Annotated in this window: 52 protein-coding genes (2 of these 52 cut by a window edge); 34 read left to right on the plus strand and 18 right to left on the minus strand. The window is 60.8% G+C overall.

Going from position 1 to position 56,971, the window contains the following annotated elements; translation table 11 throughout:
• A protein-coding gene (locus P0D73_RS09125; RefSeq protein ID WP_408177350.1) for a nucleotide pyrophosphohydrolase crosses the window boundary here: on the minus strand, positions 1-10 show its beginning. Its footprint begins 362 nt before the window's first position; 10 of the gene's 372 nt are visible here — the first part of the coding sequence; its start codon is at positions 8-10; its stop codon lies beyond the left edge, outside the window.
• Positions 11-161: 151 nt separating this feature from the next.
• Positions 162-893 (minus strand): glycosyltransferase family 2 protein, encoded by a 732-nt coding sequence (locus tag P0D73_RS09130; RefSeq protein ID WP_408177351.1) that lies wholly within the window; start codon positions 891-893, stop codon positions 162-164.
• Between the two features lie 403 nt (positions 894-1,296).
• On the opposite strand from P0D73_RS09130, the gene P0D73_RS09135 reads away from it, so the two are divergent.
• Together P0D73_RS09135 and P0D73_RS09140 are read left to right on the plus strand one after the other, a co-directional pair.
• On the plus strand, positions 1,297-2,016 hold the full coding sequence (locus tag P0D73_RS09135) for a YrzE family protein (protein ID WP_408430988.1): 720 nt from the start codon (positions 1,297-1,299) through the stop codon (positions 2,014-2,016).
• Positions 2,017-2,228: 212 nt separating this feature from the next.
• Positions 2,229-2,735 (plus strand): phasin family protein, encoded by a 507-nt coding sequence (locus tag P0D73_RS09140; RefSeq protein WP_408430991.1) that lies wholly within the window; start codon positions 2,229-2,231, stop codon positions 2,733-2,735.
• A 293-nt stretch (positions 2,736-3,028) separates the two neighbouring features.
• Here the strand turns inward: P0D73_RS09140 and P0D73_RS09145 are convergent, their stop codons facing one another.
• Positions 3,029-4,471, minus strand: a complete 1,443-nt coding sequence (locus P0D73_RS09145; protein WP_408177354.1) for a M6 family metalloprotease domain-containing protein — start codon at positions 4,469-4,471, stop codon at positions 3,029-3,031.
• A 421-nt stretch (positions 4,472-4,892) separates the two neighbouring features.
• Between P0D73_RS09145 and P0D73_RS09150 the strand changes: the two genes are divergently transcribed.
• The 4 genes from P0D73_RS09150 to P0D73_RS09165 all read left to right on the plus strand — a co-directional run bounded on the left by P0D73_RS09150 (position 4,893) and on the right by P0D73_RS09165 (position 8,740).
• The gene (locus P0D73_RS09150) at positions 4,893-6,440 is read left to right on the plus strand and encodes a metallophosphoesterase family protein (RefSeq protein ID WP_408286326.1); all 1,548 of its coding nucleotides are present in this window, start codon (positions 4,893-4,895) and stop codon (positions 6,438-6,440) included.
• Between the two features lie 24 nt (positions 6,441-6,464).
• On the plus strand, positions 6,465-7,262 hold the full coding sequence (locus P0D73_RS09155) for a hypothetical protein (protein ID WP_132379036.1): 798 nt from the start codon (positions 6,465-6,467) through the stop codon (positions 7,260-7,262).
• 271 nt (positions 7,263-7,533) lie between these two features.
• Positions 7,534-8,091: a glycine zipper domain-containing protein gene (locus tag P0D73_RS09160; RefSeq protein ID WP_408320192.1), complete on the plus strand. Its 558-nt coding sequence runs from the start codon at positions 7,534-7,536 to the stop codon at positions 8,089-8,091.
• A gap of 112 nt (positions 8,092-8,203) precedes the next feature.
• Positions 8,204-8,740 (plus strand): universal stress protein, encoded by a 537-nt coding sequence (locus tag P0D73_RS09165; protein WP_408320190.1) that lies wholly within the window; start codon positions 8,204-8,206, stop codon positions 8,738-8,740.
• 201 nt (positions 8,741-8,941) lie between these two features.
• Here P0D73_RS09165 and P0D73_RS09170 read toward each other — a convergent pair whose 3' ends face one another.
• A complete protein-coding gene (locus tag P0D73_RS09170; protein WP_408320221.1) occupies positions 8,942-9,646 on the minus strand; it encodes a GntR family transcriptional regulator in 705 nt (234 codons plus the stop codon).
• A 210-nt stretch (positions 9,647-9,856) separates the two neighbouring features.
• Here P0D73_RS09170 and P0D73_RS09175 point away from each other — a divergent pair, with 210 nt between their 5' ends.
• The 5 genes from P0D73_RS09175 to P0D73_RS09195 all read left to right on the plus strand — a co-directional run bounded on the left by P0D73_RS09175 (position 9,857) and on the right by P0D73_RS09195 (position 15,945).
• Positions 9,857-11,131, plus strand: coding sequence for a glucarate dehydratase family protein (locus P0D73_RS09175; protein WP_408430994.1), 1,275 nt, complete (start codon positions 9,857-9,859; stop codon positions 11,129-11,131).
• Positions 11,132-11,239: 108 nt separating this feature from the next.
• Positions 11,240-12,568, plus strand: coding sequence for an MFS transporter (locus P0D73_RS09180; protein WP_408320186.1), 1,329 nt, complete (start codon positions 11,240-11,242; stop codon positions 12,566-12,568).
• A gap of 47 nt (positions 12,569-12,615) precedes the next feature.
• Complete coding sequence (locus P0D73_RS09185; protein ID WP_408320184.1) at positions 12,616-13,905, plus strand: MFS transporter; 1,290 nt, start codon at positions 12,616-12,618, stop codon at positions 13,903-13,905.
• On the plus strand, positions 13,806-14,405 hold the full coding sequence (locus P0D73_RS09190; RefSeq protein WP_408430997.1) for a DUF302 domain-containing protein: 600 nt from the start codon (positions 13,806-13,808) through the stop codon (positions 14,403-14,405). Before P0D73_RS09185 ends, P0D73_RS09190 begins: the two co-directional genes overlap by 100 nt.
• A 115-nt stretch (positions 14,406-14,520) precedes the next feature.
• Positions 14,521-15,945, plus strand: coding sequence for a cytochrome P450 (locus P0D73_RS09195; protein WP_408431000.1), 1,425 nt, complete (start codon positions 14,521-14,523; stop codon positions 15,943-15,945).
• A gap of 141 nt (positions 15,946-16,086) precedes the next feature.
• On the opposite strand, the gene P0D73_RS09200 is transcribed toward P0D73_RS09195, so the two are convergent.
• The 3 genes from P0D73_RS09200 to P0D73_RS09210 all read right to left on the minus strand — a co-directional run bounded on the left by P0D73_RS09200 (position 16,087) and on the right by P0D73_RS09210 (position 18,739).
• On the minus strand, positions 16,087-16,896 hold the full coding sequence (locus P0D73_RS09200; RefSeq protein WP_132379048.1) for an alpha/beta fold hydrolase: 810 nt from the start codon (positions 16,894-16,896) through the stop codon (positions 16,087-16,089).
• A 153-nt stretch (positions 16,897-17,049) separates the two neighbouring features.
• Entirely contained in the window at positions 17,050-17,196 is a 147-nt protein-coding gene (locus tag P0D73_RS09205; RefSeq protein WP_243658347.1) for a DUF3563 family protein, read from the minus strand.
• Positions 17,197-17,587: 391 nt separating this feature from the next.
• Positions 17,588-18,739, minus strand: coding sequence for a porin (locus P0D73_RS09210; RefSeq protein WP_494478258.1), 1,152 nt, complete (start codon positions 18,737-18,739; stop codon positions 17,588-17,590).
• A gap of 273 nt (positions 18,740-19,012) precedes the next feature.
• Here P0D73_RS09210 and P0D73_RS09215 point away from each other — a divergent pair, with 273 nt between their 5' ends.
• The 7 genes from P0D73_RS09215 to P0D73_RS09245 are packed head-to-tail and all read left to right on the plus strand — an operon-like array spanning position 19,013 to position 25,812.
• Positions 19,013-19,531: a bacteriohemerythrin gene (locus tag P0D73_RS09215; protein ID WP_408177364.1), complete on the plus strand. Its 519-nt coding sequence runs from the start codon at positions 19,013-19,015 to the stop codon at positions 19,529-19,531.
• A gap of 53 nt (positions 19,532-19,584) precedes the next feature.
• A complete protein-coding gene (locus tag P0D73_RS09220; protein WP_408431003.1) occupies positions 19,585-20,556 on the plus strand; it encodes a PDR/VanB family oxidoreductase in 972 nt (323 codons plus the stop codon).
• 45 nt (positions 20,557-20,601) lie between these two features.
• A complete protein-coding gene (locus P0D73_RS09225; RefSeq protein WP_408431006.1) occupies positions 20,602-21,900 on the plus strand; it encodes a Rieske 2Fe-2S domain-containing protein in 1,299 nt (432 codons plus the stop codon).
• A gap of 27 nt (positions 21,901-21,927) precedes the next feature.
• Complete coding sequence (locus P0D73_RS09230) at positions 21,928-23,196, plus strand: Rieske 2Fe-2S domain-containing protein (RefSeq protein ID WP_408431009.1); 1,269 nt, start codon at positions 21,928-21,930, stop codon at positions 23,194-23,196.
• Between the two features lie 13 nt (positions 23,197-23,209).
• Positions 23,210-24,034 carry an SDR family NAD(P)-dependent oxidoreductase gene (locus P0D73_RS09235; protein ID WP_408431011.1) on the plus strand — a complete coding sequence of 275 codons (825 nt, stop codon included), beginning with the start codon at positions 23,210-23,212 and terminating at the stop codon, positions 24,032-24,034.
• 8 nt (positions 24,035-24,042) lie between these two features.
• Complete coding sequence (locus tag P0D73_RS09240; RefSeq protein WP_408431015.1) at positions 24,043-24,987, plus strand: alpha/beta hydrolase; 945 nt, start codon at positions 24,043-24,045, stop codon at positions 24,985-24,987.
• Between the two features lie 42 nt (positions 24,988-25,029).
• Positions 25,030-25,812 (plus strand): MarR family winged helix-turn-helix transcriptional regulator, encoded by a 783-nt coding sequence (locus P0D73_RS09245; protein WP_408431018.1) that lies wholly within the window; start codon positions 25,030-25,032, stop codon positions 25,810-25,812.
• Between the two features lie 15 nt (positions 25,813-25,827).
• Here the strand turns inward: P0D73_RS09245 and P0D73_RS09250 are convergent, their stop codons facing one another.
• Positions 25,828-26,565 (minus strand): NAD(P)H-dependent oxidoreductase, encoded by a 738-nt coding sequence (locus P0D73_RS09250; RefSeq protein ID WP_408431021.1) that lies wholly within the window; start codon positions 26,563-26,565, stop codon positions 25,828-25,830.
• 212 nt (positions 26,566-26,777) lie between these two features.
• Between P0D73_RS09250 and P0D73_RS09255 the strand changes: the two genes are divergently transcribed.
• From P0D73_RS09255 to P0D73_RS09275, 5 genes are all read left to right on the plus strand, one after another.
• Entirely contained in the window at positions 26,778-26,951 is a 174-nt protein-coding gene (locus P0D73_RS09255; RefSeq protein ID WP_408286299.1) for a helix-turn-helix domain-containing protein, read from the plus strand.
• Positions 26,952-27,265: 314 nt separating this feature from the next.
• Complete coding sequence (locus tag P0D73_RS09260) at positions 27,266-27,592, plus strand: DUF4148 domain-containing protein (RefSeq protein WP_408177373.1); 327 nt, start codon at positions 27,266-27,268, stop codon at positions 27,590-27,592.
• Between the two features lie 138 nt (positions 27,593-27,730).
• Entirely contained in the window at positions 27,731-29,209 is a 1,479-nt protein-coding gene (locus P0D73_RS09265; RefSeq protein ID WP_408431023.1) for an aldehyde dehydrogenase, read from the plus strand.
• A 123-nt stretch (positions 29,210-29,332) separates the two neighbouring features.
• Complete coding sequence (locus tag P0D73_RS09270; protein ID WP_408286295.1) at positions 29,333-31,408, plus strand: FUSC family protein; 2,076 nt, start codon at positions 29,333-29,335, stop codon at positions 31,406-31,408.
• The gene (locus tag P0D73_RS09275; RefSeq protein ID WP_408286293.1) at positions 31,399-31,854 is read left to right on the plus strand and encodes an MEKHLA domain-containing protein; all 456 of its coding nucleotides are present in this window, start codon (positions 31,399-31,401) and stop codon (positions 31,852-31,854) included. Before P0D73_RS09270 ends, P0D73_RS09275 begins: the two co-directional genes overlap by 10 nt.
• A gap of 85 nt (positions 31,855-31,939) precedes the next feature.
• Here P0D73_RS09275 and P0D73_RS09280 read toward each other — a convergent pair whose 3' ends face one another.
• Both P0D73_RS09280 and P0D73_RS09285 read right to left on the minus strand, forming a co-directional pair.
• Positions 31,940-32,743 (minus strand): enoyl-CoA hydratase/isomerase family protein, encoded by an 804-nt coding sequence (locus tag P0D73_RS09280; protein WP_408286291.1) that lies wholly within the window; start codon positions 32,741-32,743, stop codon positions 31,940-31,942.
• Between the two features lie 11 nt (positions 32,744-32,754).
• Positions 32,755-33,522, minus strand: a complete 768-nt coding sequence (locus tag P0D73_RS09285; protein ID WP_408431304.1) for an SDR family NAD(P)-dependent oxidoreductase — start codon at positions 33,520-33,522, stop codon at positions 32,755-32,757.
• A gap of 348 nt (positions 33,523-33,870) precedes the next feature.
• On the opposite strand from P0D73_RS09285, the gene P0D73_RS09290 reads away from it, so the two are divergent.
• From P0D73_RS09290 to gcvA, 3 genes are all read left to right on the plus strand, one after another.
• Positions 33,871-35,946: a CaiB/BaiF CoA-transferase family protein gene (locus P0D73_RS09290; protein WP_408431026.1), complete on the plus strand. Its 2,076-nt coding sequence runs from the start codon at positions 33,871-33,873 to the stop codon at positions 35,944-35,946.
• 1 nt (position 35,947) lies between these two features.
• Entirely contained in the window at positions 35,948-36,415 is a 468-nt protein-coding gene (locus P0D73_RS09295) for an ester cyclase (protein ID WP_408431028.1), read from the plus strand.
• Positions 36,416-36,730: 315 nt separating this feature from the next.
• The gene (gcvA, locus tag P0D73_RS09300) at positions 36,731-37,630 is read left to right on the plus strand and encodes a transcriptional regulator GcvA (RefSeq protein WP_408319264.1); all 900 of its coding nucleotides are present in this window, start codon (positions 36,731-36,733) and stop codon (positions 37,628-37,630) included.
• 73 nt (positions 37,631-37,703) lie between these two features.
• Here gcvA and P0D73_RS09305 read toward each other — a convergent pair whose 3' ends face one another.
• The 3 genes from P0D73_RS09305 to P0D73_RS09315 form a co-directional block, all read right to left on the minus strand.
• On the minus strand, positions 37,704-38,876 hold the full coding sequence (locus tag P0D73_RS09305; protein ID WP_408319281.1) for a thiolase family protein: 1,173 nt from the start codon (positions 38,874-38,876) through the stop codon (positions 37,704-37,706).
• 67 nt (positions 38,877-38,943) lie between these two features.
• Entirely contained in the window at positions 38,944-40,248 is a 1,305-nt protein-coding gene (locus P0D73_RS09310) for an MFS transporter (protein ID WP_408177381.1), read from the minus strand.
• 309 nt (positions 40,249-40,557) lie between these two features.
• Positions 40,558-41,505: a LysR family transcriptional regulator gene (locus tag P0D73_RS09315; protein WP_408431030.1), complete on the minus strand. Its 948-nt coding sequence runs from the start codon at positions 41,503-41,505 to the stop codon at positions 40,558-40,560.
• A 119-nt stretch (positions 41,506-41,624) separates the two neighbouring features.
• Here P0D73_RS09315 and P0D73_RS09320 point away from each other — a divergent pair, with 119 nt between their 5' ends.
• Positions 41,625-42,350 carry an SDR family oxidoreductase gene (locus P0D73_RS09320; RefSeq protein ID WP_408431033.1) on the plus strand — a complete coding sequence of 242 codons (726 nt, stop codon included), beginning with the start codon at positions 41,625-41,627 and terminating at the stop codon, positions 42,348-42,350.
• Positions 42,351-42,405: 55 nt separating this feature from the next.
• Here P0D73_RS09320 and P0D73_RS09325 read toward each other — a convergent pair whose 3' ends face one another.
• The 5 genes from P0D73_RS09325 to P0D73_RS09345 form a co-directional block, all read right to left on the minus strand.
• The gene (locus tag P0D73_RS09325; protein ID WP_408431036.1) at positions 42,406-43,833 is read right to left on the minus strand and encodes a purine-cytosine permease family protein; all 1,428 of its coding nucleotides are present in this window, start codon (positions 43,831-43,833) and stop codon (positions 42,406-42,408) included.
• 171 nt (positions 43,834-44,004) lie between these two features.
• Complete coding sequence (gene argE, locus P0D73_RS09330) at positions 44,005-45,168, minus strand: acetylornithine deacetylase (RefSeq protein WP_408286280.1); 1,164 nt, start codon at positions 45,166-45,168, stop codon at positions 44,005-44,007.
• Positions 45,161-45,838 carry a DUF1028 domain-containing protein gene (locus P0D73_RS09335; RefSeq protein WP_408431039.1) on the minus strand — a complete coding sequence of 226 codons (678 nt, stop codon included), beginning with the start codon at positions 45,836-45,838 and terminating at the stop codon, positions 45,161-45,163. Before P0D73_RS09335 ends, argE begins: the two co-directional genes overlap by 8 nt.
• Positions 45,839-45,848: 10 nt before the next feature.
• Positions 45,849-46,286, minus strand: a complete 438-nt coding sequence (locus tag P0D73_RS09340) for a RidA family protein (RefSeq protein WP_408431042.1) — start codon at positions 46,284-46,286, stop codon at positions 45,849-45,851.
• 54 nt (positions 46,287-46,340) lie between these two features.
• Complete coding sequence (locus P0D73_RS09345) at positions 46,341-47,699, minus strand: flavin-containing monooxygenase (RefSeq protein WP_408431045.1); 1,359 nt, start codon at positions 47,697-47,699, stop codon at positions 46,341-46,343.
• A gap of 263 nt (positions 47,700-47,962) precedes the next feature.
• Here P0D73_RS09345 and P0D73_RS09350 point away from each other — a divergent pair, with 263 nt between their 5' ends.
• The 7 genes from P0D73_RS09350 to P0D73_RS09380 all read left to right on the plus strand — a co-directional run.
• Positions 47,963-48,889 (plus strand): LysR family transcriptional regulator, encoded by a 927-nt coding sequence (locus tag P0D73_RS09350; RefSeq protein ID WP_408431047.1) that lies wholly within the window; start codon positions 47,963-47,965, stop codon positions 48,887-48,889.
• Positions 48,890-49,070: 181 nt separating this feature from the next.
• Positions 49,071-50,234, plus strand: a complete 1,164-nt coding sequence (locus P0D73_RS09355) for an SRPBCC family protein (protein WP_408431049.1) — start codon at positions 49,071-49,073, stop codon at positions 50,232-50,234.
• Positions 50,235-50,266: 32 nt separating this feature from the next.
• Positions 50,267-51,448 carry an ABC transporter ATP-binding protein gene (locus P0D73_RS09360; RefSeq protein ID WP_408177390.1) on the plus strand — a complete coding sequence of 394 codons (1,182 nt, stop codon included), beginning with the start codon at positions 50,267-50,269 and terminating at the stop codon, positions 51,446-51,448.
• A 1-nt stretch (position 51,449) separates the two neighbouring features.
• Positions 51,450-52,496 (plus strand): ABC transporter substrate-binding protein, encoded by a 1,047-nt coding sequence (locus P0D73_RS09365; RefSeq protein WP_408431051.1) that lies wholly within the window; start codon positions 51,450-51,452, stop codon positions 52,494-52,496.
• Positions 52,497-52,533: 37 nt separating this feature from the next.
• On the plus strand, positions 52,534-53,787 hold the full coding sequence (locus P0D73_RS09370) for an ABC transporter permease (protein WP_408431306.1): 1,254 nt from the start codon (positions 52,534-52,536) through the stop codon (positions 53,785-53,787).
• Between the two features lie 38 nt (positions 53,788-53,825).
• Positions 53,826-54,653 (plus strand): ABC transporter permease, encoded by an 828-nt coding sequence (locus P0D73_RS09375; protein ID WP_132379104.1) that lies wholly within the window; start codon positions 53,826-53,828, stop codon positions 54,651-54,653.
• A gap of 287 nt (positions 54,654-54,940) precedes the next feature.
• Positions 54,941-56,971, plus strand: partial view of a bifunctional salicylyl-CoA 5-hydroxylase/oxidoreductase gene (locus tag P0D73_RS09380; protein ID WP_408431053.1) — the 5' portion only. It continues 342 nt past the right edge of the window; only the first 2,031 of its 2,373 coding nucleotides appear in the window; the start codon lies at positions 54,941-54,943; its stop codon lies beyond the right edge, outside the window.

The following is a 56,971-nucleotide window of genomic DNA, read 5'->3' on the forward strand; positions in this document are numbered from 1 at the left end:
TCTTTTTCACGTTGCTCCCGTGCTGTATGCGTGGATCGATCGCCGAGTCCGATAGCATACTTGCAGGCGCCCGTCTCTGCCAGGTTGACGGGGTTGCTTGCGACAGGTGGTGAGCGCAGGGAATCTCACTCACTTATCCCACGTTGAGTCAGGCGAAGCAGTTAAGGCGCAGCGTCGAAACGCTCCGAATCCTCGCACGCCTGCGATACTGTGTCATTCGCCATCCCGTCCGCCGCAGCCAATTGCAGACTGACCGCCCGCAGCGCCGCGCCGAAGCCGTTAGGCGCGCGCGAATCAAGACGGGCGCTGGTCACCACTCGCGTTGCGGCGCTCCAAGCGACGGATGCGTTTGCGGCAATCAGCGCTTCGACGAATGCCACGTCCTCATTGGATGCGAATGGTCTGAATCCGCCAGCCGCCACGTACGCCGCCGCGGACACGCCCAAATTCGCGCCGTGAACATGGCGGTGCCCGTCGCGGTCCCGATAAGTCGTCGTGAAGTCCCTGCGGACCGCGGCACCGTGTCCGGCCCAGTTCTCGATACTGATGACTCCACACACCACGTCGGTTCGACAGTTAAGCTGCTGCACGAGCCAGTCTTCCGCAACCGTTGTGTCAGCGTCGCTGAAAGCCAACCACCGGGCGCCCTGCGCCAGCGCTGCCTGTGCACCCATCGCGCGCGCCGCGCCGACGTTGCGCATCTCCACCGATAAGATCTGCGCGCCCAGCGACGCGGCGATCAGCCCCGTGCCGTCAGTGCAACTGTCCATCACCACAAAAATACGGACTTCCTCGCCCTCGAGATTGGAATGACGGGACGCGCGAATAATCGACCGGATGCACTGACCGATTAGATAAGCCTCGTTATGGGCTGGAATGACGACGGCAAGCATGGTTTCTCCATTTCTCTTCTTGGACCGTCTTTTCCAGGGGACCGTCACGGGTTACACATCGGATGGGCATCACTTCGTAAAGACCGCTCAGCACGCGCTGTGCCAGTTCGCCGGTACGTTGCGTTTCGCCGCGCCAGTCCCGTCGAACGGTTCCTGCAGGAGCTTCGTAACTATCGACACTGACCCATCGCGTCGACAAAACAGCGCGAAGTGGATTCCTCTTTCCAGCGACATGTGCCCGGCGAAATTCATCCCGCTGACACCGACAAAGAGTTCCCTTGCATCGCAAATCGGCAACTGATCGAGTTCAAGGAATGCCGGGAACAGCCGTTGCGCGGTGCAAATGCATGAACACAACCATCTTGCGTTCATTCCTTTTAATCCTTCATGTCACAGGCTAACTATGAAACTCCTCACTACCCAGAGCGGACTACCTCGCGTTTCGTGGGGTTCTGTGATCGCAGGCGTCATCCTCTCGCTGATCGCCTACCTCATCCTCAGTGTGCTCGGCACGGCAATCGGCACGTCCGCGCTCTCGCCCCTTTCCCGTCCCAATCCTCTGCAAGGATTCGGCTTTGGTTCAGGCGTCTACCTGATCGTGATGACCGTCATCGCAGTCTTCATCGGTTCCTATTTCGCAGGACGCTGTGCCCCCGTACTCGGTTGGCTTCACGGCCTGCTCGCGTGGGCGGTGATGATTCTCATGGTTGTCTACGGAGCAACGTCGCTGCTCGGAAGCGCGGTGAGCGCCGCCGGAAGCGTCGCGGCGACCGGCGCAACGGTCGGTGCGGCAGCCGGTCCGTCAGGAACCGCCGGCACGATGGCGGGCGCCTTGACACAACGCGTTCAAGGCGCGGTTGCCTCCGCGACCGCTGAAGCCTCGAGTCCGCAAGCCGAAGCCGATGCACGTCAGGCAGCAGACACCGCAGCACGCGGCGTAGCACGCGCCTCGTGGTTTTCGTTTGCGGCACTCATTGTCGGCGCAATCATCTCCATCGTCTCGGGGCACGCCGGATTTCGTCATCAGCCGCCGTTCGAAGAAGCCGGCGGTGCGTCGACCGATGACGACGCTCTGCTGCGCCGCAACTCGACCCGTGCAATGCCAGGCCGCCCGGTTGCCTGATTGATCCCGTCGAGCCTCCTGACCGCGACGCGCATCGAAGCGACAACTTGCCGGATGCGCGCCGCGTTCTCCTCGGAAATGCCCGTTGATCCGCCTCGCCCGACGCATGCATGCCAGACCACCGGCGCTGGAATGACGGTTGCTGACTGGCTCAATGCCGGCATGTGCCTGCCCCATCACCCTCACTCTCACTCTCACCGAGCCTTTCTCCTATGCACGCTGCTACTGTGAACTACTCTCCCCTCTTTCGCCGCGACACCGATCTTCCCGGCGCCTTCGACTGGATGGCCTGCGCCGTGGCCGGCCTGGAGAAACTTGTCGAATTGAATGTGCAAACCGTAAAGACATCTCTCCGCGAACAGGAGGTGTTAGCCGGAGCGGCACTTTCTTCACGATCATTGAATGAAGTGATCGAACTTCAGTCGCAGCAACTGCCTGCCGCGCTGAAAAAGACGTTTGCGTACTGGCGGCACGTCCAGGAGATCGCCGTAGAAACTGGAGGAGGACTCGCTTCGGTTATGCAAACGAGCTTCCAAAGTCTTGTGACGACGCTGCAAGCGCCAGTCGACATCGCGACATCGGCCGCTAGTGAGCAGGGCCGTACCTCGCGGCTGCTTTCGACGTATCCGGCGAGAGCCACGGCCGGGACGCCAGCTGCGATCGTAAACAGTTCCGGAAGAAAGATTTCTGACAACGAGTCAGGCGGCAGCTTCCACTAGGACGTGCTTTGCAGGCATCGGCCGATGCATGGCCGATGCGCAGGCACCGAGAGTTCAAGCATGCGTGCCGCCAGAGATACTTGCTGCGCGAATAGCAAGCCACCGTATGCGTGCACTCGCCCGTGAGCGCTGGCACTCACTTACTCTGGGGTTCGCAATTGAGCCAGTAACCGCTCTATTAGATTGGCAGGACCATTCGGGGTAGAAGAGTCCCTACCTCGCGCGCGGAAGGCTCGCCCGAACGCGTTAATCTCGTCCCATCCGGCCTTCGCCGATGGTGCGCCGCGCCCGTCTCACTCCATCGTCACGCTAATTTTCATCTTGTCAGCCCCTGGCGTGCCCGATACGGCGATCGTCACACCGCTCCATTTGCCATCGGGCAAATGGAGCGCGGGCTTGGTTGCCTTGCCGATCGAGCGTTTGGTGCCGTTCGGATACAGGTCCGTCGAGTCACCGCGATTGCCCTGTCCGAAAATCTTCGCGAGATCGCGCCGGTTGTCGGCCTGCATCAGTTCGATCGCGAGATGCTCTTCGTCGTTGACGTTGTCGATCCGCTCGTCCACCACGTAGATCGCCACGCCCTCATCCGGCGAAAACGCGTCCTGTCCGCGTCGCCGCCGGTACTCGACGATGATGTACTGCTCCTCGACCATCCGCGCAGCGTTGTTGATATAGACAATGCTGCCGCCCTCAGCCGCGGGTTCGAGGTCAATGTTCTTCGTCGTCTTCGTGACGAGCCTCGGTTCGATCCAGCTATGAAACATGCGCAGCATGCCGTTCGGAAGCACGGGCGTCAGCCCGTTGTTGCCCCACGAGCCCGCCGCCATCAGACAGTAGTTGCCGAGCCCGTTCGACTGCATCTGCTGAACGCGGCCCGTATCGTAGTAGTCGGCCCAGCGCGCGGCGAGATGTCCCCATTCGTGCGCACATACGCCCATGTTGCAGTCTTCAGGCACCGTCAGATAGGTTTGCACAGTAAGGTTGGGGCCAACCTTCACGCCGTCTGGAATAACCCATTTGTGGCTCCATACATCGTCGCGCGACAAGGTCTGTTCCGCTCCGCCGCCCGCATGGATGATGAAGAGCGCCGTGACCAGATGCTCGCCGAGCATGTCGTACGGAGAGAAATCGACGCCGGCCTGCTGCGCCGCCAGCACGGCATTGCGCGCGATGCCCTGGGCGTTGCGCGGAAACGTGCCGTCCATGCCCGAACTGCCGTCCGTGTAAAAGCTCAACGGCTGAGGCAGGCGAAACCAGCCGAACACCTTGCCCTGCACGTCGATGCCCTTTCCCGCCGCGCCGTCGAAGTTGCTGACCGTGCGGTAGTAATCACGCATGCTGCCAGTGGGAAAGACATGGTCGGCGCTGAACAGCATCTGCTCGAAGAACGCAGGGCTGCGGTTGACGTCATGGGGGCGATCGGGAAAATCGACCAGCAATACCAGCGTCTGAATGACACCCTTGAGCAGTCGCGGAGGACGTTCGATCAGTTGCTTGCTGGTGCTCGATGAATGCTGGAGCGCGCCGTCGTCGAGGCCCACGAAATTCTCGCCGCGCCTGCTGCTGCGCCAGACCGAATAGTACTGATCGAACGTCATGCTCTTGGGCAGCCTGCGCTTTTCCTTGAGCTCCATGAAACGCGCATAGAGCTGGGCGATTGCATCCGGCGACAGCGGCACGCGACAAAACGCGTGGGTGCAAACATGATTGCGGATAGGCTTTACAGAGCGGCGCATGGCAATCACCTCCGTTCATCAGGGTCGAAGACAGGCTCTCAGGGATTCACGTCCCCGAAGCGTTCCTGCATTTCGGTGTCGATCTTCTTGACCGAATGCAGCTTCCCCGGATTGCTCTCTAGCCGGTCTGGTCAGTCGTCGGCGCACCAGTTTTCTTTTTGCTTTCACACGGCTTTCATACGCCTAGCGCGCCTGATTGAATGTTGACTGCCGCACGTTGCAGCGAAATTGATCTCCTGTCTGGCGGGCCGGAAAACCCTCATTACAAATTGTCAGGTCAATTTCTATGCTGTGTTGAGAGAATTTCATCTCGATCGAGTGGGCCATCGAGTCCCGTGTCCGTCCGCGCAACTTCGATTGCGCCGGACAGGTATTGCCCGTTCGAAACACAAAGAACGAATCATTCTTCCGGATCATCGAAATGATCGTGTCTCTTGTGAATCACGTCGCCGATAACGCCACGACGTTGCGCGTATGGGCGGGTGTTCTCGCGGCTACCAATGGCACCGCGTCGGCGCTGGCCTGGACACTCGGCGGCAAACCGGTTGTGCCTTCGACAGTACGCCCGCTGCAGTGCTGGAAGGTTCAGGGAAAGCTCCCTTTCTGCTCTACGGTTGTCGAATTCAGTGGCCTTGCGCCGGCTTCCGAGCATGAAGTCGGATTGAGCGTCGACGCCGTCGCACCCGTCGTGCGCTCATTTCGCACCCTGCCTCAAGCGATCCCGCAGGAATTCGGCGAGCGATTCAATCTGCTGCTCCTGTCATGTTTTCACGGCGCCCAGGACCGGCATGGCGAAGCGGGCAGATGGATCTCTTCCTATAAGCCGCGTCCAGACCTCGTGCTGTTCGCGGGCGATCAGGTTTATCTGGACCTGCCCACGGAACTCAACTTTTCGAATGACCAGGCCTGGCTTGAAGCGAAGTTTCAGGAAGACTACGTGAGCAACTGGTATGCGCCTGGTGCGTCGCCAGCGAACGGAAGCGGCATTCCAGAAGGGTTTCCACAATTGCTATCGCTGGCGCCCGTCGCGTCGATTCCCGACGATCACGAGTACTGGAACAACGCGCCCTTCAAGAGTCCGCTGATTCAGAACAGTTGGACGGAAGCGGGCAGGGACCGCTGGCGCACCGCAGCCGAAATCGGCTTCAGCATGTTTCAGCAAGGCTACCCGGGCCCGATGGGGCAGCCACGCGTGATCGACATAGAGCCTCTCACGATCCTGCTGCTGGATACGCGCAGTCAGCGCGAAAGAGGCGTCGGCAATGCGCCGGATCACGAGACGATGCTCGACCCGCCAGGGGCGCTGCTTGGCAACGCGGGCCGCAACGCACTCGCTGCATGGGTGAACACGCTCGTTGCCTCCGCGAACACACCCAACCCCCGCTACGGTTTTCTATTGACGGGACAATCGCTCTTTGCCGATCCGGCGAGCGCGTTCGATGGTCATGTTGCCGACTACGAACTGGCGAACTACGAAGCCGATTATCGCTTCATGGTGGAACAGATAGAACGCGTCTCGACGGCGGGCTTGCCGCTGACCTGCCTGACCGGCGATGTTCACTGGGGCAGGATACTGCGCGCCGATACGTTGAATCGTGGCCCTGTCTATGAAGTCATTTCATCGCCCACGTCGCTGGTCAAGTCGATCGGGATCGACGAATTCAAGACAATCAAGTCGGCGATTACCGGCTGGTTCGGGCCACGCGACCCTTGGCCCACGCACCCTAACCCCGGCGACCCGCCATCGAGATTCGGCAGCCTGGGCGACTATCAGTCGCTCCTCCTGCCGACGACGCTCAACCCTCGCCCCTCTTCATCGATGAGAGGCAATCTTGCGCTGATGCTCTGCATTCAGCGTGTGGGCGGCTCTCTCGATGTTCAGGTCGACTACGTGCCTCTTCATCGAGATCAGGAAGTGAATGCGAAAACGCGTTGGAGCGCGCATTTCAAACTGACGGCTGCTCACTGAAACGCTCAAAGGGAGTCCACCATCATGTCAGTCATCGCACGCCGGTCAAGAGCGGCAGCACGCAATAAGAATCTACTCGCGCTGACACGGCAGAAGAAGGAGGGCAACGTCGTGTGGATCAATCGGGCGCTCAAGAGCGTCCCGTTGAAAGGCATCAAGGAGCACAGTTTCGTTCTGTTGATCGGCGGCGCCGATCCGTTGTCGTTTCGCTTGAGACTCGCGCAGGCGCACGTGCGCAGTGACATGTCGCCGAGTTCGTGGTCGCAGGCGATGTTCGTTGGCGTGAAAAGCAAAGCCGCGACAAAGGACACGGAAGTGACCAGCGTGTCGCTTTCGCCCGACGCATGGTATCCGCCGGACGGATTTGCGCCCATCTGCAATGCGATCCAGACAAGCACACTCGCACATATCGATTCGCCCGAACAGTATCCGAACCTGGCGCTCATCGTGTGGCCCGTCGCGGGCGAAGCGATTCAAGCGAGTCTCACGCAACTGCGCCGTGAGCGCATGTCGATTGATCTGTCGAGCCTGCTGCTGCGTTGGATAGGCTATGCGTGGGGTTGCGGTGTGCCGTCGAATCCACTGGGCGAAGGCTTCGGCATGCCTTCGGCTGCGATGCTGGAGACGGCGTATGCGGCCAATGGATTCGATCTCACGCCCGGACTCGAGAGCCGGTCCAGCTGCCCCGAGGCGATCTGGCAGTCGGCAAGCTGGTGGCACGAGTACTACAACAAGGACGTCGAGAACCCGCAATACATCTACGGCGCATTCACCCGCGAGCACTATCTCGTCGACGCATCGTATTTTCCGAGCGGAGGGTGATGCCTTCTTGCGCTTACGCCGCTCTCACTAGCCGTGTCTACCAAACACGATTGACCTGCTAGCCGCTCGCGTACGCGGCAAGAAAGCAGGTCCACGGGCTCTCGAACCGAACGAACGACCTGCGTTCTCCCCCAAATCGGTCCGCGTGCCCGCCCTCCCCGCTTTTCACCAGTCTGTTACACACCCCCGCCGGCCCTGCGCAGCGTCAAGCTAATTCAACGCTAACTGTGCGCGCTCAGGATGGCGTCATCGAATCAGGGGACGTGACATCATGAAACTCTTAAGAACCACTCGTATCGCCTTGCCCGCATGCTTGATCGCCGTCGCGCTTACCGGCTGCGCCGTCATGCCGCCGACTGGCCCGTCAGTCGTCGCATTGCCGCCAAGTGGCAAGCCGATTAGCGTGTTCCAGCAGGAAGACTATGCATGCCGGGACTACGCATTCCGCTCTGACAATGCCGCCGGGCAAACACACGGTGCAATACCATCCGGCGTCGGCAGCAGTGCGATCGGAACCGTGGGCGGAGCGGCCGCCGGCGCGCTGCTCGGCGCCGCGGCAGGCGACGCCGGCGTCGGCGCAGCGATCGGTGCGGGCGCGGGCCTGCTGCTCGGCAGTGCTGTAGGTGCAAACGGCGCGCAAGCCACTTCGGCCAATCTGCAGGCGCGATACAACGCCGCCTACGCGCAATGCATGGCCTCGAAAGGCAACACTATTTCCCAGCCGGCCGTCTATACCACGAGCCCCGTCTACGCTCCGCCTCCGGTTGCGTACGCCCCGCCTCCTGTCGTTTACGGCTATCCGCAACGCTTCGGCTACTGGTCTTATTGATTGCTTCAGCTAATTTTCCGCTCACTCCACCGAGTGATGATGCGGTCATGGATCACGAACAGCTCAAGTCTGCTGTCGTGTCTGACTTAACCGCTACATGAGGGCGCTCAACATGTTTTCGAAAATCCTCGTCGCAATCAGTGCAAGTTCGGCCGATACCGTCCTGGCGTCGGCCATTGAAACCGCACGCAAGTACCACGCACAAATTGTCGTGCTGCATGTGGTCGACCCGACGCCCTCTTATCTGGGAGCCGCTGACGACAATTTCGGCTTGATCGTCGAGGCAATGAGCGCGCACGGACGCAAAGTCGTCGCGCATGTCAGGAATGTACTGGACGATCAAGCGCCTGAAGCGGAAGTCCGTATGGTTATGCTGCCGATGTGCGGCATGACGGTCGGCCGCGCGATCGCCGCTGTTGCCGAGGAGACGGGTGCTGACCTGATTCTTCTCGGCAAACGAAGCACGTCCCGGTGGCGCTGGTTGAGTGAAGACGTTGCATCGGAGGTAGTGCGCCGCTCCGGCAGGCCAGTCCAGATCGCGGCCGATGCAATCGCATTGAGTTCGGCGCGTCATGCCGGCGCACGTTGGGCTGATGTATTTACCGCCCGACGCCGACCGGCTAAGACGCGCGTACGGGCTAGCGTTTGACAACCGTTTTTTGGAGGTTTCGCCGCGACGGCGCGCGTTAGTGGCCTACGTGAATCGAGCGAATAGTGGCGAGCGAGCTGTCGCTTCGACGAATGCGGCTGGTCGTTCTTCGAGCGTCATCAAATGGCGACCGACGACGGCCATCGCCGAAATCGGCCGATCGAGTTTCGACGGTGCTTGCACACGCTCCTCCGAGCGCATTCAGACGTCAGTCAAAAAATTCGGATGCCTCGTGCGGATCTCATCGACCTGGTTCAGCGTACCCGAGAGATGCGTGCGCAGCGCCGCCTGCGCGGCCTCGGCATCGCCCCTTTCGATGGCATCGACGATCTCGGTGTGATCGCGCACCACCGCCATCGTCTTGCCCTCCACCGGCAGGTGCAGGCGACGCAGCCGGTCGATGTGGCCGCTCAGTCTGCGCACCAGATCCCAGAGTTGCGGCACGCCCGCCGCCTCGTACATCTGGCGATGAAAGGCCTGGTCGAGCAGCGAGAACTGCTCGATGTTCTTCAGGTCGCGCACTTCCATCTGCCCGGCAATCGTGGCGCGCAACTGAGCGATCAGTGCGGCGTCGCGCTGCTCCGCAAGCGTGCGCACGATTTCCAGTTCGATCGAGCGGCGCAGGAAGTGCGCCTGCAACGCGGAAGTCACATTGATCTGGCTGACCACTGTGGCGTGCTGCGGAAAAATGTCGACGAGGCCTTCCTCACCGAGCTTCATCAGCGCGTCGCGCACGGGCGTCTGACTCAGACCGTACTGAGTCGCCAGATCGGCGCGAGAGAGCACCGTGCCGGGCTCCAGTTCGAGGGACAGGATCATTTCGCGCAGGCGTTCGAATACTTGCGGCGCGGCATGGCGGGACCGGTCGAGCCGGGTCGCCCTCCTCGGGGAAACGTTGATTTTCATGGCAGGACCAGAAGCGTGGGCGCGGGTGGGCACTGCTGTTTCCACCCGCTGAAATATTAATACTATAGCCGACGCCCACGCGCTCCCGGCAGGCGTGCAGCCGTTTTCAGCAGGCTGGGGGGGTGTGGGTTTTCCCCACTGACGCACTAATACATTAGTGCTTTACCATGCGCCCATCCCCTTCAAACCCTCCCATTTCCGGACGCCGCCATGACTCGCGACATCACCGTCACTCAGGTGCGAATTACGCCGATCGCCTTCCGCGACGGCCCTCTGCTCAACGCTGCCGGCATCCACGAACCGTGGGCATTGCGCGCCATCGTCGAGTTGGAGACGAGCGATGGCCGCGTCGGCATCTCGGAGACATATGGTGACGAGCCGATGCTGCGCGTGCTCGAGCAGGCCAAGGCGCTGGTGATCGGCCTGTCGCCGTTCGACCTGAACCGGATGGAAGAACGCGTGCGTGCGGCGATCAAGCCGAGCTCGGGCGCGGTCGAATTCGAACTCGCCCCCGGCTCGCACTCGGCCAAGAACGCGCCGAAAGTCATCAGCACGCTCGAAGTCGCGATGCTCGACTTGCAGGGGCAAATCGTCGGCGCGCCGATCGTCGATCTGCTCGGTGGCAAGGTTCGCGACGCAGTGCCCTACAGCGCCTACCTCTTCTTCAAGTACGCGGAGCACGTCGACAAGCCCTATGCGCCCGATGCCTGGGGCGAAGGCCTTAGCGCGAAGCAGATCGTCGCGCAGGCGCGTCGCATGATCGACCTGTACGGCTTCCAGAGCATCAAGCTCAAGGGTGGCGTGTTCGAGCCGGCGCACGAGATCGCGTGCATGCGTGCGCTGCATCAGGCTTTCCCCGGCGTGCCGCTGCGCCTCGATCCGAACGCCAACTGGACGCTCGAAACGAGCATCGCGGCCGCGCCCGAACTCGACGAACTGCTCGAGTACTACGAAGACCCCTGTCCGGGGCTCGCAGGCATGGCCGAGTTGGCGAAGCACACGCGCCTGCCGCTCGCGACCAACATGGTGATCACGACCATGGAAGATTTCCGCCGTGGCGCCGAGATGGGTTCGGTGAAGGTGTTGCTGTCGGATCATCACTACTGGGGTGGTCTGCGTGCGACCCAGACGCTCGCGCGCATGTGCAAGCTGTGGGATCTGGGCATGTCGATGCACTCCAACTCGCACCTCGGCATCAGCCTGATGGCGATGACGCACGTCGCGGCGAGCATCCCCAACCTGACCTACGCGTGCGACACCCATTACCCGTGGCAGGAAGAAGAAGTCATCAAGGGTGGCCGCGTGAGCTTCGACAACGGCGCGCTACGCGTGCCCACCACACCAGGCCTCGGCGTCGAACTCGACCACGACCGACTGGCCGAACTGCATGCCCAGTATCTGTCGTGCGGCGTGCGGAATCGCGACGACCTGAAGCAGATGCAGAAGTACGACCCGAGTTTCAGCGGTAAGAATCCGCGCTTCTGACCCGACCAGATGTGCCGCGCGCGATGTGCATTGCCACTCGCAACTATGTTGCATGAGATCTGAGTAAGTGCTGAAGCGCCGACTCTGGTCCACAACGGAGACAAGCCGATGAGCAGACCCACCCCGGCCGCAGCCGGCCCGGACCGAGCGGACGCGCTGGCAAGCGCCGTACGCAAGATCAAGTGGCATGTGCTGCCGCTCTTCGTCGTGATGTTCGTCGTCAACTACATCGACCGGGTGAACATCGGCTTCGTCCGCCAGCATCTGAGCGCCGATCTGGGCATCGGTGCCGCGGCCTATGGACTCGGCGCGGGGCTCTTCTTCGTCAGCTACGCCGTCTTCGAAGTGCCGTCGAACATGCTGCTGCAGCGCTTCGGCGCGAAGGCGTGGCTCACGCGCATCATGTTCACGTGGGGTCTGGCCGCGGTCGGCATGGCGTTCGTTCGGGGCGAGACGTCGTTCTATGCCATGCGGTTGCTGCTCGGCGCAGCCGAGGCGGGCTTCTTTCCGGGCGTCATCTTCTATTTCACTCAATGGCTGCCGCGCGACGAGCGAGGCAAGGCGATGGCGATCTTTCTCAGCGGCTCGGCGCTCGCCTCGATACTCTCCGGGCCAATCTCCGGCGCGCTGATGCTGATCAGCGGCTGGGGCCTGCACGGCTGGCAGTGGATGTTCGTGATCGAAGGCATGGCCTCGGTGGTGCTGGCCGGCTTCATCTGGTTCTGGCTCGACTCGAAGCCGCGCGACGCCAGATGGCTGAGCCGCGCCGAACAGGACGCGGTCGTCGCCGAGATAGAGGAAGAGCAGCGCGAGCGCGATGCGGCGCATGCGGTCAAGCCGTCCGTCTTGACTCTGCTACGCGACCCGCAGATCGTGATCTTCTGCGTGATCTATTTCTCGGTTTCGCTGACGATCTACGGTGCAACGTTCTGGCTGCCCAGCATCATTCGCAAGATGGGCCATTTCAACGATTTCCAGGTCGGGCTATTCAATTCGATCCCGTGGCTGATCTCGATCGTGGCGATGTACTTCTTCGCGATGCTCGCGGCGCGTTTCAAGTTTCAGCAGGCATGGGTTGCGTGTGTGCTGTTGATCGCCGCGCTCGGCATGTATGCCGCCGGCCAGGGCAGTCCGATGTTCTCGTTCGTCGCGATCTGCTTTGCGGCGATTGGTTTTAAAGCCGCGTCGGCGTTGTTCTGGCCAATTCCGCAGGGCTACCTGGATGCGCGGATTTCCGCGGCGGTGCTGGCGTTGATCAATTCGATCGGCAATCTCGGCGGTTTCGTTGCGCCGGCGGCTTTCGGCTTGCTCGAGCAGAAAACCGGATCAATCGAAGGAGGGCTCACGGGGCTGGCCTTGATGTCGGTGGTGGCAGCCGGGGTCGTCTTCTTTTCCCGAATGAAGCCTCGCGAGGGGCGGTCCGCCCTCGCACTGTAGGCGGTGCGCGAACCAGTTTGCCTGATTACAAACTTCCCGGAGACACGATGAAAATTTTAGAAGTCCGTTCCGTCGCCGATCAAACGGCCGTCGGACGATACAGATGGACCATCTGCGCGCTCATCTTTTTTGCAACGACGATCAACTACATGGATCGCCAGATGCTTGGGCTGCTCGCGCCGCTGCTGCAAAAAGACATAGGCTGGAATCAGGTCCAGTACGCGCAGACTGTGATGGTGTTCACGGTCGCCTATGCAGTGGGTCTCGCGACGTTTGGTCGAATCGCGGATCGGATCAGCACCAAAGTGGTCTACGGCAGTGCCATGGCGATGTGGAGCCTGGCCGCGATGCTGCACGCGATGGCGGCGACCGTCCCCGGCTTCGCGGCCGTGCGCGGATTGCTGGGGTTCGGCGAGGCGGCCAATTTCCCTGTCGCCATCCGCACCACAGCCGTATGGTTTCCGAAGAAAGAGCGGGCGTTGGCCACGGGCCTGTGGAACATGGGCGCAACCGTCGGCGGGATCGTTGCGCCCGCATTCGTACCGATCGCCGCTGTCATGTGGGGCTGGCGTGCGACGTTCATTGTGGGAGGGGCGGCCGGTTTCGTGTGGTTGGCAGTGTGGCTGCTCGTGTACCGTCCTCCGGCGGAGCATTCGTCGGTATCAAAGCGCGAGCTGGATTACATCAATTCGGATCGGGACGAAAGCGTTGAGCAACCCGTAGGCTGGCTTTCGGTGCTGAAGTACCGCGAAACGTGGGCGTTCATTTTCGGCAAACTGCTGACCGATCCGGTGTGGTGGTTTTACTTGTTCTGGCTGCCCAAATGGCTCAATGAGTCGAGGCACATCGACATCGGCGATCTTGGACTGCCGTTGATTGTCATCTACACGATGGCATCCGTCGGCAGTGTGGCTGGAGGATGGCTGTCGTCCCGGTTGATGCAGCGTTCCCACAAACCTAACGTCGCACGCAAGATCGCGATGGGTGTCTGCGCGCTGTGCGTCCTCCCGATTGCCACGCTTTCGCTCTTTCAAAGCCTCTGGTACGCAGTCTTCGCCGTCGGACTTGCCGCAGCGGCTCACCAGGGGTGGTCGGCAAATCTTGTCACGACCGTCGGCGACGTGTTTCCGCGCCGGATGGTTGGCACGGTGGTCGGTATCGGCGGCGTGGCAGGGATGATCGGCTCGTTCTTCTACTCGGGAATCATCGGCGAGACGTTGCAGCGCACCGGTCAGTATTGGGTGCTCTTCGCTGTCGGTGCATCGGCTTATCTGGTCGCGCTCGGCATCATTCATCTGCTGATGCCACGCATGACGCCTGTGAATCTGGAGCAATAGACTGCACTCTGCTGAGGGTCTTCGGCAACCCCGAGACTGGCAGGCCATTGATGCAACGCGCGCCAACTGCTGCGCTGGATCTTCCACTTGAGGTGCTCGTCTGGGAGGATGCCAATGGCCGTACATGGTTGGCATTCAACTCCATCGCATATCTCCGTCGTCGTCACTGTCTTCCGCATGATTTGATGAGGCCCGTCAGTGGCGTGGCCGCCCTGGTGGAGGCGGCCGCTGCGCAATGGAACCTTCGAATGCAGCTCCCACACGCTTCAATGCACTCAAGTGACGGCAGCTGTTTGTCGGAAACCAACAGGCACGTGTCGTGCGCCAACCACCTAACGACATCCGAACATCCCGATGTTCGTGAGCCCGACTTTCTCGGCCATCGCAACCGGCAATATCGCGATTGGTTCTCGCCATTATTTGTCAGCCTCTTCATACATTGGTTCGAGTCTTCATGTAACGTCAACGGCGAAGTAAAAAGGCGTAGACGCATTAGATAAAGGCTTGTAGGAGAGACTTGCGACTCTAGCCGTGACCTATGCTTGGACGATACGGTGTCGTCATTACGATCCCGATCTTCATACCATTGCTAAGGTTTCCTGACGGAGATGAACCATGGCTATTGCGTCGGCAGGAACCTTCAAGTTGCGTGAAATCTCCGATCTTCCGGCGCCGCGAGGCCTCCCGCTGATTGGAAATGCGCACCAGTTGACGCCATCGCGCGCGCATCTCATTCTCGAACGGTGGGCGCAGGAGCTTGGCACGCCCTATCGTTTCCAGATCGGCTCACGGCCTGTGACGGTCTGGGACGACACGGAGTTGTGTCATTCGATTATGCGCGAGCGGCCAAACGGATATCGGCGGTATTCGCCGATTGAGGAAAATCTTGACGAGATGGGCAGCAACGGCGTGTTTTCTGTCGAGGGCGCCGCATGGGAGCCGCAACGAAAGCTGGTGATGCAGGCGCTTTCCGTGGCGCATATCAAGGCGTTCTACCCCACCCTGGCGGCCATCACCGAGCGCCTCAGAGTACGGTGGGAACGCGCCGCGCGCAGCGACCGCGTGTTCGAGATGACCGAAGATCTCAAACGCTATACGGTCGATGTGACCAGCGCGCTCGCATTCGGCGACGATCCGGGAACCCTGGAGCAGGACGGCAACGTCATTCAGGAACATCTGGCGTTGATTTTTCCCACGCTAATGAGCCGGATAAACGCTCCGTTCCCCTATTGGCGATACGTCAAACTGCCACGCGATCACCGGCTCGATCACGCCCTGGCGGAAGTGCATCGCTACGTGCGCTTGACGATGAATCGTGCGCGCGAGCGCATTCGAGACCAGCCTCATGACGAACCCGGCAATTTACTCGAAGCCATGCTGCAAATTCGCGACACACCGGGCTCTGGTATCACCGATGACCAGGTGGCGGCCAACGTGCTCACCATGTTGCTCGCGGGCGAAGACACCACGGCGCATTCGATCGCGTGGGCGCTTCTGTATCTGAGCGCCGACGATGCGTTGCAGAGTCGGGTTTCAAACCGGTCACGCGCCGTGTTGGGAGCCGCTGGCGTGTGCCCGACTTACGAAACACTCAAGACGCTCGACCTGTGCGAGGCCGTGTGCACTGAAGCGAGCCGGTTCAGGCCCGTAGTTCCCGTTCATGCGTTTGAGCCCCTGCAGGACGTCGAGCATCGCGGGATTCACTTGCCTGCCGGTTCCAGAATGTTCTTCTTGACGCGCCCCTCCATGCTGGACGCGAGCAACTTCGAGCATCCGGACAAATTTGATCCAGAGCGTTGGATGCATGAACGAACACCGGAGCGCGGAGCGCACGAGACGCGCGCGCATTTGCAGTTTGGCGGGGGACCGCGGGTATGTCCTGGCCGGCATCTTTCGACGGTCGAAATGCGGCTTGTTATTTCAATGTTATCGGCCGGGTTTGTTTCGCAACTTGCAGTCGATACGAGTTCTATTCGGGAAGTGGCCGCGTTTACGATGGTGCCGGATAGGATGCCAGTGCGGCTTTATATGCGGCAGTGATTGTCCGTTGGCAACACGTGAGCGCGGTCATCGAGTCGTGAAAATGTGATCGATGTCTCGTGGCAACAGATATCGCGTAACGCTCAAAACAACCTTGGTTTGTCTGCTGTACGTGCTTATTGGTTTACTCAGGAGACCGCTTCAAGCCGTCGCATCCGCCTCGGCAATATGCCGCACGATCATGGCGTTGACGCTGTCGGCGTGCGTGAGCGGCCCCATGTGTCCTGCACCCTCGACGATTGCAAGACGCGCAGCGGGCAGCAGCATCGGCAGCCGCTCGGCGATCGCGCGCGTCGGGACGGGCGCGTGCTGGCCGCGCATGATCAGCGCCGGGACACGCAGGCCGGTGTATGCGCTTGCGGGCGTGCGTTCGTCGAGCAGCGCGCGAAAGTCGAGCGGCGCCTTTGGCGCCCAGCGTGTGAGTGCCGCCTGCACCGAGGGCCGCAACGCTTCCCATGCGCCCCGGCCGCCCCAGTAATCGACGAATGAAGCCGCCGCGCCCCGATAGTCGCCACAGGTCACGCCATCGGCGGTGCGCTTCGAGATGGCGATGATTTCCGCGAGCGCGTACGCTCCGTGCGCGCCCATCACCTTCAGCAGATGAAACGCCGAGGGCTCGTAGAGCGTGATGCTCGCGATGCGCTCCGGCCGTTCGACGGCCGCGCGCAACGCCACGCCACCGCCATACGAGTGCCCGACGAGATGCACCTTGCCGCGCGAGGCGTCGATGATGCCGATCGTCCTCGCGGCCTCGTCGGCGAGCGTGAACGCGCGCTCGCCGCTCCACGGGCCCGTGCTATCGCAGCCGTAGTGCTCGGGCGCGACGAACGCGTGGCGCGAGCCCAGCGCTTCGCCGAGCTTGCGCCATTGCGCCGCTCCCGAGCCGGAGCAGTGCAGTGCGATCACCGACGTTGCGGATGAGAAGGCTTGCGAAACGATAGTGCTATTCATGTCGTTCATGGAACTCAGGAGTTGGGCGCACGGATGCCGGATCGCGGAAGTCTCTACTATCGGCGCGGTGCGGGCGGCTGGCTATGATCGAGACGCCGGAGCGCATGTCCAGGCGTCCAAACTGATTGAGAGAGGGCGCGTTGGTTTGTCGCGTCAGCGGTCAATCTCCGTTAAATGCATGCGGCGTTCGAGTTCGCCCATGTCGGCGGCGGACGCGAGATATTCGTCACGACGACTGTGTTCAGCACGGTCAAGTGCCTTTTTCAGCAACGGGTAAAGATAGATGAGCAAGATAAGCAAGACGTCCTCCGGTTGGCGACCTGGTTGATTGCGTATCGCGCACGAACGGGCACGACACGTGGGTTCCAGGCGTGCATCCGGTGGGGACATCCGAGTTCGATGGATGGGCGGGTCGTGCTACGGCTGGACGCAGCGTAATGCAGAGTCCATGCCAAATTGCAGCGAGCCTTGTCTGGCGGACGTTTGGCGATATTTGAGGGGCGCGGATGGGGCGAAGTGTCGTCGCGCGGCCGACGAATATTCGAGTGGAAGTCGGGCCGCGACAGACACGTGCTCAGTACGTGGCACGCTATACCAAGCGCCACGCTTCGGAAAGGGGCAAGAACTCAGTCACGAGTTCCAGTGTGAACGCCCGACTACTGCGCGATGACATCGAGCATTCACTATCCATTTAGAACTGGTGACGAACACCCACCATCGCACCCGTTTGATCCACCCCGGGCAATGGCGTAGAAGCGGGTGGAATCACGCCGCCATCAATCGTGAACGCGGCGTTGCGCTGGTTGAACATACGCCCTGCTGTGACGTACACGGAAGTGCGCTTGGACAATAAGTACGACACACGCGCTGCGATCACGGAAGCTCCCGCGGAACTCCCACCGTTGACCGATATATGTCCGAACTGGGCGTCAAGCGCGATCTGTGGAACGGGAAAATAGGTCCCGCCAAGCCACCAGTAGTTGCTGACCGCGTCGAAAACAGTCGGCGTCTGTACCCCGTGATTAATTCGATGAAGGTATCCCGCACCGATCGTCGAGGTACCCAGTTTCACGTAGCCGTCGATGACGGCACGTGTATCAGTTTGCGAGGTATTGGGCTGGGGCGAGCCAGGGCCGCCACCGCCGTAATTGCGGTCAATCGCCGTCGCCACGCCCCATGTCGCCGCTTCATATTTCACCATGGCAGACATTGACTTGCAGGCCCGCCAGTCCGTCGGCGACTGCCCGGCGCACCCGCCGGCCGGCGCAGAATCCACCGCGTCGCGCCCGAACGAATAAGTCACGCCCACGGTCAGCCCCGATGACGTGAACGTGTAGGCGACCGCGTTGTCGAGCCGCGCTTGAGACAAGTACGGGTCCAGATCACCGGCGGCATAGACATTCGGCCCCATCGTGTCACCCGGCAAGGCCCAATAGATCTGAGAATATTGCCGGCCTAAAGATAATGTCCCCCACCGCCCTGAAAGTCCGACATATGCCTGCCTGCCAAACAGGCGACCACCCTGATTCAGCGTTCCCTGTGACGGGGCGAAGCCCGACTCCAATACGAAAACCGCGCTGAGACCGCCACCCAGATCCTCCTTGCCACGCAAGCCCCACCTCGAGGGTATCGATGCCGTGAGCGACGGCATACGCACGACGCTGGACTGGTGAGCACCGACATTTGTCACGTACTCGATACCGGTATCGATAATCCCATACAGAGTGACAGAGCTCTGTGCCTGCGATGCTCCCGGCGCACATGCCGCAAGAGACGCGAGTCCCCACCAAATTGTCTGACGCCACGAGAAGGCACGTCCCGTCCGACCCAGCCTCGAACTCATCATCTGTCTCCCTTTGGTTAAATGCTTCCACGGAAGCTAATTTTTTTTCGTCTTCCCTGTCAAACGATTTGCCGTCGGGAGATACCCGCATCTGGAACCTCTGAGGCTTGGCATTGTCAGAAATAACGAGCCTTACCCACGAAATTCGCTGTGTTTGTCGAAATTTTCACATATTGGCGTTTGCCCTACCTCGACACTCATCGCTCAGAATAGTATCTTCCGTGGAAGACGTAATAGATTGACGTGATCAATTGAGCAGGAGTTCGTTGAAAAATGAAGCAATTGAAAGATCACCAGACAAACCACGGTCGCGGTGCCGCACCGTCACCGAACCCAGCGTGGGAGAAGGATCGCGTGCTCTCCGGCTTCGCCTGGCATGATGACTACGCCCTTGGCCATCAGGCGATGGACGAGACCCATCACGAGTTTGTCGCGTGTGTACACACGCTGCTGACAACGGACGACGAAAATCTCGAGAACGCGCTCGAAGCGTTTGCCGAGCATGCGCGCCGCCACTTTGATGACGAGGACGCCTCGATGCGCGAGACAGCCTACGGTTCAGCGGGCTGCCATATCGACGAGCACGCGGCCGTGCTCCGATCCCTCGACGAGGTACGCACCATGTTGGCTGATGGACGGACCGAGGTCGTCCGCTCTTTTGCCAGAGCGCTGGTGGATTGGTTTCCGGAGCATGTGCGCGTGATGGACCAAGGTCTGGCGCGCTGGCTGGTTCAGCGACAGTTGGGCGCCTCGCCAGTAGTCATCCGGCGTCGGCTTCACATCGCCGCATGACACGCTCTCCTCTCTTTACGGCTATATCCGTCATGGAACACAAATCGACCCCTATGAACACTTTGCTGCAAGTCAAAGTCTCTGCCAAAACCTGGCCGGCGGACGACATTGCCGGCTATGACCTCTCGCCATTGGCGGATAGTGCACTGCCTGCCTTCGAAGCAGGCGCGCACATCGACCTACACGTGCCTGGTGGCCCCGTACGTCAGTACTCCTTGTATGAACTGCCGGGCGAATACCCCCGCTACCGGATTGGCGTGCTGCGCGATCCCCAATCCCGCGGCGGCTCGGTAAAGCTTCTCGATAACGTGCATGCGGGAGATACGCTCACGATCAGCGCCCCGCGCAATCACTTCAGCCTGCACAGCGGTCAAAACAGTCGTTCGATCCTGTTCGCGGGTGGCATCGGTATCACGCCGATCCTCTGCATGGCGCAGCAGTTGGCGCGCGAGCACCGCCCATTCGCGATGCACTACTGTGGGCGCACGCTGTCGCGCATGGCTTTCGTCGATCGCCTGCAACAAGCGCAATTTGGCGACGATTCGCAGATGCACGTGCACGTCGATGACGGCGCCCCCGACCAGCAACTCGATGCCCGCTCCGCGATAGGCTCGCCCTCTTCCGACAAGCATCTTTACGTGTGTGGACCCAACGGCTTTATGGACCACATCCTGCAGACCGCGCGCGAACTCGGTTGGGACGAGGGACACCTGCACCGCGAATATTTCGCGGCAACGCCAATCGATTCTTCAGAGGACGGACGGTTCGAAATCGAGATCGGCAGCAGTGGCCAGGTCATCGAGGTTCACGCGGATCAAAGTGCCGCGCACGCCTTGCTCGACGCCGGTTTCAACTTGCCATTGTCTTGCGAGCAAGGAGTTTGCGGCACCTGCATGACGAAGGTGCTGGCCGGCGCACCCGACCATCGAGATCTGTATCTGACGGACGAGGAGCGGGCACGCAACGACAGCTTCATGCCGTGCTGCTCGCGCGCCAAGACTTCCCGGCTGGTGCTCGATCTTTGAGGCCACCTGTTACTCACTGCCTGACACTGTAGCGAGGGGATCAACATGTTGACCAAGCAAGATAACGAATTGATGTGCCGTATCGGAGTAGGTACGGCCATGGGCGAGGCAATGCGCCGCTTCTGGCTGCCCGTCATCCAGTCGTCGGACATGCCGCAGGCGAATGGAGAGCCGCAGACGATAGATCTGCTGGGTGAGCGGTTTGTCGTGTGGCGCGACCAGCAGGGTCGCCCCGGCCTCTATGCAGAGGGCTGTCTACACCGGGGTGCTTCAATGCAGTTGGCCCGTTCGGAGGGCGATGGCCTGCGCTGCATCTATCACGGCTGGAAGTTTGCGGTGGATGGGACTGTCCTCGAGACCCCGAACATCGAAGACCCGAAATTCAAGGAGCGCATCAAGGGACGAACCTATCCAGTGCGGGAAGCGGGCGGCATCGTCTGGGGTTATCTGGGTCCCAAGGGTGAAGAGCCGCCCTTCCCGCACACGGCCTTCATGGACCAGCCGGACTCGCACCGCATCAACGCCTGCGCGGTCATCAACGCCAATTTCGTTCAGGTGATGGAAGGTCTCGTCGACTCATCGCATTTGACCGTCCTCCATAGTTCCGCCCTCGCGAGGACCAACGACTCCGATCTTGACTATGCGAAGAAGACTTCGCACATGCAGTTCGACGCAACCCCGAAGATCGAAGCAGACGAAACGGACTTTGGTTTCCACTATGTCGCAATCCGCCAAAACGGGGACAAACGTATCGCTCGAGTAACCGCATTCATCGCACCTTGCTTCATCGCCAACGCGAACGGGGATGTCTGGCTTGCGATCGTCCCGGTTAGCGACGAGCGCTGCAACCTGTATCACGTGTGGTGGGACGCCGAAAAGCGCATTGGCGTAGAACCGTTGCGCAGTGAGCAACTCACGTTCGTGGGCCTGGATCAGCCGACGCTGCGCAAGTACGGCATGACGACCGACACCTGTGACTCGTCGGCCGCGATGTCCGTCGCCAATGGCTATCGCCAGGACCGCGTGCAGCAGCGCAATGGCCACTTCACCGGTTTTGACGGCATCACGCAGGAAGACGCCGCGTGCAGCGTTTCGAGCGGCGCGATTCGCGACCGCTCGCAGGAGATGCTATCCACGGCCGATATCGCGATCAGCCGCCTTCAGCGCTGCTTGCTGGCGTATGCCCGGGCGGCCCGTGACCAGCAGGAGATAGCCGCGCTGCGAGCGGACGCTGGCAGCGCAATAGGCGTGTCCGGTGAGATCGGTATCGACGAGAACTGGCGCACCCTGGTTCCGCACCATCGGATCGTTTCGTCCCATGGTGCACGTGCAGAGCGCAGTTAATAACGAAAGTCAGGAAAGGAGCATTAAATGTTGAGCCACGCAGACAACGAGATTCTTTGCCGTATCGGTCCGGGTACCCCTGGAGGAAACCTGATGCGACGCTTCTGGCACCCGGTGTGCACCTCGGCCCAATTGCCGCATCCGGACTGCGCGCCACTGCGCGTCCGACTGCTCGGCGAGAACTATGTCGCGTTCCGGGACACCGAGGGCAAGGTCGGCTTTCTGGAAGAGCTGTGCATGCACCGGGGCGCATCGCTCGCACTGGGAAGGGTCGAGGAAGGCGGCATCCGCTGCCTCTATCACGGCTGGAAGTTCAGCGCGTCCGGCACCGTCATGGAAACGCCGAACCACGCCGATCCGAAATACGCTACACGGATGAAGGCGCCGGCCTTTCCAGTGCGCGAGGAAGGCGGCATCGTCTGGGCGTATGTGGGCCCAATCGAGTTACTCCCGGCGTTTTCCCGCTATGCCTTCATGGACGCGGAACCGAACCATCGCGTCGTGCTGCGCGTCAACGTCGCCTGCAACTATCTGCAACTGGTGGAGGGTGGAGAGGACAGCTCTCATGTCGGCGTGCTGCACACCAACATGGCACGCCCCGGCTGGAAAGACAACGAGTTCACACGCAACCCTGACGTAATCAATCCCGCTGCGCTTGCCTCCAATGACCTTGAACCGGCCCTGAAAATCGAAGAGACGGCCTTCGGTTTCCACTATGTCGCGCTGCGCAAGACCAATGAGCCGGGAGTCCGTAATGCACGCGTAGTCCCATTTATCGTCCCGTACGGCCGCATCATTCCTGCCCCGGCGTTTCAGTTCACCGTCCTCGAGGTCCCCGAAGACGACACGCACACCAGCACCTACATCGTCGTTCATGGCGACGCTCCGGTGAGCGAAGAGAAGATCATCGAGTTGCTCGGGCTGAACGACTCTACTTACTATGACCGCAAGAATTGCACGTTCACGGCTAGCTGGACGGACACCTTCGGCCAGAATCGCGAGCTGATGAAGGAAAGCTGGACCGGATTGCGCGGCGTCGAAGTGGAGGACGCCACGATCGGATTGTCTCAAGGGCCGCTCTACGACCGTTCGCGCGAGCATCTGGTGCCAGCCGACCAGGCTGTCGTGCGTGTGCGCCGCGTGCTGCTGGATTCGATCAAGCGTGTGACGCAGAACCAGCAGCCGCCCGCGCTCGGCCTCGACCTTCGGGGCGTGAGCGCCTGTGACCGACAACTCGAAGACGGTGTAGCCTGGCAAGAGCTGCTGCCTTCACATCGCCAGGTAGTGGCAGCCTGAGGAGGAGACTCGCATGAGCAACAACATCCATAACGACGTTCCGGACTACTTGTCCTTGTTACGACTCGACGGTCGCGGTTTTGTAGTGCTTGGCGCCGGCCAGGGTATCGGCGCGCAGACCGTTCATGCACTGGCTCAGGCCGGTGCTCGCGTGCTCTGCGTCGACCGCGACGAGACGCTCGCCCGGAACATTGCGGACGCCGTGGCCGGGATACCGTGCGTGGCGGACGCAACATCCCGCGTCGACATGCAGCGCGTGTTCGACACCGCGCGGCAGCATTTCGGCCGCGTCCATGGCGTCGTCGATATCATCGGTGTCGCGGGAATCAAGCCGCTATCCGCCGTCGACGATGAGTCGTGGGACCAGCAATTCGATATCGTCGTACGCCACGCGTACCTCGCGATTCAAATTGCCGGCGAAATGATGAAGGCCGATGGTGGCGGCACCTTTGCGTTTGTCGGCTCGCTCGCCGGCGATCGCGCGGTGCCGAACGAGGTTGCCTACGCGGCCTCGAAGGCGGCATTGCATCACCTCGTGCGCTGCGCGGGTGTTGAGTATGCCCCCCACAACGTGCGCATCAATGCAGTGTCTCCGGGTTTCGTCCGCACGCCGCGACTGAATCAGCGTCTGGACGAATCGACGTGGACGACAGTCGGTCGCGCGATTCCGATTGGCCGGGCCGCCACGCCGGCGGAAATCGCGGGCCACCTGCTATTCCTTGCTTCCGATCTGAGCGCCCATATGGCCGGTGAGATCATCACTGTGGATGGCGGCCTCAGCGTCGTTGCCGCCATTCCCGCCATTACGTTCGCTCCCTCCACGACCCCGACTCCCTGAAATCAACGATGTCTTCTTCCTCTCAAAACCATATCCACCCGTCGCTTCGCGCTATTGCCGCAAATGCCGCAGCGAAACCGAGCATGGCGGAAGTGAGCCCCGAGGAGGCGCGTGCAGGCATCGCCGCACGCACTGCCGCACGGGAGCCCGGCCCCCGTATCGATAAGGTTTTCGATTTCATGATTCCGGGCCTCGACGCCGAAATCCCCGTACGCATCTACCATCCAAAGGGCGCCACAGGGGTCACGATGGCCTTTCACGGCGGCGGATGGCTGATGGGCAGTCGGGACAGCTTCGACGCGGTATGCCGGCATCTGGGCCACGACTCCGGACTGGCGGTGGTCAGTGTCGACTATCGGCTCGCGCCTGAGCACCCCTTCCCTGCAGCGTTGGACGACGTGTGGGCCGCGACCTGCTGGGTCGCCGAGTACGGGCACACGCTGGGCCTTCCGTCCGAACGCTTGACCGTGTTCGGCGAGTCGGCCGGCGGCAATCTCGCGGCAGTGGTCTGCCTGCTTGCGCGGGACCACGCCAAGCCGCGCATTCTCGCCCAGGCACTCGTCTATCCTGCAACAGATGCTCGTCAGCAGATGGCCTCGCTATCCACCTATGCCGAAGGCTTCATGCAGCGCAAGGCCGACGTCGAGTACGCATTTCGCACGTACGCACTGGATCATGGTGTGACGCCCACAACCTGGAAGCTCTCGCCGCTCCTTGCCGACAACCATGCGGGACTACCGCCGGCCATCGTTATCACCGCCGAGTGTGATGCCGTGCGCGACGATGGCGAAGCCTACGCGCGGAGATTGGCCGAGGCGGGCGTCCCGGCGACGTGCGTGCGATACCTCGGCATGCTGCATACCTTTTATAGCATGCGCGGCCAATTCGACGCGGCGGCGCTGGCCCAGCGCCAGATAGCCGACATGTTGCGCAATGCGGTGCAAGCGGTATAAGGACGACTATCCTCCAAGCGGAACTACTCGGCCGCGCGCCTGATGTTTGACGCGCCGTCGGAAAATTTACGTACAATTGTGCGCGGCCATATTGAGCCAGTCCCGCTACAATTTGCCGGGAGTGAACATCCTTCCAGGGAAGTCATCGAGATGAGCATCGCAGCACCAAAGCGACCCGCGCCTACCCGAACCCGCAAGAATGCGGCATCGGAACAGTCGGAGCCCACCAGGAAAGCGAATCTTCCTGGTAGCAGCCTGATCGAATTCATCACGCTGCAGTGGCAACGCGAACACAGCGAGCTCGATCTCTCCAACTTCCTGCTCGCGATCTATTTCATGCGACTCGGCACGCTCGTAGAACAGGCGTTTGACAAAATGTGCCAGAGCCTGTGTGGCATTAGCGGGTCGGACATGCGTGTGCTGCTGGCGCTGCGCCGCAGCGGTCATCCATACGCGAAGCGCCCCACGGATTTGTATCGGGCACTACTCGTTACCTCGGGCGCAATTACCAAAAAGATCGACCGTCTCGCGAGCCTTGGCTTGGTGGAGCGTCAGCAAGACCCAAGTCACGGCGGCGGATTCATCGTCCATTTGACCAGGAAAGGCCTTGATGTCGTTGAGAAGGCGATAGTGAAGCTGGCGGAAGAGTCGTCGATCGCGCCCGCGATGGCACACTTTTCGGAGGCGGAGCGCGCTGCGGGCAACGAGTTCTGCCTGCGGACACTGGCGTTAATGGAAGAATTGGTCCTTCCGGGTCTTGAAGAACCCGACAACGCATTGTCGAAGCCTCGGGCCAAGGGCACGCGCTCGCCACGCAGTCGTTGAAGATCCCACTCATCTTCACATACTGAGACTCTCCATTCGCCGGTGCTGGTGGCCCACGGCGGCTTCGTCCTGGTCGTGCGGTGCCCGAATGTGTTCGATATAGTCGTTCGCGCTACGGCTCAATTGATCTGCCGGAATAACGTGATTCGCGCCTTGTAACGCGAAAAGAGGCAAATAACGCGCGCCGACAAAACGCGCCGTTTGTTCGAGCGGACGAAGCAGTTCGACCAGCGTGTGTCCCACACGGCCATCTGTCTGATACGCGCCTTCAGGACTGCCGGTCGATACGACCAGCCCTATTTCTTTGTGCGCCAGCCGGTTGCCACCCGGACCATATGCCCAGCCATAAGCGAGGACGTCGTCGAGCCATTTTTTCAGCAGCGGCGGAGTGCTGTACCAATACAGCGGAAACTGCAGAAAGATTCTCTCGTGGCTTTCGAGCAGCGCCTGCTCCGCCGCGACGTCGATATTCCAGTCCGGGTATAGCTCATAAATATTCCGAATTGTGACCGGACCCGGAGCTTCCTGGAGCCTGGATCGCCACGCCGCATTGATCTGCGACTCGGCAAGGTTCGGATGAGCGAGTATGACCAGCGTTTTCTTGCTCATGATTTCCTCGCTCCATGACGGAAATCGATGCGCGTTCATAATGCGTTTCATGTCAGGCTCCTTGACGGATAAGAGGGACCCAACGACCCGGTGTCTGCGCAAGATCTGCCTTCGCGCTCCGGTGCGTCGATCCGTTGCAGACATTCTTGCCCGCCAGAGCGGCCCCGCCAATTCCCCAAACATGCGGGCAACGGGTGCAGCAATGCACAAGTCCGCGCACATCTGCAGCCTTGCAATTAAAGTCAATCGTAGGCGCAAAAATAGTTGATTGAGATCGGTCCAGTCCGCTTCTAATATCTTTGTCCAGCCGCGTCACCTCGAGATTCGGACGATCAAGAGAGAAAAGGAGAGCATCCGTGTTCGACTGGGAGGATTTACGCTATTTCATTGCATTTAGTCAGGAAGAATCCCTCGCAAAAGCGGCGCCGCAATTGAAGGTCGACCACGCGACCGTCGCGCGAAGAATTGCTTCACTCGAACAGGCCCTTGAACTCAAGCTAGTCGACCGCCCCCGCGCGCCTATGTTCTGACCACGGACGGCGAGCGCATCGCCGAACGCGGCAAGGAAGTATGGCTCTCCATCCACAACGATCTGCGGCACGCGCCGGCCATCCGTAGCGTCATTCAGTTCATTGCCAACTGCTTCCCCGGCGACGGTTGGCGCCAACAGCACGTCACCAAAGATTGTGCATTTCTTCACGGACCATCCGCACATTTCGGGAATTGGCAGATAGAAGACCGGTAGCAATAATGAGTTCACCGATCGACGAACAACACGAGATGGATCGTAGATTTTCCGCCTCGTCGTTGAACGTCTTCTCTTCGATCTCTCAAGGAGCATGAAATGAAACGCGTACTGATCCCGGCTGTTGTTCTTGCAAGTGTCATCGCATCATCCACTGTGTTCGCCGCACCTGCCGACTACGGCAAGACTCGCGCACAAGTGCGGGCGGAACTGATCCAGGCTCGTGAAGCGGGTTTACTCGACGCGCCCGATACCACGTACCCCACCGCTCAGTTGCGCGCAGCAGCCGCACTGCAGGCCGCTAACACGGCCGCCACGAACGCCAGCGCATCGGCCGTGGGTGGCAGCGTCGCGGGCCACTCTCAAAGCGGACGCCGCACCGTAACCGCGCCCGAAGCACGGGACAGCATCTATTTCGGTCAATGAACGTCGCGTAAAGAAAGCATGCGCATCGCCAGAACCCGATGCGCATTTCTTCACATGCGGCGTGCAGTAGTGAGGAGTTCCGTGACGCCGGTCAGGCAACTACGATGAACTCACCGTAACCAGTCAAGGAGTAACGTGATGGAACAGTTCAAGATGCGCATCGGCGGCGAGTGGCGCGGTGCGAGCGATGGTCGGACGTTCGAAAGCCTCAACCCCTACAACGGCGAGATCTGGGCCGAGGTGCCGCGCGGCACAGCCGAAGATGTCGACGCTGCGGTGCGCGCGGCTCATGCAGCGTTCAAGCGCGGCCCCTGGGCGACGATGACAGCGAGCCAGCGCGGCATGGTCCTGCACAAGATCGGCGATGCGATCGCCGCGCACGCGGAGGAGCTGGCCGACATGGAAGTGAAGGATAACGGCAAGCTGAAAGCCGAAATGCTCAAGCAGATGGAATATCTGCCGCAATGGTTCTACTACTACGGCGGCCTCGCCGACAAGGTTCAGGGCGATGTCACACCGTTCGACAAACCCGGCATTTTCCACTACAGCACGTTCGAGCCGCTCGGCGTAGTGGCAACGATCGCGCCGTGGAATTCTCCGCTGCTGCTCGCGGTTTGGAAAATAGCGCCGGCGCTTGCAGCAGGTAACACGGTCGTCATCAAGCCATCCGAGTTCTCGTCGGCATCCTCCATTCTGTTTGCGAAACTGTGTGAAGAGGCCGGCGTGCCGGATGGCGTCGTCAATATCGTGACCGGCTTCGGCAAAGAAGTGGGTGAACCGCTCGTCGCTCATCCATTGGTCGCACGCGTCGCCTTCACCGGCAGCGAGGGCGGTGGTCGCCATGTGTACGAGAACGCGGCACGCTCCTTCAAGCGCGTTTCACTGGAACTGGGCGGCAAGTCGGCCAATATCGTGTTCGAGGATGCGAACCTCGACGACGCGGTGAAGGGCGCCGTAACCGCCATCTTCTCGGCAACGGGCCAGAGCTGCATGGCCGGATCACGCCTGCTCGTGCATTCGAGCATCCATGACGAGTTCGTCGAGCGGCTGGTGAAGTTCATGCAGGACGTGCGACTGGGCGATCCGATGTCGCCGGAGACGAACATGGGCCCTGTCTCGACCCAGCCGCAACTCGAAAAGACCTTGTACTACATCGACGTGGCGAAACAGGAAGGCGCACGCCTCGTTCTGGGTGGCGGACGTTCGACGCGGCCTGGCACCGAGAACGGCCTCTTTGTCGAGCCGACCATTTTCGTCGATGTCCGCAACGACATGCGCATCGCGCAGGAAGAGGTATTCGGACCGGTCGTGGCGGTCATCAAGTTCGACACGGAAGAGGAAGCGATCGCGATTGCCAACGACAGCAACTATGGTCTGGCGGCCGGCGTCTGGACACGCGATCTTCGCCGCGCCATGACGGTGCCGAAACAACTCGAAGTAGGCAGCGTGTGGGTCAATGCGTATCGCCTCGTCAGCTATCTCGCGCCGTTTGGCGGTGTGAAAGCGTCGGGAATCGGCCGCGAGAATGGCATTCGTGCGATTTACGAATACCTCGAAGCCAAGAGTGTCTTCATCAACCCCACGCCGGGTGTCGAAAACCCGTTCGTGCTGGGCTGAGCGACTGTGTCTCCAGGACGATCGCTGACGTAGTCACACGCCGGCGATCGTCCTTATGCAAGGACACCGACTGCACACATTCTTCGACCAACGTCGACAGCAAGCAAAAGGGTTGGCAAGGCAATGCGTTCGAAATGGATCCCCTCTTATAGCCTCGTGATGTTCGCGGGTCGTGCGGCTCTGGCCGCGACGCTCGCGCTACTCTGTTCGCTGCTCCTTGGCCTGCACGAGCCGCATTGGGCCGCATGGACCGCGGTTTCCGTCGGGCTTCCAGCACGCGGGGACGGTCTGCTGAAATCGCTCAACCGGGCGATCGGAACGGCAATTGGCGCGCCAACCGGCGTTCTGCTTGCTTTCGCGGCGCACGGCAGCGAGCCGCTGCTCGTCGGCTTGCTGGCGGCATGGCTCGCCGTGTCTGTGTATGCAGGTCTCTCGCTGCGTCATTATCGCGCCTACGCGGCGGTACTGGCTGGCTACAGTGCAGTCATCATTGCCATGTCTCTCACGGACCAAACGGGTCAACTGTTCGAGGTGGGGCGAGATCGTTGCGCCGGTATTTTCATCGGCATCGCCAGCACTTTGCTCGTGCTTCTTTTGTCGCGCGACGTACAAAGCGGACATGCAAGCCGACGTATTCGCCGCGCGATTGCGACGGCATGCACCTGGAGCGCGGACCGGCTTGTCGGCTTGCCGCGCGCCTGGGCCGCCGACGGCACCGGCCCGCAACGGCTGCGCAGCCAGTTGAGCGACATCCTGGCGCTTGACGGCGCCGTTCACAGTGCAGTCGCCGAGTCGCCAGCGTTGTGGGCTCGCGCGGGCCGTTTGCACAAGGTCGTGCCGGCACTGCTCGATCTGCTCGTCGTGTCGAGAAGCATCGAGCGGAACTTCGAAGAGGCTGCCGCCAGAAATAACCCCATAAGCGAAGAGGTCGAAATCGTCGTCGTCAAAGCATCCGTATTGCTCACGTCCATCGCTGGCGCACTAACCGACGATCCGGCACACGACATCGAAAAGCTGCCAGGCTTTCGGCGCCAGGCGCAGGCATTGCGTGGCATGCTCGTATGCATTCAGGCACGAAATGCGATTGAACGTCGGCGCATCGATCTCGTATCGGCACTCCTCGGCGCAACAGAAGCCGCGCTGAGAACCTATGCCGCCTTAACAGGGGAACAAGGTGGTGTCGATACAGAAAGCTATCCGGCCCCGGTCTACGCACTTGATCACAGCTACGCGATCGCTGCGGCGTTGCGCGCCGGGTTCGCGTTACTGTTAGCCGGCGCTATCTGGATTGCCTCCGGTTGGCAAGGCGGACCGCTGTTCGTCGCGTTTACGGCGATTGCAATTGCCCTCTTCGCCATCCGGCCCGACCCGCGAGATACGGGCCGTCATTTTCTCGCGTCGGGCGCGGTTGGGGCCGGCGCAGCGTTCCTGTTCTATGCGACGGTCTCGCCGCATCTTCCTCACGCGATAGGCGTTTCGCTCGCCGAGGGCGGCATTGTTTTTCTTGGGATCGTTGTCGCGTCCGTGCTTTCGAACGCGTTCTGGGCGTCGGGTTTTTGCCTCGTGTTCCTCGTCGTGTCGGATCCCGCGTCCATTGCTCATACGACCACGGCCGCGATAAGCGCGCATGCGCTGGGTGTGCTGGCCGGCTCCGCACTGGCCGCGCTAGCCTTCCATCTTGTTCCGTCGCGCAGGTTTGAACAACAGTGGCGCAAACAGCGCCTCAAACGGATAGCCGACGCGATCAGGACCTTGATCGCTTCACCCGTCGCGCAGCAAACGGTCGACATGCGCCATGCGTGGCAATGCCGTAGCATCGATACGCTGGTGCGACTCGCGTTGCCCGCCGCCTCCGTCAAGGAGGTGGACGAGTGCATGGCGTGGATAGAGATTGGAGGTGAACTTCTCAAGTTGAAGGAAGCTTCGCGCGTCGAGCCGCTTCCGTTGAACGCCAGAAAGTCGATCAACGACTTGCTGACGGACCTTCAGAGTCTCGAACTGCAATCGTGGCACGTGCGGTTGATCGTAGCCGATGCCGAACTGCGCGACGAGAAGCTCGCCGGCAACCAGCATGTACTGGGGACTCGCGCGGTGGTTCTTGAACTTGCGTCGCTTATACAGCGCATTGCGGCAGCGGAGAGTTGCGACAGCGGCGCAGAGTATCAACTGAAATCCAGGAGCAATACTGTATGGCAATGAATACCGATACCCGCTTCTTCCAGCTTATGGCCGGGTCTTATGAGCGACTCCTTGGGAAACCGCTTGTTCCCAAGGGATTAAGCGCCGTTCAGGGTGTTGAATGGCTTTATGCCGAAGCCCCGTTTGGCATTCTCGCGCACAACACCGCGGCTGATCCCGTGTTCATCTACGGCAACAAGCGCGCACAGTTCCTGTTCGAATACGACTGGGATGAGCTCACCTCGCTGCATTCGCGGCTGTCGGCTGAAGCACCGGAGCGCAGCGAACGCCAGGCGTTCCTCGATCAGGTAGGACGCGATGGATTCGTTACCGGATATCGCGGCATTCGGGTTGCGAAATCCGGTAGGCGCTTCTGGATTGAACGAGCCACCGTGTGGCAACTCTTCGACGAAGATGGGACGTATCGAGGTCAGGCCGCGATGATCCCTGAGACGACCGATATTTGACCCATCGTTCAAATGCTTCCGCAGGCCAGTTGTGACGCGCATGCATCGGCACTGGCCTCGGACACTGCTTCCCACCGCCCTGGTGTTATCGACCCTTGAACTGCGGCTTGCGCTTTTCCGCGAAAGCCCGGCGCCCTTCGATACGATCTTCCGATTCCCGCATTGCGCCCCACGCCAACTCCGTGAATTCAAGCGCCTGGGTCAGTGGCACATTGCTGCTGGTTTCGGCAACCTTCTTGATCATCTGGACGGCTAGCGGTCCGTTACCCGAGATGATCCTTGCCAGCTCCAACGCTTTATTCATCAGGGATTCGGGCTCAACCACGTCCGACACCAGCCCAACACGTTCTGCGTATCCTGCGTCGACCTTGCCACCTGTCAGCAGCATTTTCATTGCAACGGCGGACGGCACCGCTTTCTGAAGCGCCTGAATGCCGCAGACGGCCGGAATGCTGCCCACGACAGCTTCAGGCAGGCCGAGCACAGCGTTGGTGGCGGCAATGCGCAGGTCGCACTGAAGGGCCAACTCAAGACCTCCGCCCAGGCAATAGCCATTAATCGCGGCAATCATCGGCTTGAAGATTCGAAGCGAACTGAGTTCGATCAGGCGAACGTAGACACCTTCAGCAGCGGCGCGATCGATGGATTTGACGAACGACGAACCGAAGTTGGTCGAAGGCGGCAGCGTGTTTTTCAGGTCCGCCCCGACACAGAACGACTTACGCCCGGCGCCGGTCAGAACGATGACGCGAACTTCCTCGTCGTCTCGAGCCTCCGCCAAAACGGCGCGGAGTTCCTTCAGGCTCTCCAGATCGAGTGCGTTCAGTGCTTCCGGACGATCCAGGGTAACCGTTGCGATTCGATCCGAAACTGAGTAATGGATGGTCATGGCCTTGCTCCTTAAACACTCGGCGAGGACAGTGATCGCCCACCACAGACATATAGCGTCTGCCCCGTGATATAGGACGACTCCCTTTGCGCGAAGAACAGAACCGCCTGGGCGATATCGTCGGGCGTTCCAATGCGCTGGACCGGAACCGATTTCTTCAGACGTTCCTGCAGTTCGACGTCGAATTTGCGAAAGAGCGGCGTGTCCACGATTCCCGGAGCAACGGCGTTCACCGTAATGCCAGCACTCGCCCATTCAAGCGCGAGACTCCGCGTGAGGCTTACCACGCCACCCTTGGCCGCCGAGTAGTTCGATTGCCCCACGCCACCCAGCCATGCCCGCGAAGAGATATTGACGATGCGGCCATAATTGGCCGGAACCATTTGTTTCAATGCCGCCCGGCAGCACAGAAACTGCGATTTCAAATTGACGTTGATGACCGAATCCCACTCATCGTCGCTCATCTTGGTGATGCGTTTGTCTTTCACGATGCCGGCGTTGTTCACCAGAACGTCCAGCCGGCCCAGTCGCTCGGCGACCGCATCCACTGCCTGGTTCACGGATTCACTGCTCGTCACGTCCACTGGCATGCCTAGAACATCGGCCCCCGCGCGCGAAAGGGTTGTCGTGGCTTCATCGAGGCTGTCTAGGTCCATGTCAAACAGGACGATCCGTCGACCTTTCTGCGCCAAAGCCGACGCAATGCCGAAGCCAATGCCTTTGGCACCGCCCGTGATGATTGCGACTTCGGCGTCGCGACCAGTTTCAGATGAGTTCATGATGTTTACGCACGCGAAGAGATGGATGAACACGGCCGCCATGAATGCCGGCGAGCGCTCGGGGGCACCCAGTTGAAGAGTGGACCGATTGCGATAGATGCTATTGCGTCGCTGTTTGGCGGGCAAATCACTTTTCCGCCGAGTTCGATTGACTTTCACTGTAGCTAGTCCACGCGTTGTCACCACTCGTCGTTCAGTTCATCAAATGTCAACCCAAACAGCAGGAAATGTCGGTTGTACCGCCCAGTTCGTTGCCATATCGTTGAATCAAGATGCGGCGTGTGTTGCTACCACGCGATCAATCTGTCATCGGTCAATGGATAGACACCGGACGTTTGGGAGACTGGAATGTTGGACGGAATGCGAATTCTCGCGTGGGGCTCACGCAGTGCAGTTGAATTGAGTGCGAGTCTGCTTGGACACGCGGGCGCGCAAGTGCATGTTGCAGACGCTGACTCATCTCAGTCGTTCTCGGGGTACGACGTGGTGATCGTCTCGTCTGATACGGCCAGTTTTGCAGCGTGGGCGGAGATATCGAGCTTGAAGGCGTCTGGCACGCTCATCGTCTGCGACATATGCGCTACGGGCCCCCAGAGTGCGAGGTTTGCAGGCCGCTGGACAGATGGGCAAATCCAGGCGATCACGGGCCTGATGGACACGACGGGCTTTGAAAGCGGAGAACCGGTGAGTATCGGTATCCCGTTCACCGAAATCTCCGCAGCGTTATACGCTGCGGCGGCCATAGCGGCGGCATCGCGAGTCCTTCGTGTGCAAGGCTTCGCACAGAACATCGACGTTTCCCTATTCGCCTGCGCGAGCAGCGCACTGACCACCTTTCTGCCGAAAGCGTTCACCCGCAGCAGCGTTGAACGTGTCGGGAACCGGCACCCGGCGTGCGCCCCGTGGAACGCGTATCGGACACTCGACGGTTGGGTCCTGATTTGTACCAGCACCGAAGACCAGTGGCGAAAACTGAAGATCGCAATCAATCAACCGGCACTCGACGACATTCGCTTCGCGACCTTGAATGAAAGGGTCCGCAACGTAGATTCACTTGATCCGTTTATCGAGGCCTGGTCTTCCGAGTTGACTACCGATCAGTGCTGCGCTCTGTGCGAGAAAATCGGCGTGGCAGCGGGGCCCATCGTACCCATTTCGTTGCTCCATGAAGAGCCGAATTTCAAGCTGCGGCATCCAGTGGCCGCCGCACAGATTTTGGCGGGTGAAATCGGGAAGCACACGTATGCGGCGGTTACGCCGTTCCGGACATTCCCTCTGATGAACGACAGCGAGTTTCACGGTAATGCGCCTGAAACTCCGCGACGGTTGACTGCGAAATCTGCCGGTTACGTCGCAGGATTAGAGGCGCGACAAGGCCCAAATCCAACCGGCGCGTTGACGGGCGTCCGGGTGATCGAGATCGGGCAATACACAACCGCGCCTCTCGTCGGAAAACATCTTGCGGCGCTCGGTGCCGAGGTGATCAAGGTTGAGCCGCTGGAGGGAGAAGTCGCGAGAAACTGGTCTCCGGGACAAGACGGGTTGAGCTATTTCTTTGCCCTCAACAACACCGACAAGAAGAGCATCTCGCTGGATCTGAAGCAGGCATCTCACCTGCGTTACCTCGAAGCGTTGCTCGCCACTAGTGATGTCCTCGTCGAAAACCTTCGTCCGGGAGCGCTAGCCAAACTTGGCCTGGACCGATCCTCTTTGAAAGAGATCAATCCGGCGCTGATCTACTGTTCGATCTCCGGATTTGGAATTGAGTCCGCTTATCCGACGCGACCTGCGTTTGATACGGTCATCCAGGCGATGAGCGGCCTCATGGACCTCACACCCGATGGTGACGGCGCTCCTGTGAAAGCGGGCGCATCGGCAGCCGACATTCTCGGCGGCCAGGCCGCCTTGTTTGCGATAGTCGCCGAACTCGTTGGACAGTCGGAAGGAAGCGGGAGGTTCGTAGAGATATCCATGCAGGACGTGGCGGCGTGGAGCTGTCTATTCGCTGCCGGCAATCCTGTTTCGAAAAGCATGACCATTGCCTGTTCGGACGGATACGTCTCGGCCGAGGCAACGAATTCCGTGGAAATCGAAGTGGTTCATAGCCAGGCACCAGGCGCTCACTGTGAGGCGACGACTCGTGACCTCCTGATAGCAAAGCTTGAGTCACTGGGCATTGCAGCCGTGCCTGTAGTCCGCATGGACGAGCTAATGGACGACGCGGATTTTCTGGCGGATATATTGAGTGTCGGCCGGGACAATGAGGGGGCATTCTGGCCGCTCATCAAAATGCCCTATAGGCTGTCCCGCACGCCAGCAAAAGTTCGTACCGTTCCTAGCCGCCTTGAACCCGTGATGGTGCAGTTCACTGAAAAGCATGAGTCAACAAACGAAATACCTATCACCAATACGCACGAGAGTTGAAATGGCAAAGCGAGATTCAGTGCAGATCGCCGAGAGATTCTGGCGTGAAGTATGGCAGTTGCGTAATCCGAACGCTGCGGACCATCTGGTTTCGGAAGACTTCACCGTGACGTCCGGCGGTGTGGATATCAGATCGCGCGAAGCGTTCAAAAAGTGGGTGGCAGCATTCCTGTCAAGCATTGACGACTTTGAATTCAATGTCATCGAAACATTCCAGAACGAGACAGGCGACCGAGTGGTGACCCGCTGGCGTGTCACGGGCAAAAACAAGGGTTTCATGGGTTCTGAATCGTGCGGGTCGCCGATCGATATGACGGGGACTGCTGTCTTGCATGTTGGTGAAGACGGTCTGCTAAAACACAACTGGGTGGAGCGCAGCGCGTTGGAAGTGCTTTGGAGCCTGTCCGCGAAAAGTCGATCCTTTGAGGCCGGATCGGCGTCGACCTGTCGACGTTCGAATGTCCTCTGATTCAGCGACCGAATCAAGCTGAAGCAGCTACTTCGCCCAGTCCTCGCGCCGCGCCAGCGATTGAAGTCAACAACGGGTGGCCGGCCCGCAAATCCACGCGACACAGCCGGAATTCGCGGTGCCAATCACGGCTTTCTTCTAAGCTCGGGCGGAGAAGTCCGTCGCACCGCTCGCAACTCCTTCCATACTTCCATCTCCTGCGTCATGTAGGCGCATTTTTTTGCTGCGACAGCGACCAGCGTGTCGATGCCGCGCAGCCGTCGCAACGGAGAGTTCGGCGAATGGACCACCGTAGGTACGTGGTAACATTTCGTCATGCGAACGCTTCCGTCTCTCAACGCTCTGCGAGCTTTCGAAGCCGCGGGTCGGCTCCTCAGCGTCCAACTGGCCGCGGAGGAATTGCATGTCACGCCCGCCGCCGTCAGCCGCCACATCAAGCTGCTCGAAGATCAGCTCGGCGTAACGCTGTTTGACCGGGGACATCGGTCGATAACGCTAACGCCGATGGGCGAGCGCTATCTCGTGGACATCGCACGCGCCTTCGAGGCGATGCGCACTGCAACCGTCAATCTGACCGAGAGTCGACGCAGGCGGCACCTCAAGATCCGCGCATACACGACATTTTCGAGGAATTGGCTCATTCCTCGCCTTTCGTCGTTTCATCTTCAGCACCCGGATATCGAAGTGATTCTGACAACCTCGCTTCACGCGGTCGATTTCAACACCGACGATGTGGACGCTGCGATACGGTTGTCCCACGCGCCGTCATCCGACATCGGCTTTGATCGGCTTGTGCCGAACGAGCTCGTCCCTGTCTGCAGCCCGGAATTCCTGCATGCTCATCCGGACCTGACGGACGCGACGCCGGGGGCTCTGCGCACAGTACCTTTGCTTCACTCGCTCGCCCGCCGGGAAGATTGGGCAAAGTGGCTCGATGCCGCGGGCGTGAAAGGCGTCAATCCGCTCGGTGGTCTGAGTTATGAGAGTTCGATCCTCGCGTATTTCGCGGCCACGCAAGGGCATGGCGTCGCAATAGCGCAGCGTGTTCTGATAACAGAAGATCTGGATTCCGGCCGTCTCGTGATGCCGTTCTCCTTCGTTCTCGATGAAGGCGCGTTCACGTACTATCTTGTCTATCCCAAGAGCCGCATCTCGTCGCCCGAATTTACGGCTTTCCGCGAGTGGCTTCTCTCGGTGGGTGGCGGGCAGACCTGATCTGTCCGCCACTCTGACTGCCCGCACCGCCATCCTATCGGCGCGACGACGTGCGGTGCAGCAAGTCTCGAGATCAAGTCGAGAGGATGGTTACGAGAGCGACGGCCGAATCACCCGCCAGTTGACCACCATTGTTCTCGGCGAGTGCCACTTTGGCACCCGGACGTTGACGAGCGCCCGCCGTTCCCCGCAGTTGCTGGGTCAATTCGACAATTTGCGCGACACCTGTCGCCCCGACCGGATGACCACGGGAAAGAAGGCCGCCGCTCGGGTTGACGGAGATGCGACCACCGATGTCGGTGTCACCCGAACGGATTAGTTTGGCCGCATCGCCCGGAGGACAGAGGCCGAGATTTTCGTAGTGGATCAGTTCGGCCGGCGCGGAGGCGTCGTGAAGTTCGACCACGTGAACATCGGACGGCCCGATTCCCGCTTCTTCGTATGCCGCTCTCGCCGCTCGTACCGCAACGAGATCACCCGAGCCATCGGCTTTCGCGGATACGATCGAACTTGCGCGAATGTAGACAGGACGAATATCGTGCTTCTTCGCGTAATCTTCCGAACAAATGAAGAGCGCGGCTGCGCCATCGCCAATCGAGGAGCACATGAACAGAGTGAGCGGATTGCTGACCATCCGACTCTCCAGGACTTCTTCGATTGTCGTTTCCTTGCGGAATTGCGCGACCGGGTTAAGGGAACCGGCGCGACGGCTCTTCACCACGACCCGCGCGAAGTCGCTCGCCTCTGCACCAGTCTTTTCCATCCATTTGCGAGCCTTGGCGGCATAAAGATCCATGAAGAGCGAGCCGGTACCGGCTGTCACGCCTTCAGGCAGCGGTTCCTCTAAATCGACGGCCTTCGCGAATGCACCGAACGAGACGGCCTTATCTTCGTGAGTGAGTTTCTCCGTACCGACCACCAGCGCCGTTTCGGATTGTCCGGAAGCGACCGAGAGCCACGCCAGATTAAGGGCTGAACTGCCGGAAGCACAGGCATTCTCGACGTTATACATCGGCTTGCCATCGAGCCCGGTATTGCGAAGCGACGATTGCGCGCGAATCATCTCCTGACCGGTAACAACGCCTGCTGCCGCGTTGCCGAAATAAATCCGGTCTACGTCGTTGACCGTAACGCGAGCGTCCTTTAGCGCGAGGCCGACTGCTTCCTCCGACAGTGACTTCAGATTCCGCTCGATAAATTTACCAAAGTGCGTCATACCGATACCGCCAATAACGACCTTACGCATTTCTTTCTCCATCAATTCCAAGAATGTTCCGGGAGGAACTCACTCCGAGGCACCCGCATTACCTACATCAATCCAGCACCTTTCCTTTCGTCTCGGGCATCACGGCGTATACGCAGAATCCGACTGCGCAAACCACCGCAATGTAGACCCATATGTAGTCCGAGAAACCCGCGTTCGACATGGCTGTCACGATGTACGGAAGCGTTCCGCCAAACAGCGTCGCTGAGATCGCGTAAGGCAAGGCGACGCCGGTCGCGCGGATCTCCGCCGGAAACTGCTCGGCCATCACCGCTGCGCAGGTAGCGGTAAAGCCTGACGAGAGCAACATGCCGATCGTCACAATGACCGTGTCCGTCCAGAAATCATTCGCGAGAAAATGGAGACTCGGCCACGCGAAGACTGCGGAACCGCCGGCAAACGCGAGCAGAACAGGCCTGCGGCCAATTCGGTCAGAGAGCTTTCCAAAAAATGGAATCGCAACGAGTGAAACCACGATTGAGATGACGCTGGCGCTGAAGCCGTCACGCAGCGGCAGACCCGTCCGCATGTGGGCGAACGTTGGGAACAGGACGAGCCAGAGATAAACAGACAGGTTCCCTGCCATGGCGATACCAATCACGCGCAACGCGGCGCGGCGATGTTCGCCCACCAGGACCAGAAACGGATGTCGGCGATGTTGATGGCTACCGGCTGTTTTCTTGAAAGCTTCGGTTTCTGAAACAGATAGACGCACCCACAGAGCCACGAAACCCATCAGGCCGGCAATCGCGAACGCAAGCCGCCAGCCCCAACTTGCCATGCTTTGTTCGCTGATACAGGATGTCAGCACGTAGCCGATCATCGCCGCGACAAGGACGCCGGCGTTCACCGCAAAGTGTTGCCACGAGCCGGTAAATCCGCGTCGCGAGGGCGCGGAGGACTCTATGAGAAAGGTGGACGCGGAGCCGAATTCCCCGCCGGCTGCGAATCCCTGCACCAGCCGTGCGACAACAAGAATAATCGGCGCCACCATTCCGATTGCCGCGTATCCCGGACAGGCTGCAATCACAAGGGAACTCCCGGCCATCAATGCGACTGAGAGAGCAAGACCATTCTTTCGTCCGTGACGATCTGCATAAGCGCCCAGAACAGCACCACCGATTGGCCGCATGACGAACCCAACTGCAAATACCGCGAAGGCAGAGAGCAGCGAGATCTTTTCATTGTGGGCCGGGAAGAAATGGCGGGAAAACAGCGAGGCGAATGTTGCATAGATGATCCAGTCGGCAAACTCGACGATAGTGCCCAGAGTCGCGGCAGCAATCGCTTTTTTCTGTTCACGCGTGAACGGGATCGAAGCTTCCACGGTAGCGTTGGACAAGGCGGTATTCATATCTGTCTCCATCAATCCTTATGGGTAAAGCGCATGGCTAGTCGCGGTGTCACGGACGTGGCTGCCCCATTCGCCACGCCTGGGTTCGTGGAGAGGATATTCAGCAGATCAAGCCATCATTGCCGGAGTTCTTGCCGGTGCCGCCCTGGCGACTTAGCACGTGTAGGCATCGTAGGTTTGCGTGTGATTTCGACGCAAACTACTTTTTTTGCTGGTTGGATTGACTTTTTTCTGGTGCAGCGAGGACAGCAGGAATCGAGCGGTGCCATGTCTGACATGGCGCTCGGTGATGGGCATTCTGGCCTGTCTTCAAGGACGGGGCGATCTTCTTTCGCTTACACCGAACGCGTCTATGAACTCCGCTGCCAGCCACGCGAGTCCCGGATCCTGATCCCTGGACGCAGCCCACATCAGCGCGACTTCATAGCCGGGCACGTCGAATGGCAATGGACTCATCGCCAGATCCAATGTGTCGCGCCAGACGCGACCGATGAAATCCGGCACCGTGGCGATCGCGGGCGTGTGCCGCACGATAAACGGGCTAGTCGCGAAATTCGAGCTGGAGAACACCACGTCACGCTTGAGACCCTGCATGGCCAGCTGCTCGTCTACAAAGCCTTGCAGGCCGGCGCTGAACGAGGTGAGCACATGCCGGTACCGCAGGAACTCATCCATTGACAGGCGCTTGCGGCGCGTCTTGACGAGCCGCGGATTGTAGACGCTCACGAAGCGCCACTGAAACAGCGGGCGGCGCCGCTGCCACTGCACGCATTCAGGGAACACGCCGATCGCCAGTTCGATCGCGCCCTCGTCGAGCATCGCCGCCGCGCGCGTCGAGTCTGTAGAGCGGGCGATCAGTTTCACGCCGGGCGCCTTGGTGGCCAGGCGGCCCATGATCTCCGGCATCAGCAGGACCTCGAGCGAATCGCTCAAGCCAATGCGAAACACCCGCTGAGCCTGTGCCGGATCGAACGCCGGCGGTTGCGTGAGCGCCTGGTGCAGCGATTGGAGGAAGGGCTCGACCTGCCGCGCCAGTTCGAGCGCGCGGGGCGTCGGCGTAATGCCGTGCGGAGTACGCACGAACAGTTCGTCGCCGAACGCCTCCCGAAGCCGCTTCAGCGCGCCACTCATCGCCGGCTGGCCAAGGAAGAGTCGCTGCGCGGCACGCGTGACGCTGCGTTCCTCCAACAGCGCGCGAAAGGCCAGCAGCAAGTTCAGGTCGAAACGCCTGAAATCATTCTCAATGATGTCGGTCATCGTCACAAACGATTTGAATGATATGAGCCTGACACGCATTCTAGCGCCAAGGAGGTGCGCTGCAAGACGATGTGAGGGCACATCGGCCCGTGCCTCCTATCATCGACAGGAGCAGCGACATGGATTGGCAGAATCAGAAAGTCGTCGTGATGGGTGGTTCGTCCGGCATTGGACTAGCGGCGGTGTCTCGGCTGAAGGAAGCCGGTGCGCATGTCGTGGCAGTTGGCCGCGGCCAGGCCAAACTGGATAAGGCGCTCGCTGACCTCGAAGGACGTGGGAGTGTCACCGGAAAAGCGCTCGACTGCACCGACCGCGCCGCGCTCGACGGTTTCTTCGGCCGCTTGGGTGGCATCGATCATCTGGTGCTGACGCTCTCCGGCGGCGAGGGCGCTGGCCTGTTCAAGGAACTCGATTTGACATCCTTGCGCCGCGGCTTCGAGGCAAAGTTCTGGCCGCAACTGGAAGCGGCCCAAGCTGGTCTCGCGGCCCTGCGCCGCGACGGCAGTTTGACGTTCGTGACTGCGATTTCCGCGCGCATCGCCAATCCGGGCACCGCAGGATTGGGCGCGATCAACGGCGCGCTCGAAAGCATGATCGGGACGCTCGCGCGCGAACTGGCGCCGTTGCGCGTCAATGCCGTGTCGCCCGGCGTGGTCGATACCGTCTGGTGGGACAGATTTCCCGGCGACGTCAAAGAGGACCTTTTTCGTCAGCAGGCCGAAACCCTGCCGGTGCGACGTGTCGGCGATGCGCAAGACGTCGCGCACGCGCTGCAGTTTCTGATGGAGAACACCTTCATGACGGGCGCGGTAATCGAATGCGACGGCGGCTTGCGGCTGCTATGACGGTGCCTCCATCGATCACCCGCATCGCCGCGCCGATGCGGAGGCACCTCAACGGTTATGACTGTCCCGCCGGGTGACGCGCGACACTGGCACCCGCTTGTCTGCGCCGATAGTGGGTGTCCCGCGACGCGAGCCAGTAATACAGCGGCGACGTCAGAAGCAGTCCGATAACCCACGAGAGATCCGCGCCGTCGAGATACTTCGGCACGGGACCCGCGTACATCGGCGTGTTCATGAACGGAATCTGCACGACGATGCCGATTCCGTAGGCAATCAGCGCCTGTGGATTGAAGCGGCCGTAGATGCCGCCGTCCACCTGGAAGATCGACTGGATGTCGTATTTGCCTTTGTGAATCACATAGAAGTCGATCAGATTGATTGCGGTCCACGGCACCAGCACGACCAGCAGCGCGAGCACGAGATCGACCAGATTGCCGACGAAATTCGTCGACGCGCCGATCGCGCCATAGCAGCATGCGAGGAGAATCGCAATCGACAGCACGGCCCGCGCTTTCGCCGTGGGAATCCAGCGATAGGCGAAGGTCTGCAAGGACGTGATGGCCGCGAGCACCGCGCCGTAAAGGTTCAGCGCGTTATGGCTGATCACGCTCAGCAGGAAGAGGACGAGCATCGGCAGTCCGAGCGGTCCGGTGGCCAGCTTGACGGCGTCCATCGCGTCGGCGCCGGGCGGCACCGCGAGTACGGCTACCGCGCCGAAGGCAAACGCGAGTGCCGAGCCGATCGTACAGCCGAGGTAGGTCGCCCAGAACGTCGATGCGACGCGCACGTTCTCCGGTAGATAGCGCGAATAGTCGGAGACGTACGGGGCGAAAGCGATCTGCCAGAGCGCTGACAGCGAAACGGTGGCGAGCCAGCCGGCGATGTTGAATCCGCCGCGCGTCAGAAAATCGTCCGTGGCGATATGCGTGAGGATATAGCCGAATCCGATGAAAATGCCGATTCCGAGCACCCAGGTTCCGATGCGGTTCAGGATATGGATGATCCGGTAACCGATGATTCCAATCAGCCCTGATCCCAACGCGCCGATCACGATGCCGACAGGAACCGGGATGCCGTTTTCAATGCCATGAAGAGACTTCCCGGCGAGCACGATATTGGACGCGAAGAAGCCCACGTACATTACGCCTGCGATCACGGTGACCAGCAGCGCGCCCCATGAACCGAACTGCGCGCGGCTCTGAATCATCTGCGGGATGCCCATTTGCGGGCCCTGCGCCGAATGCAACGCCATCAGCACGCCGCCGACGGCCTGACCGACGACGATCGCCACGATGCCCCACAGCAAATTCAAGTGGAAGATCTGCACGCCGAGCGCGCCCGTGACGATGGGCAATGGCGCAATGTTGCCGCCGAACCAAAGCGTGAACAGATCGCGCACCTTGCCATGGCGATCCTCGGGCGGCACATAACCGATGGTGTGTTTTTCGATCAACGCCGAGGCATTGCTTTCCGAAGTATTCAAGTTTGTCTCCTGTGTCGACGGGAGTTAGCGCTTTAGCGCTTACTCCCGTCCCTTACGTGATCAGGCGTGTTCGGTCTACCGAATCGCCATGCCTGGCATTCGAAAGTACTTGAGAGTCACCTCTCTATTTGAGCGACGTGCCGCCACGGCAGCGTCCGCGATGTCTACGTCTCAGGCCGCAGCCGAAGCGTAGTCCGCCAGCCGAGCCAGCATCGCATCGCAATCGCGCAATTGCTCGACAGTGACGAATTCGTCCGGCTTATGCCCTTGGTCCATGCTGCCGGGTCCGCAGACCACTGTTGGAATGCCCGCCTGATCGAAGAGCCCGCCCTCGGTGCCGAATGCGACCGTGCCGAAATCGATGGAGCCGCTGAGCAGCGCCAAAAGACGCGCCGCTTTGCTATCCGGAGATGTCGCCAACCCCGGATAGGCGGAGAGCGGCTGAAGCCGGATGTCGGTGTCGGACTTCACGGCGCGCATCTTCGGCAATAGCTCTGCCTCGGCGTAAGTCTGCAACTGGTCGGCTACCTGGTTTGCGTCGAAGCCAGGCAGCGCGCGCACTTCGAAGTCGAATTCGCATTCGGCCGGCACGATGTTGAGCGCACGGCCGCCTTTGATCACGCCCGCCTGCACGGTCGAGAACGGCGGATCGAATCGCTCGTCGTGATGCTCGGGCTGCGCCAACTGCTCGCCGATCTCTTCCAGACGGCCGATCATCCGCGCCGCGTATTGAATGGCGTTGACTCCATACGGTGCGTAAGCCGAATGGCAAGGCGCGCCTTTCACCTGACAGCGCATCGCCAGCTTGCCCTTATGGCCCAGCACCGGCTTGAGCTCGGTCGGCTCGCCGATCAGGCACAGGGCCGGCTTGTGGTCACGCCGCTCCAATTCCGCCAACATCGGCCGCACGCCGAGGCATCCGACTTCCTCGTCGTACGAAAAAGCGAGGTGCACCGGCAACTTCAACTCGCGCTCGATAAACCCGGGCACCGCCGCCAGCACCGAAGCGATAAAGCCCTTCATATCGGCCGTGCCGCGGCCATACAGCCGCCCGTCGCGCTCGGTGAGACGGAATGGATCGACGGTCCAAGCCTGGCCATCGACGGGCACCACGTCGGTATGGCCGGACAGCACGATTCCGCCGCGCTCACGCGGACCGATGGTCGCGAACAGATTCGCCTTGGTGCGCTCGGCGTTGTAGAACAGCTCGCTCTCGACGCCGAGTTCCTCCAGGTACAGCCGAATGAATTCGATCATGTCCAGATTGGAATCCCGGCTGACCGTGGCGAAGCCGATCAGCCGTTCGAGCAGCGCGCGGCTGGATCTGTCATTCATTGCCGGGTACTCCGTAGCTGGGCGCGGCGGTTGGATTCAACGCCCGCGTCAAGTAGTCCTGCATCTGCGGGCGATACGCCTGCCACAGACCGTCGAGCTGGCCGATGGGGTCGTCGTCCGCCCAATCGACCCGCAAATCGACGATCGGCCAGCTCACGTCGCCCACGATCTTGAGCGCCGCCGAATGCACGGGCCCCGCTTCGCCGCCGGCAGCTATCGCAGCATGCATGGCCGCGAGCAGGCGATCGGCAAGCGTGCCGGATGTCTGCTCGAACGCCGGCAGCATGGCCTCGATAACTTCGACACCAGCGAGCATGTTGCCTGCGGCTACGCACTGCTTGCCGGCGACAGCGTGATACGTGCCCAGCGCTTCCTTGCCGCTGAAGAACCCCGTGCGACCCTGGCCATCGATCACCGTCACCTGGCGGTACTCGCTCCACTCGCTCGCGCCGAGCACGCGGTCCAATGCCGCGGCGGGATCGAGTTGCCCGTTTTCCAGAAGGTCGAGAATCTGCGGCCCTAGCGCGGGCAGCGTGACGTTCTGCGTCGCCACCGCGCCCACGCCTGCGCGCAGCCACGGGCAGCGAGCGCCCACCGCGATGCTGGACGAACTGATCGCGATTCCAAGCTGCCCGGATTCCGGGCAACGTCCGACGATAGAGAATGTCATGTCCCGCTCCTTAGGCCTTCGGCGGCGTCCATCCATCTGGAATGACCGCGATAACGTCGATCTCCATCAACCACTGCGGCTGACCCAACGCGACCACCACCAGACCGGTCGAAATAGGAAACGCGCCCTTCAGCCACTTGCCGACCTCCTGATAGACCGGCTCGCGGTAACGGATGTCGGTCAGGAATGTCGTCGTCTTGACGATGTGCGACAGGTCGCTGCCCGCTTCTTCCAGCAATTGCTTGACGTTCTTCATCGCTTGCTCGGCCTGGGCACGCGGATCGCCGATGCCGACCAGGCGGCCTTCGAAATCCGTGCCCACCTGACCGCGCACGTAGACCGTGTTGCCGGCGCGCACGGCCTGGCAAAGATCGTTGTCGAGCGTCTGGTTCGGATACGTATCCTTCGTATTGAACATACGGATACGGGTATGCGTAGGTTGGCTCATCAATGCACCTTAATGTTAGGAAGAAATGGATCGCGGATTAGAGAGGCGTACGCATCAATTCACACCCATCTCGCTGACTTTGTGGATGCGTGAATCGGCGGATGTGTTTTCAACGCTTGCAACGCTGTTCTCGCGGTGGCCGTGCGCCTCGCGTTGCTCATCATCGTAATAAGCCAGGTATTTACGCTGTGTGACGATGTGATCGGCGATGTGCTTCGCGTCGTGCCACACGCCCCAGATGAATGCGGAGCCGCGGCGCGATAGCCAGGGTAGACCGAGGAAATAGATTCCCGGCTCCTTCGAAACGCCGCGCTGATGTTTCGGCTTACCCGTTTCATCGAAAGCGTTGACGTTCAACCAGCTGAAATCGACTGCGTACCCGGTCGCCCAGACAATCGACGTCACACCGGCTTTCGCCAGATCGAGATCGTGCAACGGGTGGGTCACGCATTCCGGATCCGTGGGAATGACGCGAGCTTCGGGCTCTTCGGGAAGCTCGAGACCGTTGCGCTCGGCATACGCGTCGGCCGCGTCCAGCAGCGACAGATAGTTCTCGTCGCCGCGCGCGATGTTCGCCGCGAGATCCGCTTCGAAGGTCACCACGCCGTCATCGAATGATTTCGTCAGACCCACGAGCGTGATGCCCTGATTCGCAAGACGCCGGAAGTCCACCGTATGGCCGCCACGCGAACCGCTCACCGCAATCGTGACGTGCTCCCTGCCCGGCTTCATGACCTCCGCATCCCATTCGCCGAGCACGCCGAGCCACCAGCAGAAGTCGCGGCCGCGATAGGCGCGTGGCGGACGATCGTGCGCGCCGACCGACAGATAGACGCGCTTGCCCGCCCGTTGCAACTCGTCCGCGATTTGCACGCCCGACGATCCCGCACCCACCACCAACACGCCCCCTTCGGGCAATTGATTCGGATTGCGATAGTCGGCGGAATGAATCTGCGTAAGTTTCGGATCTTGCGGCGCGATCGGCGGAATGACGGGGCGCTGGAAAGGCCCGGTTGCGACCACCACGCGATTGGCCTCGATCGTGCCTTCCGATGTTTCGATGGTGAAGCCCTGCCGCCCCGCATTGCGCACGACCTTCTTCACTTCCACGCCGGTGCGGATCGGCGCTTCAAACTTCTTCGCATAAGCAACGAAATAGTCCGCGACCTGCTCCTTCGAAGCGAACGCGTCGGGGTCGAAGTCCGCGAACTCGAGATTGGGGAAACGATCGTGCCACGCGGGGCCATTGGCAACCAGCGAATCCCAGCGTCCCGTGCGCCAGCGCTCCGCGATACGAGCGCGTTCCAGCACGAGATGCGGCACGCCAAGCTTGCTCAAATGTTCGCTCATGGCGACGCCGGCTTGACCGGCGCCGACTACGAGCGTGTCGATTGACGTTGTTTCCACTGTCATGGCTGTGTCCTTCTGAAAAGGCGGAATGTTTCGATTCGATCGCGGCGTCGCGGCCTTACAGCGCTTGCGATCGTTGCGGACCCGGTAGTGTTTTCCGACGGCGCGTTACCGCCTGGTCCGTTCGTCTGCGTGAAAATCTACGCGCCCCTTCAGAATTTGAAAAATATATTTAAAAAATGCATGACATCGGATTTACCTATGCAGGCCTTTTTGACCGCTTCACAATGCCGCCCATTGGAGACCTTGAACACGGAGCCTCGTCGATGGAGAGTCAACCGTTGCGCTACTCGTTGCGCCAGTTGCGTTATTTCGTGGTCACGGCAGAAGCCTTGTCCTTCACCGCCGCCGCCAAGCGTCTGCACATCTCACAGCCGTCCATCTCGACGGCGCTCGCGGATCTCGAAGTGTCGTTCGGCGTGCAACTCTTCATACGGCATCACGCGAGCGGCCTCTCGCTCACGCAAGCCGGCCGCGATCTGCTGGGGCAAGCGCGCAATCTTCTGAAGTTCGCGGAGGAATTGCAGACCACCGCGAAGGAAATGGACGGCGGCATGACGGGCGCCATCGCGCTCGGCTGCCTCGTCTCGCTTGCGCCGCCGCTCATGCCGGGCCTGATCAGCCGATTCACGGGCGAGAACGCCGGCATCTCGTTTCGCACTGTCGAGGCGCATCAGGATGGCCTCTTGCGCGGCCTGCACGACGGCTCGCTCGACATTGCCCTCACCTACAGCCTCGACTTGACCGAGGAAATCGCCTTCACGCCGCTGCTCTCGTTGCCGCCTTATGCGATCCTGCCGAGGACGCATCGTCTGGCACGCGCGCGCAAGATATCGCTCGCAGACCTCCTGCCCGAGCCGTACGTGATGCTCGACCTGCCGCACAGCCGCGAGTACTTCGCCGCACTCTTCGACGCGGTGGGCAGCCGTCCTGTGCCCGCGTTCCGTTCGTCGCAGCCGGAGGTCGTGCGCGGCATGGTGGCCAACGGTCTCGGCTATAGCCTCCTGAACTTTCCGCTCAAATCGAATCGAACCGTCGATGGGGAAGAGTTCGTCATTAAGCGCTTCAAAGACAACGTCAACGCAACGACACTCGGCATCGCGCAATCGCGCACCATGAAGCCGCGCCAGGTGGTGCATCGCTTCGCGTCGTTCTGCGAAACCTATATTCGGCGGTTGCATATCGATGCATGATAGGAAAGCGCGTTTGTCTGCTTTAAGCGTGCACGCAATGCATAGGCAAAAGCTTTGCTTTGTATCTGAAAACAATATTTTGGCTTGCAATTTGGCTTGATAGATTGGTGTCCATGTTGAGCGCCACGCCGCAAAGCCTTACGTCGCCGCGCTTTCACCGTGACGAATCGAGGGGGAGACCATGACCAACCCGGCAAGGACGATCGCAGTGCAAGCGCTTGTCGACGAACTGCAGACGGGTTGCGAACGGCCGTTCAGCGATGCGCACGCGATGCCGCCCGGTGTCTATACGTCGCCCGAATTCCTCACCCTGGAAGAGCACGCTATCTTCGAGCGTGAATGGCAATGCGTCGGCCGCGCGAGTGCGCTCAAAGTGCCCGGCGATTACATGACGGCGCGGATCGGAGCGCAACCGATCGTCGTATTGCGCGACGAACAGATGCAGCTCAAGGCGATGTCGAACGTGTGCCTGCACCGCATGTCGGTGCTGCTCGAGGGACGCGGCAACGTGCGTCGCATCGTTTGCCCATATCACGCCTGGAACTATTCGCTGGACGGCGCGCTGCAAGGCGCACCGCTCATGGATCGGCAAGAGGGCTTCTGCAAGGAAAGCTACAAGCTGCCCGCCGTGCGCTGCGAAGAATGGCAAGGCTGGATCTACGTGACCCTCGACGAAAACGCGCCGCCCGTTCATGCGCAGCTCGCCGAACTGAGCGAGCTCGTCGGTGCGTACGGCATGGCAGACTACATCGAAACTTTCTATGAAGAGCACGTGTGGGACACGAACTGGAAGATCCTCGCGGAAAACTTCATGGAAAGCTACCACCTGCCGATGCTGCATCGCGCGACGGTAGGACCGCATTCTCGGCTCGAGGAGATGGAATGCCCGCCCGGCTATCCGGCCTTCAACTATCACTGGATCACGAAGGAAGCGTCCTTGCCCATCGGCAACGCGCATCCGGACAACGCGCGCCTCACGGGACATTGGCGCAAGACCACGGCGCTGCTCGCGATCTACCCGACGCATCTCGTCACGCTTACGCCGGGTTACTTCTGGTATCTCGTGCTGCAGCCTCAAGGCGTGGAGCGCGTGCATATCCGCTTCGGCGGCGGACTTGCGCCGGAGTTCATCGCCGATCCCGAAGCCAACGCGCACATGACGACGCTAAAGAAGCTGCTCGACGAAGTGAACGCGGAAGACAAACGCGGCGTGGAAGCCGTCTTTCGCGGCGTGCACGCGCCACTCGCGAAGCCCGGTCACTTGAGCCCTCTCGAACGCCCCAACTATGACTTCGCGCGCTATGTCGCCAGCAAAATCGCCGCGACGCAGCCCGGCACGCATTGATTACGACGCATCATCGACAGGACGCGATCACGATGTCAAACCCTTCCTTCATTTCGTTCTCGGGCGTGAGCAAATCGTACGACGGCGCTCAATACGTCGTCGATGACTTGAACCTCGACGTGCGCAAGGGAGAATTCCTGTCGCTGCTGGGTCCGTCTGGTTCGGGCAAGACGACGACGCTCATGATGCTGGCGGGATTCGAATCGCCCACGCGCGGCGAGATACGTCTTGACGGACGGCGGCTCGACGACAAGCCGCCGCATCAGCGTGACATCGGCATGGTGTTTCAGAACTACGCGCTCTTTCCGCATCTGACGATTGCGGAGAACGTCGCATTTCCACTCTCCGTGCGTCGCGTGAGCCGCGCCGAGCAGAAAACGCGCGTGAAGCGCGCGCTCGAGATGATCGAGCTGCCGCATCTGGCGAACCGGCGTCCCGCGCAGCTCTCCGGCGGACAGCAGCAGCGCGTGGCGCTCGCGCGCGCGCTCGTGTTCGAGCCGAGCGTCGTGCTGATGGACGAGCCGCTCGGCGCGCTCGACAAGCGCCTGCGCGAAACCATGCAATACGAAATCATGCGCCTGCATCGCGAGCTGTCGCTCACGATCGTCTACGTGACGCACGATCAGGCCGAAGCGCTGACGATGTCGGACCGCGTCGCCGTGTTCTCCGATGGCCGTATTCAGCAAGCCGCCACGCCCAGCGAACTCTACGAGAATGCGCAGAACGCCTTCGTCGCGAACTTCGTCGGCGAGAACAACGGGCTGACCGGGCGCGTCGTCACTGCCGGCGAAGAGTGGGCGACGCTCGCGCTCTCAGACGGCAGCGTCATTCGTGGCCGTTGCGAACCCGGCCTGCATGCGGGCGACGAAGCGATGCTGGCGCTGCGCCCCGAACGCGCGCATATCCCGAGCGCCGCAGGCGCGCAGGTCGACGAACACAGCAACGTGGTGCGCGCACACGTCGAGGAACTGGTGTATTGCGGCGATCATCATCGCGTGCACCTTGCGCTCGGGTCGCGCGATTCCTTCGTCGTGAAAGTGCCCAATACGCAACGCCATGCGCTGCCTTCGCCCGGCAGCGCGATCGAGATCGCATGGCGCCACGACGACTGCAAGATTCTCGCGATGAGCGCGCCGCGCAGCGCGCCCGTGATCCAGGCATCCACCCCGCTCTCACCTTCCATCATCACGACCGCACCTGCAGGAGCCAACTAAAATGCGCACTCTCATCAAAACACAAAGCGTCGCACTCGCAGTACTCGCCTTCGCCACCATGACCAGCCAGGCGGCGGAGACGCTCTCCGTCGTGACCTTCGGCGGTGCATACGAAGCGGCGGCCAAGAAGGCTTATTTCGAGCCGTTCACCCAGGCGACTGGCATCGGCTTCTCGACCGAATCGTATGACGGCGGTCTCGCGAAGCTCTCCGCGATGGAGCAAGCGAAGAACACCACGTGGGACCTGATCGACCTCGAAACGAACGATGCGATCACGGCCTGCGACGAAGGCCTGCTGCAGAAGTTCGACAAGAAGACGCTCGGCAAGACGAGTGACTTCATCCCCGGCACGATCAGCGATTGCGCGGTTGCGAGCATGGTCTGGTCCACGGTCTACGCATACGACACGAGCAAGCTGAAGACCGCTCCGACCACCGTCAACGACTTCTTCGATCTGCAGAAATTCCCCGGCAAGCGTGGCCTGCGCAAGTCGCCGAAGGTCACGATGGAATGGGCGTTGATTGCGGACGGCGTCGATCCGAAAGATGTCTACAAAGTGCTCGCTACGCCCGCCGGTGTGGATCGCGCGTTCAAGAAGCTCGACACGATCAAGCCGAACATCGTGTGGTGGGAGTCGGGCGCGCAGGCGCCGCAGCTGCTCGCGGACGGCGCGGTCGTGATGACGCAGGCCTACAACGGCCGTATTTCCGACGCCGCGAAGAAGGACAACAAGCCGTTCAAGACCGTCTGGGACGCGCAAGTTTACGACTTCGACTGGTGGGCCGTTCCGACGGGCGCGAAGCACGCCGACGCCGCCGCGAAATTCATCGTCTCCGCTTCGCAGCCGAAGGCGTATGCGGATTTGTCGAAGTACATCGCGTACGCACCGCCGCGCAAGGACGCGATCGCGCTGGTCGACAAGCAACGCCTCGCCGATCTGCCGACCGCACCCGAGAACTTCAAGCGCGCCTTGCAGATCAACGCGAACTTCTGGGCGGACAACGCGGACCAGATCAATAAGCGCTTCCAGGTGTGGCTGACGCAGTAACGCCACCGTCCGACGAGAGCCCAACTTGACTACCCACATGCCCGCTTCGGCCCGAGCCACGGCCCCGGGCTCTCCGACGAGAGCCGACGGCCGCGCGTCGTTTCAAAAGGCGCGCCGCCGTGTATCGGTGCAGGCGCTTTTGCTCGCGCTGCCGCTGATCGTGTTTCTGCTTTCGACGTTCATCGCGCCGATCGCGCTCCTGCTCGCGCGCAGCGTGCAGAATCACGAAGTGCCCGACAGCATGCCCGCGCTCACGCGCGCGCTCGTTGCATGGGACGGGCGCGGCGTGCCCGACGAGCGCATGTTCGCCCTGCTCGCTGCGGGGCTCAAGGAGGCGCAGCAAAACGGGCAGCTCGGCACGGTCGCGCGGCGGCTGAACTTCGATCAGGCCGAGTTCCGTAGCCTGTTGATGCGCACCGCGCGCCAGTTGCCCGCCGATGCGCCGCCCGTGTGGAAACCGGCGCTCATTGAACTTGACGCACGCTGGAATTCGCCGGAGATCTGGCGCTTGCTGAAGCGCGCCGCCACGTCGCCGACGCCGGACTATCTGCTCGCGGCCGTCGATGCGCAAGTGACACCGCAAGGCTCAGTGGCGTTCGTGCCGGACAACGCTTCCGTCTATCGGCAGGCGTTCGTGCGCACGATCTCGATTAGCGCCACGGTCACGCTGCTGTGCCTTGTGTTCGGCTATCCGGTCGCATGGCTGCTCGCGAACCTGCCCGCGAAAAGCAGCAACCGCCTGATGCTCTTTGTGATCGTACCGTTCTGGACCTCGGTGCTCGTGCGCACGACCGCTTGGTATGTTTTGCTGCAACCGGGCGGCGTCATCAACAGCCTGCTGATGGGGCTCGGGCTCACCACGCATCCGCTGCCGCTCATCTTCAACCGCGCGGGCGTGCTCATCGGCATGACGCATGTGCTCTTGCCCTACATGATTCTCGCGATCTATTCGGTGATGAAGAGCGTATCGCCCGTGTATGTGCGGGCCGCGCAATCGCTTGGTGCGCACCCGTTCACCGCGTTCGTGCGGATCTACATGCCGCAGACGCTGCCGGGCGTGGGAGCAGGCTGCTTCCTCGTGTTCGTGCTCGCGCTCGGCTACTACATCACGCCCGCGCTGCTAGGCGGCGCAGGCGACGAGATGATCAGCCAGCTCATCGCGATACAGACCAACACGCAACTCAACTGGGGCCTTGCCGGTGCGCTCTCGGCCTATCTCGTGATCTTCACGGCGATCTTCTATTTCCTGTTCAACCGCATCGTCGGTATCGACCGCTTGCGCTTCGGTTGAAACTCGGTTGAAACATGCGGACACGACGAGGGAACGACATGCAAGATCAACGCAACAAGGTGCTGACGGAACGCATCGCCGCGCGCTGGGTGCGGCTGCATACAGCGCTTGTGCTGTTTTTCCTGATTGCGCCGATTCTCGCGATCATCCCGCTCTCGTTCAATTCGGGCTCGTATTTCTCCTACCCGTTGCAGGGCTTTTCGCTGCGCTGGTATGAGCAGGCGCTCACGAGCGCGGGCTGGCAACGATCGCTCCTGAACAGCATCGGCATCGGCGCGGCATCGACGCTGATCGCCACATGTCTCGGCACGCTCGCCGCGCTGGGCATTTCGCGCACGCAGTTTCCGCTGCGCTCGCTGATCATGCCGATCATCATCTCGCCGATGATCGTACCGATCGTCGTCGTCGCCGCAGGCTTCTATCTGATCTTCGCACCGCTCGGCCTGGTGAACTCGTATCCCGGCGTGGTCCTGGCGCATGCGGCGCTCGGCACGCCATTCGTCGTGATCACCGTGACCGCGTCACTGCTTTCGTTCGATCAGAGTCTGTTGCGCGCCGCTTCGGGGCTCGGCGCGACGCCGTGGGTCACATTCAGGCGCGTGACCTTGCCGCTCATCACGCCGGCGGTCGCGACCGGCAGCGTCTTCGCTTTCGCGACCTCGTTCGACGAGGTCATCGTCATTCTGTTTATCGGCGGCCCGGATCAAACCACCGTGCCGCGGCAGATGTGGAGCGGTATTCGCGACTCGATCGACCCGTCGATCCTCGCCGTGGCGACGATGCTGATCGTGTTCGCCGTGCTGCTCTTCGCGAGCATTAACTGGCTGCGCGGCCGCACGGCCGCTGCCAGCAAAGCGCTCGTCTGATGCATCGAGGCCGCCTGGGGCCAAGCTGATGCAAGCTTCAATTCGCGAGCGGGCCACGTTCTCGGGCAGGGTTTGTGTACCCCCGCCTCAGTGTCGAAAATGCAGGTTCGCCACATACTTTATTTTCACAGCTGCTGTAATCCACCCGACCGTCTAGTCCGGCTGGCCGTCAGGCCAGCGCCGCGCCGCTTTGTGGCTCGGTGTTTTCGCCCGCACATTTACTTGACATCTAAACTATCTACGCCTAAATTATCTCCATCAGCAGCGTTCACATATGGGGAACAAGCATGCGCATCGTTTGCATTGGTGGCGGCCCGGCCGGTCTGTACTTCGGCCTCTTGATGAAGAGCCGGAACCCGGCCTACGATGTCACGGTGGTCGAGCGCAACCGCCCGTACGACACCTTCGGCTGGGGCGTCGTCTTCTCCGACCAGACACTCGGCAATCTGCGCGCCGCCGACGCCCCCAGCGCCGACGCGATCCTCGACGCCTTCAATCACTGGGACGACATCGAGATCAATTTCCGCGGCCGGCAAATCCGTTCATCGGGTCACGGCTTCTGCGGCATCGGCCGTAAGCGTCTGCTGAATATCCTGCAAGCGCGCTGCGAGGAACTCGGCGTCAAGCTGGTTTTCGAAACCCAGGTCACGGACGACAGCGTCTACGAGGCCGACCTGATCATCGCTTGCGACGGCGCCAACAGCGCGGTCCGTCAAAAGTACGCGGCCACCTATCGCCCCTCCGTCGACATGCGCGATTGCCGCTTCGTCTGGCTCGGCACCAAAAAACTCTTCGACGCCTTCACCTTCGCTTTCGAAGAAACCGAGTTCGGCTGGTTCCAGGCGCACGCCTATCGTTTCGACGATCAGACCTCCACGTTCATTGTCGAAACGCCGGAGCGCGTGTGGCGCGCCGCCGGCCTCGACGAAATGAGCAAGGAAGACAGCATTGCCTTCTGCGAAAAGCTGTTCGCGAAGTATCTGGACGGCAACCCCTTGTTGTCGAACGCGGCGCATTTGCGTGGCTCGTCGCAATGGATTCGCTTCCCGCGCGTCGTCAACGAGGAATGGGTGCATTGGCGCAGCAACGCGGACGGCACGCAAACGCCGGTCGTCCTCATGGGCGACGCCGCGCATACCGCTCACTTCTCGATCGGCTCGGGCACCAAGCTCGCGCTCGAAGATTCGATCGAACTCGCCAACAGCATGGGCGCGCATCCGGGTGACCTCGCCGCCGCGCTGAAGCATTACACCGACGTGCGCAGCATCGACGTATTGCGCATTCAAAACGCGGCGCGCAATTCGACGGAATGGTTCGAGCATGTCGACCGCTACACGTCGTTCGAGCCGGAACAGTTCGCTTATTCGCTGCTCACGCGCTCGCAGCGTATTTCTCACGAAAATTTGCGTGAACGTGATGCGCAGTACCTGTCCGTCTTCGAAGACTGGCTCGCCCAGCGCTCCGGCGTGAATCGCGCGCCGGAGAAGCACTCCGTCCCGCCCATGTTCACGCCCTTCACGCTGCGCGGCGTCACGCTGAAAAACCGCGTGGTGGTGTCGCCCATGGCGCAATACTCGGCCGTCGACGGCATTGCGGGCGACTATCACCTGATGCATCTCGGCGCCCGCGCGATGGGCGGCGCAGGGCTCGTCATGACGGAAATGACCTGCGTCTCGCCCGAAGCGCGCATTACGCCCGCGTGTCCGGGCATGTACGCGCCCGAGCATCTCACCGCGTGGAAGCGCATCGTCGATCTCGTGCATCGTCAGTCGGATGCGAAGATCGGCATTCAGCTCGGCCATTCCGGCGCGAAAGGCTCGACACGTGTCTCGTGGGAAGGCATCGATCAGCCACTCACGGAAGGCAACTGGCCGCTCATCTCGGCATCGCCGCAGCAATATCTGCGTGGCGTCAGCCAGCATTCGCGCGAAGCCACGCAAGACGAGTTGCGTGAAATCGAAGCGCAGTTCGTCCGCGCCACGCAAATGTCGGTGGAAGCGGGTTTCGACTGGCTCGAATTGCATTGCGCGCACGGCTATTTCCTGTCGAGCTTTCTGTCGCCACTGACCAATCATCGCACCGACGAATACGGCGGCTCGCTGGAAAATCGTCTGCGCTACCCGTTGCAGGTTTTCGAGGCGATCCGCGCGGTCTGGCCGCAAGGCAAGCCAATTTCCGTGCGCATTTCCGCGAACGATTGGGTCGAAGGCGGCACAACGCCCGACGACGCAGTCAAGATCGCTCAAGCCTTCAAGGCCGCCGGCGCCGACATGATCGATGTATCGTCGGGCCAGGTCAGCAAAGAAGAAAAACCGGTA

This window comes from Paraburkholderia sp. RL18-101-BIB-B (genome assembly GCF_046026985.1).
Taxonomy (GTDB): Bacteria; Pseudomonadota; Gammaproteobacteria; order Burkholderiales; family Burkholderiaceae; genus Paraburkholderia.

What these genes read in the sequence shown, in the direction of transcription:
- P0D73_RS09150 (WP_408286326.1), top strand. Translation starts at nt 4,893, where the DNA reads ATGATCGTGTCTCTTGTGAATCACGTCGCCGATAACGCCACGACGTTG.
- P0D73_RS09370 (WP_408431306.1), top strand. Translation starts at nt 52,534, where the DNA reads ATGCCCGCTTCGGCCCGAGCCACGGCCCCGGGCTCTCCGACGAGAGCC.
- P0D73_RS09185 (WP_408320184.1), top strand. Translation starts at nt 12,616, where the DNA reads ATGAAAATTTTAGAAGTCCGTTCCGTCGCCGATCAAACGGCCGTCGGA.
- P0D73_RS09175 (WP_408430994.1), top strand. Translation starts at nt 9,857, where the DNA reads ATGACTCGCGACATCACCGTCACTCAGGTGCGAATTACGCCGATCGCC.
- P0D73_RS09210 (WP_494478258.1), bottom strand. Translation starts at nt 18,739, where the DNA reads ATGAGTTCGAGGCTGGGTCGGACGGGACGTGCCTTCTCGTGGCGTCAG.
- P0D73_RS09280 (WP_408286291.1), bottom strand. Translation starts at nt 32,743, where the DNA reads ATGACCATCCATTACTCAGTTTCGGATCGAATCGCAACGGTTACCCTG.
- P0D73_RS09350 (WP_408431047.1), top strand. Translation starts at nt 47,963, where the DNA reads ATGGAGAGTCAACCGTTGCGCTACTCGTTGCGCCAGTTGCGTTATTTC.
- P0D73_RS09315 (WP_408431030.1), bottom strand. Translation starts at nt 41,505, where the DNA reads ATGACCGACATCATTGAGAATGATTTCAGGCGTTTCGACCTGAACTTG.
- P0D73_RS09285 (WP_408431304.1), bottom strand. Translation starts at nt 33,522, where the DNA reads ATGAACTCATCTGAAACTGGTCGCGACGCCGAAGTCGCAATCATCACG.
- P0D73_RS09270 (WP_408286295.1), top strand. Translation starts at nt 29,333, where the DNA reads ATGCGTTCGAAATGGATCCCCTCTTATAGCCTCGTGATGTTCGCGGGT.
- P0D73_RS09295 (WP_408431028.1), top strand. Translation starts at nt 35,948, where the DNA reads ATGGCAAAGCGAGATTCAGTGCAGATCGCCGAGAGATTCTGGCGTGAA.
- argE (WP_408286280.1), bottom strand. Translation starts at nt 45,168, where the DNA reads ATGAATGACAGATCCAGCCGCGCGCTGCTCGAACGGCTGATCGGCTTC.
- P0D73_RS09195 (WP_408431000.1), top strand. Translation starts at nt 14,521, where the DNA reads ATGGCTATTGCGTCGGCAGGAACCTTCAAGTTGCGTGAAATCTCCGAT.
- P0D73_RS09335 (WP_408431039.1), bottom strand. Translation starts at nt 45,838, where the DNA reads ATGACATTCTCTATCGTCGGACGTTGCCCGGAATCCGGGCAGCTTGGA.
- P0D73_RS09145 (WP_408177354.1), bottom strand. Translation starts at nt 4,471, where the DNA reads ATGCGCCGCTCTGTAAAGCCTATCCGCAATCATGTTTGCACCCACGCG.
- P0D73_RS09340 (WP_408431042.1), bottom strand. Translation starts at nt 46,286, where the DNA reads ATGAGCCAACCTACGCATACCCGTATCCGTATGTTCAATACGAAGGAT.
- P0D73_RS09290 (WP_408431026.1), top strand. Translation starts at nt 33,871, where the DNA reads ATGTTGGACGGAATGCGAATTCTCGCGTGGGGCTCACGCAGTGCAGTT.
- P0D73_RS09155 (WP_132379036.1), top strand. Translation starts at nt 6,465, where the DNA reads ATGTCAGTCATCGCACGCCGGTCAAGAGCGGCAGCACGCAATAAGAAT.
- P0D73_RS09345 (WP_408431045.1), bottom strand. Translation starts at nt 47,699, where the DNA reads ATGACAGTGGAAACAACGTCAATCGACACGCTCGTAGTCGGCGCCGGT.
- P0D73_RS09355 (WP_408431049.1), top strand. Translation starts at nt 49,071, where the DNA reads ATGACCAACCCGGCAAGGACGATCGCAGTGCAAGCGCTTGTCGACGAA.
- P0D73_RS09170 (WP_408320221.1), bottom strand. Translation starts at nt 9,646, where the DNA reads ATGAAAATCAACGTTTCCCCGAGGAGGGCGACCCGGCTCGACCGGTCC.
- P0D73_RS09225 (WP_408431006.1), top strand. Translation starts at nt 20,602, where the DNA reads ATGTTGACCAAGCAAGATAACGAATTGATGTGCCGTATCGGAGTAGGT.
- P0D73_RS09200 (WP_132379048.1), bottom strand. Translation starts at nt 16,896, where the DNA reads ATGAATAGCACTATCGTTTCGCAAGCCTTCTCATCCGCAACGTCGGTG.
- P0D73_RS09275 (WP_408286293.1), top strand. Translation starts at nt 31,399, where the DNA reads ATGGCAATGAATACCGATACCCGCTTCTTCCAGCTTATGGCCGGGTCT.
- P0D73_RS09140 (WP_408430991.1), top strand. Translation starts at nt 2,229, where the DNA reads ATGCACGCTGCTACTGTGAACTACTCTCCCCTCTTTCGCCGCGACACC.
- P0D73_RS09260 (WP_408177373.1), top strand. Translation starts at nt 27,266, where the DNA reads ATGAAACGCGTACTGATCCCGGCTGTTGTTCTTGCAAGTGTCATCGCA.
- P0D73_RS09240 (WP_408431015.1), top strand. Translation starts at nt 24,043, where the DNA reads ATGTCTTCTTCCTCTCAAAACCATATCCACCCGTCGCTTCGCGCTATT.
- P0D73_RS09130 (WP_408177351.1), bottom strand. Translation starts at nt 893, where the DNA reads ATGCTTGCCGTCGTCATTCCAGCCCATAACGAGGCTTATCTAATCGGT.
- P0D73_RS09160 (WP_408320192.1), top strand. Translation starts at nt 7,534, where the DNA reads ATGAAACTCTTAAGAACCACTCGTATCGCCTTGCCCGCATGCTTGATC.
- P0D73_RS09245 (WP_408431018.1), top strand. Translation starts at nt 25,030, where the DNA reads ATGTTTGACGCGCCGTCGGAAAATTTACGTACAATTGTGCGCGGCCAT.
- P0D73_RS09230 (WP_408431009.1), top strand. Translation starts at nt 21,928, where the DNA reads ATGTTGAGCCACGCAGACAACGAGATTCTTTGCCGTATCGGTCCGGGT.
- P0D73_RS09215 (WP_408177364.1), top strand. Translation starts at nt 19,013, where the DNA reads ATGAAGCAATTGAAAGATCACCAGACAAACCACGGTCGCGGTGCCGCA.
- P0D73_RS09235 (WP_408431011.1), top strand. Translation starts at nt 23,210, where the DNA reads ATGAGCAACAACATCCATAACGACGTTCCGGACTACTTGTCCTTGTTA.
- P0D73_RS09320 (WP_408431033.1), top strand. Translation starts at nt 41,625, where the DNA reads ATGGATTGGCAGAATCAGAAAGTCGTCGTGATGGGTGGTTCGTCCGGC.
- P0D73_RS09165 (WP_408320190.1), top strand. Translation starts at nt 8,204, where the DNA reads ATGTTTTCGAAAATCCTCGTCGCAATCAGTGCAAGTTCGGCCGATACC.
- P0D73_RS09220 (WP_408431003.1), top strand. Translation starts at nt 19,585, where the DNA reads ATGAACACTTTGCTGCAAGTCAAAGTCTCTGCCAAAACCTGGCCGGCG.
- P0D73_RS09305 (WP_408319281.1), bottom strand. Translation starts at nt 38,876, where the DNA reads ATGCGTAAGGTCGTTATTGGCGGTATCGGTATGACGCACTTTGGTAAA.
- P0D73_RS09135 (WP_408430988.1), top strand. Translation starts at nt 1,297, where the DNA reads ATGAAACTCCTCACTACCCAGAGCGGACTACCTCGCGTTTCGTGGGGT.
- gcvA (WP_408319264.1), top strand. Translation starts at nt 36,731, where the DNA reads ATGCGAACGCTTCCGTCTCTCAACGCTCTGCGAGCTTTCGAAGCCGCG.
- P0D73_RS09360 (WP_408177390.1), top strand. Translation starts at nt 50,267, where the DNA reads ATGTCAAACCCTTCCTTCATTTCGTTCTCGGGCGTGAGCAAATCGTAC.
- P0D73_RS09365 (WP_408431051.1), top strand. Translation starts at nt 51,450, where the DNA reads ATGCGCACTCTCATCAAAACACAAAGCGTCGCACTCGCAGTACTCGCC.
- P0D73_RS09265 (WP_408431023.1), top strand. Translation starts at nt 27,731, where the DNA reads ATGGAACAGTTCAAGATGCGCATCGGCGGCGAGTGGCGCGGTGCGAGC.
- P0D73_RS09310 (WP_408177381.1), bottom strand. Translation starts at nt 40,248, where the DNA reads ATGAATACCGCCTTGTCCAACGCTACCGTGGAAGCTTCGATCCCGTTC.
- P0D73_RS09180 (WP_408320186.1), top strand. Translation starts at nt 11,240, where the DNA reads ATGAGCAGACCCACCCCGGCCGCAGCCGGCCCGGACCGAGCGGACGCG.
- P0D73_RS09375 (WP_132379104.1), top strand. Translation starts at nt 53,826, where the DNA reads ATGCAAGATCAACGCAACAAGGTGCTGACGGAACGCATCGCCGCGCGC.
- P0D73_RS09250 (WP_408431021.1), bottom strand. Translation starts at nt 26,565, where the DNA reads ATGTCTGCAACGGATCGACGCACCGGAGCGCGAAGGCAGATCTTGCGC.